The organism is Paenibacillus sp. V4I5 (assembly GCF_030817255.1).
Taxonomy (GTDB): Bacteria; Bacillota; Bacilli; order Paenibacillales; family NBRC-103111; genus Paenibacillus_E.
This window is the reverse complement of record NZ_JAUSZB010000002.1, coordinates 6,829,740-6,887,410: the sequence shown is the minus strand read 5'-3', so window position 1 is coordinate 6,887,410 and position 57,671 is coordinate 6,829,740. Positions and strand designations below refer to the sequence as shown.

Annotated in this window: 42 protein-coding genes and 3 pseudogenes (2 of these 45 cut by a window edge); 16 read left to right on the top strand and 29 right to left on the bottom strand. The window is 44.0% G+C overall.

Annotation, left to right across the window (positions count from 1 at the left end; genetic code table 11):
• The 3 genes from QFZ78_RS33335 to QFZ78_RS33325 all read right to left on the bottom strand — a co-directional run.
• Window positions 1-785: the 5' portion of a response regulator gene (locus QFZ78_RS33335; protein ID WP_307553665.1), read on the bottom strand. It extends 811 nt beyond the left edge of the window; only the first 785 of its 1,596 coding nucleotides appear in the window; its start codon is at window positions 783-785; its stop codon lies beyond the left edge, outside the window.
• Window positions 782-2,497 carry a histidine kinase gene (locus QFZ78_RS33330; RefSeq protein WP_307553664.1) on the bottom strand — a complete coding sequence of 572 codons (1,716 nt, stop codon included), beginning with the start codon at window positions 2,495-2,497 and terminating at the stop codon, window positions 782-784. The genes QFZ78_RS33335 and QFZ78_RS33330 overlap by 4 nt, the downstream gene beginning before the upstream one ends.
• Before the next feature lie 244 nt (window positions 2,498-2,741).
• Complete coding sequence (locus QFZ78_RS33325; RefSeq protein ID WP_307553661.1) at window positions 2,742-3,260, bottom strand: ferritin-like domain-containing protein; 519 nt, start codon at window positions 3,258-3,260, stop codon at window positions 2,742-2,744.
• 226 nt (window positions 3,261-3,486) lie between these two features.
• Between QFZ78_RS33325 and QFZ78_RS33320 the strand changes: the two genes are divergently transcribed.
• Window positions 3,487-4,365: a hypothetical protein gene (locus tag QFZ78_RS33320; RefSeq protein ID WP_307553659.1), complete on the top strand. Its 879-nt coding sequence runs from the start codon at window positions 3,487-3,489 to the stop codon at window positions 4,363-4,365.
• Between the two features lie 227 nt (window positions 4,366-4,592).
• A complete protein-coding gene (locus QFZ78_RS33315; protein WP_307553657.1) occupies window positions 4,593-5,141 on the top strand; it encodes a DUF3231 family protein in 549 nt (182 codons plus the stop codon).
• Between the two features lie 1,337 nt (window positions 5,142-6,478).
• Here the strand turns inward: QFZ78_RS33315 and QFZ78_RS33310 are convergent.
• Both QFZ78_RS33310 and QFZ78_RS33305 read right to left on the bottom strand, forming a co-directional pair.
• Entirely contained in the window at window positions 6,479-6,658 is a 180-nt protein-coding gene (locus QFZ78_RS33310) for a hypothetical protein (protein WP_307553655.1), read from the bottom strand.
• A 734-nt stretch (window positions 6,659-7,392) separates the two neighbouring features.
• Window positions 7,393-8,643, bottom strand: a complete 1,251-nt coding sequence (locus tag QFZ78_RS33305) for an ATP-binding protein (RefSeq protein ID WP_307553653.1) — start codon at window positions 8,641-8,643, stop codon at window positions 7,393-7,395.
• A 278-nt stretch (window positions 8,644-8,921) separates the two neighbouring features.
• Here QFZ78_RS33305 and QFZ78_RS33300 point away from each other — a divergent pair.
• Window positions 8,922-9,998, top strand: a pseudogene (locus QFZ78_RS33300) (IS110 family transposase).
• A 977-nt stretch (window positions 9,999-10,975) separates the two neighbouring features.
• Here QFZ78_RS33300 and mraY read toward each other — a convergent pair.
• The 5 genes from mraY to QFZ78_RS33275 form a co-directional block, all read right to left on the bottom strand.
• Window positions 10,976-11,935 carry a phospho-N-acetylmuramoyl-pentapeptide-transferase gene (gene mraY, locus QFZ78_RS33295; RefSeq protein ID WP_307442823.1) on the bottom strand — a complete coding sequence of 320 codons (960 nt, stop codon included), beginning with the start codon at window positions 11,933-11,935 and terminating at the stop codon, window positions 10,976-10,978.
• 370 nt (window positions 11,936-12,305) lie between these two features.
• A complete protein-coding gene (locus QFZ78_RS33290; RefSeq protein ID WP_307553651.1) occupies window positions 12,306-12,542 on the bottom strand; it encodes a hypothetical protein in 237 nt (78 codons plus the stop codon).
• 183 nt (window positions 12,543-12,725) lie between these two features.
• Window positions 12,726-13,094 carry a DUF4180 domain-containing protein gene (locus tag QFZ78_RS33285; protein WP_307553649.1) on the bottom strand — a complete coding sequence of 123 codons (369 nt, stop codon included), beginning with the start codon at window positions 13,092-13,094 and terminating at the stop codon, window positions 12,726-12,728.
• Between the two features lie 519 nt (window positions 13,095-13,613).
• Window positions 13,614-13,850 carry a hypothetical protein gene (locus tag QFZ78_RS33280; RefSeq protein ID WP_307553648.1) on the bottom strand — a complete coding sequence of 79 codons (237 nt, stop codon included), beginning with the start codon at window positions 13,848-13,850 and terminating at the stop codon, window positions 13,614-13,616.
• Between the two features lie 100 nt (window positions 13,851-13,950).
• The gene (locus QFZ78_RS33275; RefSeq protein WP_307553646.1) at window positions 13,951-14,526 is read right to left on the bottom strand and encodes a cysteine hydrolase family protein; all 576 of its coding nucleotides are present in this window, start codon (window positions 14,524-14,526) and stop codon (window positions 13,951-13,953) included.
• 199 nt (window positions 14,527-14,725) lie between these two features.
• Between QFZ78_RS33275 and QFZ78_RS33270 the strand changes: the two genes are divergently transcribed.
• The gene (locus QFZ78_RS33270; protein WP_307553644.1) at window positions 14,726-15,334 is read left to right on the top strand and encodes a TetR/AcrR family transcriptional regulator; all 609 of its coding nucleotides are present in this window, start codon (window positions 14,726-14,728) and stop codon (window positions 15,332-15,334) included.
• A gap of 253 nt (window positions 15,335-15,587) precedes the next feature.
• Here QFZ78_RS33270 and QFZ78_RS33265 read toward each other — a convergent pair whose 3' ends face one another.
• On the bottom strand, window positions 15,588-16,217 hold the full coding sequence (locus tag QFZ78_RS33265; protein ID WP_307553642.1) for a class I SAM-dependent methyltransferase: 630 nt from the start codon (window positions 16,215-16,217) through the stop codon (window positions 15,588-15,590).
• 495 nt (window positions 16,218-16,712) lie between these two features.
• On the opposite strand from QFZ78_RS33265, the gene QFZ78_RS33260 reads away from it, so the two are divergent.
• Together QFZ78_RS33260 and QFZ78_RS33255 are read left to right on the top strand one after the other, a co-directional pair.
• Complete coding sequence (locus QFZ78_RS33260; RefSeq protein ID WP_307553640.1) at window positions 16,713-16,856, top strand: hypothetical protein; 144 nt, start codon at window positions 16,713-16,715, stop codon at window positions 16,854-16,856.
• Between the two features lie 126 nt (window positions 16,857-16,982).
• Window positions 16,983-17,417: an Hsp20/alpha crystallin family protein gene (locus QFZ78_RS33255; protein ID WP_307553638.1), complete on the top strand. Its 435-nt coding sequence runs from the start codon at window positions 16,983-16,985 to the stop codon at window positions 17,415-17,417.
• 271 nt (window positions 17,418-17,688) lie between these two features.
• On the opposite strand, the gene QFZ78_RS33250 is transcribed toward QFZ78_RS33255, so the two are convergent.
• The 5 genes from QFZ78_RS33250 to QFZ78_RS33230 form a co-directional block, all read right to left on the bottom strand.
• Window positions 17,689-17,913, bottom strand: coding sequence for a hypothetical protein (locus QFZ78_RS33250; protein ID WP_307553636.1), 225 nt, complete (start codon window positions 17,911-17,913; stop codon window positions 17,689-17,691).
• A gap of 784 nt (window positions 17,914-18,697) precedes the next feature.
• Window positions 18,698-20,887: a sensor histidine kinase gene (locus tag QFZ78_RS33245; RefSeq protein WP_307553633.1), complete on the bottom strand. Its 2,190-nt coding sequence runs from the start codon at window positions 20,885-20,887 to the stop codon at window positions 18,698-18,700.
• Window positions 20,865-21,566, bottom strand: a complete 702-nt coding sequence (locus QFZ78_RS33240; protein WP_307553632.1) for a response regulator transcription factor — start codon at window positions 21,564-21,566, stop codon at window positions 20,865-20,867. Before QFZ78_RS33240 ends, QFZ78_RS33245 begins: the two co-directional genes overlap by 23 nt.
• Before the next feature lie 364 nt (window positions 21,567-21,930).
• On the bottom strand, window positions 21,931-22,143 hold the full coding sequence (locus QFZ78_RS33235; RefSeq protein WP_307556004.1) for a cell wall hydrolase: 213 nt from the start codon (window positions 22,141-22,143) through the stop codon (window positions 21,931-21,933).
• Window positions 22,144-22,345: 202 nt separating this feature from the next.
• Window positions 22,346-23,683 carry an ABC transporter substrate-binding protein gene (locus tag QFZ78_RS33230; protein WP_307553630.1) on the bottom strand — a complete coding sequence of 446 codons (1,338 nt, stop codon included), beginning with the start codon at window positions 23,681-23,683 and terminating at the stop codon, window positions 22,346-22,348.
• A gap of 1,283 nt (window positions 23,684-24,966) precedes the next feature.
• Here QFZ78_RS33230 and QFZ78_RS33225 point away from each other — a divergent pair.
• Window positions 24,967-27,591 carry an FIMAH domain-containing protein gene (locus tag QFZ78_RS33225; protein WP_307553627.1) on the top strand — a complete coding sequence of 875 codons (2,625 nt, stop codon included), beginning with the start codon at window positions 24,967-24,969 and terminating at the stop codon, window positions 27,589-27,591.
• 528 nt (window positions 27,592-28,119) lie between these two features.
• On the opposite strand, the gene QFZ78_RS33220 is transcribed toward QFZ78_RS33225, so the two are convergent.
• Complete coding sequence (locus tag QFZ78_RS33220; protein ID WP_307553626.1) at window positions 28,120-28,428, bottom strand: hypothetical protein; 309 nt, start codon at window positions 28,426-28,428, stop codon at window positions 28,120-28,122.
• A 568-nt stretch (window positions 28,429-28,996) separates the two neighbouring features.
• Between QFZ78_RS33220 and QFZ78_RS33215 the strand changes: the two genes are divergently transcribed.
• The 6 genes and pseudogenes from QFZ78_RS33215 (at window position 28,997) to QFZ78_RS33190 (ending at window position 33,340) form a co-directional block, all read left to right on the top strand.
• Complete coding sequence (locus QFZ78_RS33215) at window positions 28,997-29,326, top strand: PadR family transcriptional regulator (protein ID WP_307553624.1); 330 nt, start codon at window positions 28,997-28,999, stop codon at window positions 29,324-29,326.
• A gap of 15 nt (window positions 29,327-29,341) precedes the next feature.
• On the top strand, window positions 29,342-30,208 hold the full coding sequence (locus tag QFZ78_RS33210) for a pentapeptide repeat-containing protein (RefSeq protein WP_307553622.1): 867 nt from the start codon (window positions 29,342-29,344) through the stop codon (window positions 30,206-30,208).
• Window positions 30,209-30,222: 14 nt separating this feature from the next.
• Complete coding sequence (locus tag QFZ78_RS33205) at window positions 30,223-30,984, top strand: ABC transporter ATP-binding protein (RefSeq protein ID WP_307553620.1); 762 nt, start codon at window positions 30,223-30,225, stop codon at window positions 30,982-30,984.
• Entirely contained in the window at window positions 30,985-31,752 is a 768-nt protein-coding gene (locus QFZ78_RS33200) for an ABC transporter permease (RefSeq protein ID WP_307553619.1), read from the top strand.
• A 794-nt stretch (window positions 31,753-32,546) separates the two neighbouring features.
• Window positions 32,547-32,718 (top strand): annotated as a pseudogene (locus QFZ78_RS38695) (RsfA family transcriptional regulator); the annotation flags it as partial.
• A 412-nt stretch (window positions 32,719-33,130) separates the two neighbouring features.
• Window positions 33,131-33,340 (top strand): alpha/beta-type small acid-soluble spore protein, encoded by a 210-nt coding sequence (locus tag QFZ78_RS33190; RefSeq protein ID WP_171649783.1) that lies wholly within the window; start codon window positions 33,131-33,133, stop codon window positions 33,338-33,340.
• 128 nt (window positions 33,341-33,468) lie between these two features.
• On the opposite strand, the pseudogene QFZ78_RS33185 reads toward QFZ78_RS33190, so the two are convergent.
• The 11 genes and pseudogenes from QFZ78_RS33185 to QFZ78_RS33135 form a co-directional block, all read right to left on the bottom strand.
• A pseudogene (locus QFZ78_RS33185) lies at window positions 33,469-33,666 on the bottom strand (MocR-like pyridoxine biosynthesis transcription factor PdxR); the annotation flags it as partial.
• Between the two features lie 166 nt (window positions 33,667-33,832).
• Entirely contained in the window at window positions 33,833-34,762 is a 930-nt protein-coding gene (locus QFZ78_RS33180; RefSeq protein WP_307553613.1) for a glycoside hydrolase family 43 protein, read from the bottom strand.
• Between the two features lie 60 nt (window positions 34,763-34,822).
• A complete protein-coding gene (locus tag QFZ78_RS33175; protein WP_307553611.1) occupies window positions 34,823-35,779 on the bottom strand; it encodes a glycoside hydrolase family 43 protein in 957 nt (318 codons plus the stop codon).
• Window positions 35,780-35,789: 10 nt separating this feature from the next.
• A complete protein-coding gene (locus QFZ78_RS33170) occupies window positions 35,790-38,171 on the bottom strand; it encodes an alpha-L-arabinofuranosidase C-terminal domain-containing protein (RefSeq protein WP_307553609.1) in 2,382 nt (793 codons plus the stop codon).
• Between the two features lie 133 nt (window positions 38,172-38,304).
• Window positions 38,305-39,141 carry a carbohydrate ABC transporter permease gene (locus QFZ78_RS33165; protein WP_307553608.1) on the bottom strand — a complete coding sequence of 279 codons (837 nt, stop codon included), beginning with the start codon at window positions 39,139-39,141 and terminating at the stop codon, window positions 38,305-38,307.
• Window positions 39,142-39,144: 3 nt separating this feature from the next.
• Window positions 39,145-40,104 (bottom strand): carbohydrate ABC transporter permease, encoded by a 960-nt coding sequence (locus tag QFZ78_RS33160; RefSeq protein WP_307553606.1) that lies wholly within the window; start codon window positions 40,102-40,104, stop codon window positions 39,145-39,147.
• Between the two features lie 65 nt (window positions 40,105-40,169).
• Window positions 40,170-41,570, bottom strand: coding sequence for an ABC transporter substrate-binding protein (locus QFZ78_RS33155; protein ID WP_307553604.1), 1,401 nt, complete (start codon window positions 41,568-41,570; stop codon window positions 40,170-40,172).
• A 119-nt stretch (window positions 41,571-41,689) separates the two neighbouring features.
• On the bottom strand, window positions 41,690-42,379 hold the full coding sequence (locus QFZ78_RS33150; protein WP_307553602.1) for a sensor histidine kinase: 690 nt from the start codon (window positions 42,377-42,379) through the stop codon (window positions 41,690-41,692).
• Window positions 42,366-44,486 carry a HAMP domain-containing protein gene (locus tag QFZ78_RS33145; RefSeq protein WP_307553600.1) on the bottom strand — a complete coding sequence of 707 codons (2,121 nt, stop codon included), beginning with the start codon at window positions 44,484-44,486 and terminating at the stop codon, window positions 42,366-42,368. Before QFZ78_RS33145 ends, QFZ78_RS33150 begins: the two co-directional genes overlap by 14 nt.
• A gap of 23 nt (window positions 44,487-44,509) precedes the next feature.
• Window positions 44,510-45,817 (bottom strand): response regulator transcription factor, encoded by a 1,308-nt coding sequence (locus QFZ78_RS33140; RefSeq protein ID WP_307553598.1) that lies wholly within the window; start codon window positions 45,815-45,817, stop codon window positions 44,510-44,512.
• A gap of 467 nt (window positions 45,818-46,284) precedes the next feature.
• Window positions 46,285-48,093, bottom strand: a complete 1,809-nt coding sequence (locus QFZ78_RS33135; RefSeq protein ID WP_307553597.1) for a helix-turn-helix transcriptional regulator — start codon at window positions 48,091-48,093, stop codon at window positions 46,285-46,287.
• A gap of 192 nt (window positions 48,094-48,285) precedes the next feature.
• Here QFZ78_RS33135 and QFZ78_RS33130 point away from each other — a divergent pair, with 192 nt between their 5' ends.
• The 3 genes from QFZ78_RS33130 to QFZ78_RS33120 all read left to right on the top strand — a co-directional run bounded on the left by QFZ78_RS33130 (window position 48,286) and on the right by QFZ78_RS33120 (window position 50,338).
• The gene (locus QFZ78_RS33130; protein ID WP_307553595.1) at window positions 48,286-49,104 is read left to right on the top strand and encodes a carbonic anhydrase; all 819 of its coding nucleotides are present in this window, start codon (window positions 48,286-48,288) and stop codon (window positions 49,102-49,104) included.
• A 280-nt stretch (window positions 49,105-49,384) separates the two neighbouring features.
• Window positions 49,385-49,510 carry a hypothetical protein gene (locus tag QFZ78_RS33125; protein ID WP_262495857.1) on the top strand — a complete coding sequence of 42 codons (126 nt, stop codon included), beginning with the start codon at window positions 49,385-49,387 and terminating at the stop codon, window positions 49,508-49,510.
• Between the two features lie 408 nt (window positions 49,511-49,918).
• Window positions 49,919-50,338: a hypothetical protein gene (locus QFZ78_RS33120; protein WP_307553593.1), complete on the top strand. Its 420-nt coding sequence runs from the start codon at window positions 49,919-49,921 to the stop codon at window positions 50,336-50,338.
• 283 nt (window positions 50,339-50,621) lie between these two features.
• Here QFZ78_RS33120 and QFZ78_RS33115 read toward each other — a convergent pair whose 3' ends face one another.
• On the bottom strand, window positions 50,622-57,671 hold the 3' portion of the coding sequence (locus tag QFZ78_RS33115; RefSeq protein WP_307553592.1) for an OmpL47-type beta-barrel domain-containing protein. It continues 756 nt past the right edge of the window; only the last 7,050 of its 7,806 coding nucleotides appear in the window; the start codon falls outside the window, past its right edge; the stop codon is at window positions 50,622-50,624.

Below are 57,671 nucleotides of genomic sequence, written 5' to 3'. Positions count from 1 at the left end.
GCCAATTTGAGATAGCGGTGTATACATTCCGTCATCTCTTGAAGCATCGGCTCCGCCCCCATACCGGAGATCATACCGAAACGCCCTCCATCCATTTCCACAATGTGTCCTGCCTTATATTTGCGCATAATTTCCCGAAGGATATTCATCACGGAAAAACGCAGCAGCTTTTCACTCTTAAAGCGATTCTCATCGACAACAGACTCGTATCGGTCAATTTTCATCATCGAAACCGTCCATGGAAATGGGGGAAGTAGATTCGCATATTCCTCTGAGAGATCATCCGCTTCCTTCTTTGAGTATTGCATGGTCAGGAGATCACGCAAATGCTTGTCAATGGTGATTTCTTGACGAAATTGAACCGTAGTCCGATTAAGCAGTAACATTTCCTCCTGCTTTTTACGTTCGTTCTCTATTTCCTTTTGCATTTGCTGCAGCTTGGTTTGAAGATCATCCGGCTGCATAGTTAGCTTCAATATGTAGTCGGAAGCTCCAAGCTGCAAGGCCCGCCTTACATACCCAAAATCATTATAGTTGGATAAAATTAAAATCTTGATGTGCGGATATAATTCCTTCACCCGTTCCATCAGCGAGATACCATCCATATTCGGCATGGAAATGTCGGTAATCAAGAGATCACATGGCTTTTCAGCAAGAATGGTAAGCGCATCCAATCCATCCACTGCCTCGCCGATCAATTCAAAGCCAAATTCCTCCCAAGGAATAAACGTCTTGAGTCCGAGCCTCACCAAAAATTCATCTTCCACTAATAAAAGCTTCGTCATGCTGGATCCTCCATCCGCTTCCAAGGCAGCTTAATAACCGTCTCCGCTCCAGTATCCATGCCATTGTGCATAAATAGCCCATAGGGTTCCCCGAAATGCATGCGAATCCGACTTTGAACATTCTCAAGTCCGATTCCACTATATTTCCCTTGCCTTATAGGATCGGATTTCTCAAGAGCTTCATCGGCAAGCTTTCTCTCAGACAGCCCTTGTCCATTATCTGTAACGGTAACAAACAACAAATCATCTTCATGATAAGCCGTAATACGGATGATTAGAGGCATACGGTTCCCATGGATGATGCTGTTTTCCACAATAGGTTGAAGGGTGAATTTAAGAATGCGAGCAGACAATAGACTTTCATCAACACGAATCGACAACTCTATATTATCGTTAAACCGAATTTTTTGCAGCGAAAAATAATGTTGTATAAAATCAAGCTCATCTCTCAGTGTGACAACTTCGCTCTCCTGCTTCATACTGTAGCTCAACATAATACCAAGGGATGTAATCATATCCCCAACGTTTTTAGCACCCGAAAATACAGCCAGCCACTTAATGGAATTGAGTGCGTTAAACAGGAAATGGGGAGAAATCTGAGCTTGCAGCGCATGAAACCTTGCTTCCTCTTTAAGCTGCTGCTCTTCTCGAAGAGTCGTAACCATCTCTTTCAAGCTCGACAGCATACGGTTGAAGTGATGGCTCAGAAGCCCGATTTCATCGTTTCCTCCTGCCAATGCGGGATTTTCGAAATTGCCGAATGCTGCTTTCCCCATTGCCTGCACGAGCGAGCGAATAGGCTTCATCAAACGAAGGGTAAAGATGACATAGATGAAAAGAAAACATGCGAATAAAACGATGACACTCCACGTCGTTGTGGAACGTACGTTTTTCAACTGCTGCATCCATTGTTCCTGCATGGGGATCCATTGCAATTGCCAGCCGGTTGCTTTTAAGGTTTGTATGAATGTGGATCGTTCCTCTCCCGATTCAGTCCTGTTCCACAAATCATTTTGTCCCCACAGCAAACGGTTTTTATCGGATATCAGGAATTGGGCAGGGGAATCCTTCTCTAACCCATTGGAAACGAGAAACATTTCCTTGATTGGAAATGCAATAAAAACTAAGCCATACCCCTTTGTCGTCTCCCCTTTAATTAACCGGGCCATGGTAATAAAGCCCCCTTCTTGGTTACCCTCAAGTCCTTTTACTCTCAGAGAAGGGTTCACGTCCCAAGCTGGAGCACCGTTTTTTTCTCTGGCTTGTTTCACATAATCCGGTATCACTTTAAGAATCACTTCGTCTTGATTGGTCGCATAGATGCTGCCATTAAATCCATAAACCGCAACAATGGCATGGTTGTCCAAAATATATGAGATCAGGTTGTCCATCTTGCTCTGTAGACCAATTACCCTCTGGTAGGTAGGATAATCATCTAAATCCGACTGCCCCGAACTTCTTAGCAATTGCAAGACATCATAGTCGTTCGTGAGCAAATTCGAAACATTTAAAGTCCGGTTCAGCATATCGTCGGCTCGATCCGTAACCCTCTTTAGAACCTGGGTTTGTGTGTCGGTCATTTGTCTCATAAATATTTTGTCAGATTGAACGAAGTAAAGATACATCATAAATAAAATGGGAGCCACAATAAACAACGTAAATGCAAGTAAAAACTTCAGGCGCAAAGAGAAAAATATTTGCCTCTTGTTCATTGTCATTTTCTCTCCCCTTCGGAACAAATGTACAATAGCAACCGTCCACTGAACGGTTGCCATGATTACTTATATATTTAGTATTATAACTCCTACATTACTTATATAAATAGGTTCTATTTTATGTTTAAGCACGGTTATATTTAATTTGATATTTGCTCTATAACTTAAAGAGAAGTTGGCTGAAGAGCATTCAAACTTCTTGTCCTCATACAGTTCAAAGGTTCAGTTTTGGTTTGTTGGTTCAATAATGACGAAGATTTGTGATTAAATAATTCAATTTCGAAACAAGAGTAACGTTATCAATAGCGATTTTGGCAAGTAAATTCTGATAATATCCTGTAGGCATGGCAGCCAGAATGTTTCCTCCTCTCTGGCCCGTTTTCCACTTACTGAAAATGGCTTGCTTCAATCCATCCTCATACGATTTCGGTTCCTTGTACACGGTAATAGGAACAGTCGCCGTGACTTCCCGTCCTGTAAAGGCCAAATAAATTTCGCGAAATATTTGTATATGTTCTCGTTCAGCTTCGCGGATGGAAGAAATCAAGATGCGGTCTTCCTCGGATGGCGCCAGTTCAAGAAGCCTCTGGTAGAATGATTCAGCATTGCGCTCCCCAGCCACGAATTCACGAATAATTTGAAGCGATTCCTGCAATCCGTGATAAGGCGATTGCATTACATTTGGGCGAAAACTCAACCCGTTCAAAAGGTGAAGCGCAGATTCTGCGGCACTAGTTTCGTCATATGTTCTATAATACAAATGGACTTCCCCTTTCCTATAGAATCCCTGCATTATATGTCGATGTCACGCCTAATTGTGATTGTCATTGGTTCGATCTTTTTTTCATTTCGTCATCATTAACACCTCAAATTTATCATCATTATGACATAGCTCGTTCATCCAAGCGACGAGGGCCTCGTGGGATAACTTTACAATTTTAATGGATATAATAACAACAGCGTATATTAACAGTGAGGTACTCCTTATGACCCAAGGAATTTTTTTGCCGCTTAATTTTAATTCTCTCTGGTATTTAGGACTGAGCACGTTAAGTCTCATCCTTCTCTTCTATGTTTATTTCAAAACTAAAAATTACAGGAGTCTGCTCCTGTTTTTGGGGATGGTCGGAATAGGTTATTCGATCGAGTACATCATTTATGTATTGCTGGGGAGCTATGAGTATGATCCCAATATCATCTCCCGCGATGCTTATTATGATAACAATATGGGGGCACTTGCTTCGAATCTACTAACTTTGCCTGCAACAGCCACATTAATAGCAGTATTTCGATTGAACTGGATTGTGATCGCTATTATTACAGGGCTAATAGTGGGGATCGAATGGCTATTCTTAAAATTGGGCATTTATCGTCATTATTGGTGGCGGTTTGAATACACGGCCTTTGGATTGTTGGTATATTATGGTTTTGCCAAAGCCTGGTTTACACGGCTTATGCGTCCGTTAAAAGGGATCTCTCACTCTTTGACACTATATTTTATCACTTGGGCGCTTTGTACTATGCAATTTGTCCCCATCTCGTTATTCAACAGTAGATATTATAATCTCGGTTGGTTCGAAAACCGTTCTCATGATACAACTGCTTTTTCATCACTATTTGGGATGTTTACCAGCATCTTCTCTGTGTGGGTGTTGAAACTAAAGTGGAAATATAGTTGGCTGAAGTACATATTTTCTGCAGCTGTCATATTTGGCGTTAACATTATTCTTCAAATAATCGGAGTGCTTCATAGTCTTGTATGGTGGGATTTCTGGTATTGCAGTGGGGTGAATTTAATAATAATCATAATAGTTGATGTAAGTAGTAAACGCTTATGGAATGGTCCTAACCAGTTGCTTCGGTGAATTATGGATGGCCATACCACGGGTCGCTAATCTGCATCTTACCGCCTGGAGTATACTAATTCTATGGGGGATGAAATCCTTTAAATACACGAGCTTTTCGTGAGAAAATCAAAACATAGCGAGGGAGTTCAATATTGGATGTTTTTGATTTCACACATAAATTCCCAACATTGTATAATTGAAGGATACTAAATGCAAACTAATTAAAAACGAAGGACGGTGTAAAAATGACGAGTGTATTTGAAGCAATAATTGATGTAATGAAAACATTCATTGATGATGAACCAAAGCCACCTTTACATATAGGGGAAGCAATGACTTGTTGGACATACTTAACCATGCTTGAAGAAGAAATCGCGAATGTACAAATTGGACTTAATACTACAACAGATAACGAGCTTTTGGATGCACTTCATGGATCAATGGAGTTAGCAAGAGCACAATCAAAAGAACTAAGGGATCTTATGATACAAGAGGGTGTGACTCTACCCCCAGTATCTGAAATAAAACCAAAATCAGAACCAAATTCTATTCCAATGGGTGTAAAACTGACTGATGATGAAATTGCAAATGCACTTTCTATTAAAGTTGTCGCCAATTATATGATGTGTGCAACTGGTGCTGTGCAGTCTGTGCGTAATGATGTGGGTATGATGTTTGTTAAATTTCAAGCAGAGAAATTGAAGTTCGGTGCTTCATTAAAAACCTTAATGCGTAAACGTGGGTGGATTAAAATCCCTCCGTATTATGTACCTAATGGGTTGCCGACACAATAATTTCTAATTGTTTAATAAATCGACATTCCCTCAATATCCATAGAAAATCGTTGCTTTTCCGAAACTCTACCTCAAATCGTAACAAAATAAGTTAGACTAAGTACTCAATAAAACAAATAGTTCTGCGTTACTTCAATAATCATAGTTTCTTAAAACTGTGCCATACTAATTCCGTTTTTATTAACTGATGAAAGTAGTTTACTTCTGCTTATTTGTAGTTGTGATGACCTTTGCCGATTGGGGCTATACCAAAGCAGAATTTGTTAGGCTTACGCGATCGATTTTGATATCGGCCGAATTCCCTTTGAATTATACAAATATAATGACAGCTCGAAATACGAGATTTTTGATTTGATTCTGAATATTTTCACCTATCCGCCAGCGGCCTACTATTGTCTTTATTTTTATGATAAATAGAAGCTTAAAGGGTGGCTTCTCACCGGACACATCCTGCTTTTTTCCCTCTTGACTACAGGAATGGAGTGGATTTCGCTTCAGTTTCACGTGTATGAATACAAAGGCTGGAAGCTAATCTACTCATTCTTTGTCTATATTATCGTTTATTTATCCAATATCGGCATACTTCGCTTCGTCCAGTGTTACTTGCCCAATCGGCAGCAATCACGGTAAATTAAAAAAAGCTTCAATCCAACTCCGCAGACTGATTGCCGTCACTGAATCGGCATCGATTTTTCCAAACTTGGAAAAAAACTTTAATATCTCCATCCTACCCATAGAACTGATAGGTTTGGCGAGGGAGATCCCCCTTCAATTCTTTAACATCAGTCTGTTCGGCATGAAAAGAATCGGTTGGCTTGATTCCATGGAGAACATGTCGGACTTCACCCTTATACTGCTTGCGGCAGTCATGGGACTCTATCTGTGAAGAGGAATGGCTGCTGCTTGATCGCACAGCTGCTGCTGATCATGCCGGCAGCCTCAATTAGGTTGTGTATGTAACTAACACGTGCTGCGTTTGCTTAATGGCGCAATGCTAGTCTACATTTGTTTCCTAGTCTAATACTATTGTTCTTGAACCAATTGTCAGGAATCCGTACACTTTCTTGTCATTGGTTTGTGACAAGAATCTATTCCGATAAACTAAAAAACCCGCCTATTATGCGGGTTTGAATCGGTACGCTTTCTTGTCATCTGACATTTGTCAATGAAACGTTTATATGTTTTTGTCCCCCGACACCAGAAGAATAGTTTTCGTGTCCTATATGTCGCAAACATTCTGTGTCACAAACATGCAGTTCATTATTTAGAAGATAAGCTTTACGCATTCTAAATCTAAAGCCAATCGACAATGTTTGCTTCCTTCATAAAAAGTCAGGCTATGCGCTCTGGCTTGGTTTCTTGCGTACGCCTGTGAGTTCAAAAGCCTCTTTAGGAATCCCCAGTTCTTGGGCCTTCTTCTTTTTAATGACCATGGCCTGTTGTAAGCTAGTGGCTTGAAATTCAATTGAGGTGCCAAACGGATCCTCAAATGCATAGTAGCTTTTTTTATTCGACATTAAACTTAGCGCCTCCCCATTTTATTCTCGAATGATTTTGCCTGGTCATATTCCTGACCGCAGTTTGCTAAAAATATTATGTCCGCACATCCTGTATATATACACAAATTGGGAATTGCTATTTGAATTATATAGGTTCTTGTCACCCGACAAGAATCCATGTTGAATTCTGCGCTCGCCGACACGCTTGCGCTACCCGCTGAGCGGGAGTCGCGCCGGCCAGGCAATACTGCTAACGCAAAAAAGCCCCTTCCGGCGGTATGCCGAAACCAGGCAGCCGAGCTGTCGCGTCCTGATTTTCCAAAAAAGCAACTCGGTTCGGTTTTTACGATCGAATGCATCAAGCTAACGGAACTGCTCCAAAAAGCGTTGTTCTTCGTTAGCTTAACATTTGACGACCAAAGGGTTATACAGGTCTGCTACTAGACTTACTAATCCAATATATCCTTGTATTCATTAGGGAGTTCGGGGGCGAAGTTCGGGCTGGAGAGAGGGATGAAGTAAAGGCTTAACGCAGAGTTGGGTCGAGGGAAAAACAAGACTTCGTAGTCAGCTTGCCATTGCTATGGACGGTCCAGACCGCTCGGCCTTGCAGGGCCTTGGAGAAGTTATAGTTTGCTGAAGTGCTGATGTGCCTCGCAAAGAACCTTGATTGAGGTCTTGAAGCGGAGCCGATCCGTTTCTTTTTCTGGCAACGAAAAAAGCCCGCGAATGCGGGCTGTCTCCTCTTCAGTTCATTCAGCCTCCGGAAAGACGATACACACTTTCGTTCCTTTTCCGGGCTCGCTCTCGTACTTCAGCGTGGCGTTCATCGCCTCCAGCAAGCGAAATGTCACCATCAGCCCTAAACCGGTTCCTTGTGACTTCGTCGTATAGAATGGGTTTCCGAGTTTTTGGAGTTGCTCTGAAGTCATTCCTTCCCCTGAATCGGAAACAAACACACTCACTTTTCCACCCGACGAACATGTCTCTACATGAAGCGTCCCTCCGTCAGGCATAGCTTCGATAGCGTTTTTCAAAATGTTGAGCAGCGCTTGCTTGAGCTTGCTTTTGTCACCGCTTACGTACAGGTTTTCACCAATCTCGCTGATTATCTCCACCCGGTTCATTGATGCGTACGACGAAACGATTTTCAAAACGCTGGTCATTTTTTCTGAAACGCTAATTTTAACGACATTATTTAACTGCGGTTTCGCAAAGTCCAAGTAATCGCTCAGTACAGATGCGGCCCGATCCAACTCCGCAATGGCTATTTCCATGTACCTGCGAAGCTTTTGGTCAGCTGAACTCTTTCCAAGCTGAAGAAAACCACGGACGACCGTCAACGGATTTCTAACCTCATGCGCGATGGAAGCTGCCATCTCGCTTATGAGGGCAAACCTTTCGGAACGCTGCATTTGCATTTTTAAAGAAAAATTCTCTCTGATAATTTCAATGACGTTAATAGTAAGCACAATCGACAACCAGGAAAATGAAAATAACACCGCATAAAATCCCCAACCGAAAAAGGTTCTTTCTGAGAAAAAATACCATAGGCAGAGACTTAAAAAGTTAGCGGAAGAAATCAGTCCAACACCGATTTCAATTTTTTGAAAACGTCCAGATTGCGTGTATTTATTTTCCAACAAAATACAAAGCGCCGCGATGAGCAATGAGGCTATCAAAAATCCTAGACTAGAATAAAATCCCGCCAACAAGGAGAGCCGATAAATCGTAATCAACGACGCTGAAATCCCGCCCCCCAAAATGCCTCCGTACAAAAAACCGATTGTGAAAGGAATCCACCGCATATCTACCTGAATAAGACTTTCACTAAGATGCAAAGGAAAGTTCATGCACAAAATGCCCGTAATTCCCGCAAAAAGGCCGATCACAATTTGTTGATGGCTCCTTTTTTCCAAGGGTCGAATTTCCATAAAAACCAATTGATAAGCCAAAATCGGCAATAGTACTATAAAAACGTTCACAATCAGTTCTTTTATCATCAACGTTGCTCCTCGGGAAATTGAACTTACCGAATTATAACAGAATTGTGAAAGTTTTTGTCGAACAGTTTTTTTGGTAAAATATTACTGTTAATCGTGGAATGAAGAAAAGGACGGTTAGTTCGCCCTATTGCCTTTTCTTCTCTACTCAAAATGCGTTAGAATTCCTGTGGAACGAATAATTTGGACTTTGAATATAAAAAAGAGCGCTCCTGTACGATGGGAGTAAGTAACGGGTCTACAGCCCTTAAAATCCCACATCAGGAGGTCGCTCTACTATGAAGTTTAAGTCACAATACAAACAAAATCAACTCATTGAAAACATTACCGTTAATCACCTTGTTGTCGGTGTAGATATCGCTCAGGAGACCCACGTTGCTAGAGCCGTTAACTTCGTACTTGTTAACCCTCACCTGGTCAAGAAGAACAAAGAAAACCGCGGCAATACTCGATCTAGAAGTGATAAAAAGGATGCCCTTGTAATTGCAGACATGGTCAAAAACGGCTATTATTCACCTGTCCGTTTCCATTCCGCAGAATATGAAGAGCTTCGCTCCTGATTGCAAATCGAGAAACGGTTGTTAAACGACTTGTAAGTGCAGTGAATCAGATCCACGCTGGGTAGACATTGTGTTCCCTGAACTTAGACAAGTTTTTAAAATCTTAACTTGCAAGGGTGCATTGGTAACCCTTCGCCTGTTTCCTCTCCCCACCGATTTATGTAAATTAGAGTCTACTGATGTTATTGCGGGTTGGAAGAAGTCCATGAAACGGCATTCAGGTGTGCGTAGGGCTAATTACTCATCGAACTGGCCAAGCGGACTGTTGGTTCCAAGCAGGCAACACACGCTTACAAGCTCCATCTTAACCATCTTCTTGAGGAATATGACTTAGCCAACACGCAGCTTCATAGAATTGATAACGAGGTCAAGGACGTGCTTGATCGTATCCCCTATGCGGGCAAGATCCTTGTGATTACAGGTGTGAGTGCTATTTCTTTAGCTGGCGTTTTAGGGGAGTCAGGTGATCTAAGCGGTTTTGCCCACGGTAACACACTACTGCGTCATGCAGGTCTTAATCTGACCGAAGCAAGCTCGGGGAAATGTAAAGGTCAGATGACATTGAATAAACGAGGGCGTCCACGCCTTCGACATTTTCTCTATTTAATTACGATGTGCATGGTCATGAGCAACCAAGAATTTAAGGCTTTGCATCACCATAACGTCCAAGTTAAAAAGCTTAAAAAAATGAAGTCTATCATGAAGTTATGCGGTAAATTAGCTCGACTTTTAGTTGGGATGGCACGCAGTCAGGAAGCATACAACCCAAATAAAATCCTTGTAATAGCAGCTTAAAACTAGACCATATCTCACTTAAGTTGGCGTATTCGCAGGAGGACAAAGAAAGCACAGAGTATCGGGATATGTTACGCAAAAGGGCACCGACCCGTTCCGTTAGAAAGACCGACCTCCACCCCTTAGATAGATGTGACGAAGGAATGAGAGGGCTTAGACCCGCCCCGACATGGGAGTGAAAATCGCTAAGGGCATCGTGGAGAATACGTGCAGCATATGGAATTAATTGGGTGAGGCCACCTCCACCTCTGTTCCCGCACACCTTCTAACGAATAAACTTACCAAATGAACTCTCTTTCTTTGCGAATACGCGAGCTTGAGTGAGAAAATCAAATCATACCGAGGGAGCGGAATAGGCCGCCGAGCAATCCTCGGTAGCCATTTTTTTTCTTATTGTTAACTATCGTTTTTGTTGAAATATTACCTATAATTTGACTCCTAAGCGTTCAAGAGCTTTATGCAGTACTTCAATATTGTTGTCATAACCATTCTGACATTGTTGCATCTAGGCATCAGCAGTATTGAACCGATCTACGCTGTTTATCTCCTCGTTTTGTGCTTTGAGAGCCCTCTGAGAAGCCTCGACCAAAAAATAATGGATTTCTTTATTTACTAATCCATGCTCTGGATGCTCATAGTTATAAAAGATAATTGAAAGTGGCTCAATTATCTTCCCAATGATATTGGTCTCTTCTGCAACCCACCAGCTGAAACTTCCCTCCTAGGCATTTAAAACTCCCTCTCAATCCTGACATCCATCAAAATCCAGTATTTTTCAGATGTACAAATTCAGCAAATTGGAATCTGTTTAAACACTAACCTCCAAAACAAAATTAAACATACGTTCTGCGTTAGTGCAATAACAATTGAGTTTAATCTATTGACTCATCGACTGGCTTATCCGTGGATTACTTGATATCATCCGCAGCAGTAAGGGATTTGCCCAATCCGAACGGGACTTAGATGCTTTACATCTATTATTCTAAAAACATAAATTTCCATAACAACAAACATATCAAAGTAGATACCCATGAAATGAAGCCAAATATCATAACAATTTTGTTTTCACTCCAACCATATTTCAGGCTAAAATGATAGTGGATAGGTGCCATACGAAAAATACGAAGTTTGGTTTTTTTATAGTACCAAACCTGTAAAATAACTGATAGTTGTTCAGATAAATATATAAAAAATAAGATGGGAATTAATATCTCAACTTTTTCAATTATAGCCATAAAAGCTAAAGAACCACCAATAGCCAAAGAACCAGTATCACCCATAAAGGCTCTAGCAGGATATATATTATAGAAAAACAATCCTAATAAACAACCAATCATTACCAATGAGAATGTTTGAACGCCTATTTTGTCAGAAATTATAAAGAAGAAAAAATATGTTGGAATAGCTACAGAAATAAGTAAACCATCTAATCCATCGGTAAAATTAATCGCATTTGCTGAACCGACAATAAAGAGCACCATTATTATTAAGTAAAATAGAAAGGGAAGTTTTAATGAATAATCACCAAATATTGTTATGTTCGGACTAAGGGAATATGTACTAATCAGATACCAAAGGAGTACACCAGTAAAAGTAAACTGAAGGACTAGCTTTGTTTTTCCTGAAACACCAGAAGGGTCTTGAAAATAAGCCTTTTTAAAATCATCAATAAACCCTATTATGCTGAATAAGATGAAGGTGGTATTAAGGAATAATGTTAATGGGTCTGGTCTGGTCAGAGTGGTTACTAATATGCCTGTTAAAAGTACAAGACCCGCCATTAACGGAGTTCCACGTTTGGCTTGATGGTCAGGAGGTAATTCCGCTCTAATTGGTTGGGTAAGTTTTAACGTCCGTAGCCCCCAAATAAGAATGGGACATAAAAGTGCGACCATAAAAAAGGAAAGTGTGGAAATACCTAAGGTTGATTGTAGCATGATTATCCCCTATCGTTTTTTGTACAGGCATAGGATATTATACATTAATTTATTGGACAAATATTCCTGTAGAGGAAATTTAATTTTTTCAGTCCTCCTTTTAATATTCGTTTTAAAACTCTTACAACTTTCTCGCAATAACTTAATGTTACATGAAAAAAATGAATAAAAAAAAGAGAAACTTCAAAGGAATATCTTTCCTATTTTATTGACGACTTTCTCTCAATCCCGAAACTATGCCATGATTCCTACACGTTCTCAGAGCATAAGAAAAGCATCATCGTTTGATGATGCTTAATTATGGGGATTGGGTTCTGTGTGATACGAGTATTATACGGATTTAAGCTGCTGCCTTGAAGATGAGAAAATATTACAAAAACATCTCATAATAACTGGAGATTAACTTTCCATCAACTGACCATTCCGGGCCCATCGTCTTTCCCGATTTCGACACCTGAATCTCCGTACCATTCACAAATACCCACACGTTGCCATCCCTCATAAATGAAACTTTCGCCGGCACCTGCTTTGAACCAAAAACTGGATCAGCCAGTTGAAATACCGAAATTAAGAATACAATCGTTACTACGAATTTCCGGAAAAACATAAGCATTCACCTTCTGGAAATCATTTTCCATTAGCACTGCCTATTATTTCGGGAATTTACTCAGTCTAAGTATGTTCAATCAAATAAATAGTGAGTTACGATGCTGTCCGTTTAGCTGAGAAGGCTGCCGTTCCATTGCTGTCGGCAGCCTTCTCCCTTATGTTTATTGAACTAACGTTTCCGTTAGCGTAATGCGTGTAGAACTTGAATAGCTGACTGTTCATCTTCAAGAAAGAAAACCTGTTCCCCTTTGTTGCACTCGTAAATAAAATCCTTAAGACTCTTACTGTTATAAACTTTGAAATTACCTACAACCGCCAACTTTATATGATAGTTCACGTACTTCTGTAGAATATCACCCGCTAATCTTGTCTTTAATTCGAAAAAATCCTCCGTTATGTTGGCTTGGCGAACAACGATCTTATAGCTATCATGATTAAATTTAATGGACGCCATTAAGTCCAAAGCATCCTGGACATTTCGTATTATTATATCGGAACTTTCTACAATGGCTACCTTAGAATCATTTTGCTGATCAACCCTTATATTCATTATGCGTCTCCCCTATACTATCGTAGATTTCTGTCCCACTATTTAACACATATTGAAAGCATCCTGCCCTTTAGCTTACTAAAAACAAGGAGAATCTTTCGAGGCAGAACTGCTCCTTGTTTTGTTCAACTATTGTTTCCCGTTAGCCATCCATGCATCTCTTGCACTGCACCACAGAGCATGAAAGTTAATCAGTTCTTTCATGGTAGTTGAATACACTTTTTACTTGTTTTACGACTCACCGCAATGAATCATGGAATCATAAGGATTTACATATCTATCATATAAAAAGCCACTCTTAACGTAAAAAGAATGGACTCAATTGGAATAATTAAATGTTTTAGATTTTACTCTCAAATTCCTTACAACAAACTATACAGTAATTGGGTTTATTTAATTAGTACTATCTTCTTCTAGTACCTGCTAAAATGAACTGCCCGTTTACTTGAATGAACAATAAAGGAGCTGCCGCAATGCAAGCTCCTTCACTATCGTTCTCCGTGATCTCTTTTACATTTTTCATTGATATTTTGGAATTTTATTTTCATCCAATCTATCCGAGACCAAAGTGTGAATGGATATGAACTTTGAAGACATCATATATCCCTTCACTTTTGTTACTGATAGTAATACTGTTCCTGCCCCTAACGCCTCGACACACTCGTCAAATAATGCTCCATATTCTACAACCTGTTTCATCTTTTGCTTGTAAAGCAATTGCTCAAGTCTCCAATTTCTCGTCTTGTCTTCTGTCATTCTCACCTCTGGATACTGGTCCCAAATTTCAGTTCATGGGTAAATTCGCCCTCCAGATGCTGGGAGACGAAGGTGAGTTGGAGGGCACAACGATCGTGAGTTAGTTGGATAAAGAAGCAACCCACGCGTCGACAGACACCACCTCAGCCTGATGGGTGAACACCTTCTCGGTTAGAACGCGATGAACATCGGGGTCGGCATCGATACAGGCGTCCGAAAGGACCGTAAGTGCAAAGTCTTTATCTGCTGCTTCCCGTAAAGTCGATAGAACTACCCCGCTTGTGGCGATACCGCTGAGAATGAGCGTGTCGATCTGGCGGGACCTAAGAATTACCTCAAGGTCACTTCCGGCGAACGCGCTCACTCGAAGTTTGGTCACAATCGGCTCGTCCGGCCGAGGCTGCACGGATTCATGAATTTGCATCGCCGCTTCCGGAGCCGCCGCTTTTCCGGCCCGACTGGCAATACTTGCGAACATTTTGTTTCTAGAACTAATCTCGGGATAACCAGCGCGAAATGCGACTCGTACGTAAATAACGGGAATAGCGTGACTGCGTGCGGCTTCAATAGCCTTTTGGAACGGAAGCAGTGCCTTCTCGCTGTCTACGAACCGCGATACAACGCTGTTTTGCATATCCATGACCAACAGCGCGCTTTTGCTCGGTGAATTTTGCATGTATTTTTATTCTCCTTTTCATTAAATTGCAATTACGACCTTCGGGTTTGAACATTTCGGGGGTCACACTGAATCGATCGCGAATTACCTCCCCGTCATAAACGGAGAACTCATTCCGTTTATGATTATACGGAGAACACTCTCCGTTTGTCAATAAATCTTCAGTGATGTAATATTTATAAAGAGGTGTTATCCCAAGATGTCTAAAAAGAATATTTCAGCTGATGACGGTATCACCACAGATTCCGTCATCGCCACGCCTCCCGAGAAAGCATTGCGTACAGATGCCAAAAGAAATCGGGATAAGCTGCTCAATGTCGCCCATAGGGTTTTTACGACCGAAGGCATCTCCGTCTCGATGGATGAAATCGCCCGACGTGCTGGTGTGGGCGTGGGCACTGTCTATCGGCATTTCCCGACCAAGGAAGATTTGTTTGGGGCCGTCATTGTCAGCCACAAAACGCGTCTTATCGAAGAAGCAAATCAATTGCTTTACCACGACGATCCGGGCGAAGCGTTCTTTTATTATTTTGCAAGAATCATACGCGAGGGGATTTCAAACAAGGCGATCACCGATGCCCTTGTTAGCAGTCTGAATATAGACGCTGGACATTCGGAGGTTGCGAAGGATTTTTGGCGAGGGATTGACAATCTTCTCGCTCGCGCCCAACAAAGCGGCTCCGTTCGGGCTGATGCTCGCTTTGAGGATATCAAAATCCTGCTTATCGGCATCTTGCAGGCTACCGGGGACGGCGAGACTTTCCCGGACCGCGTCGTGTCGATCCTATGCGACGGTCTTCGCGGGTAATTAATAATAACCGCTTGCGACTCCCGAGACCTCAAGCGGTTAAGGCCTAAATTTCGCTCTACTTGTGATACGGTTCCCCGCAATTGATTTTGAACTATCCTGCCCGTCACTTGAATGAACAAAAAAAAGGAGCTGCCGCGAGGCAAGTTCCTTCACTATCGTTCTCCGTAATGACTATTTTTTTTCGTACTCAGTGGGATTCTTTTTTCTATAAGGCTGTGTTTAGAAAAGTGTTGAAAATATATGATTATCTTTATAGTTTTTTCTTACATTTTACAATTATAAATTTTACTGGAGGTTTATTATTCATGTTCTTACTTGGCTCGTCAATTTCTGAAAACTCTACCAGTCCATATTTTTCAAATTCTTGTTTTATGGAGTCAGAATCATAAAAAAACATTTTTACGCCTTCCATTATCTCGAAATAATCTTTATCCAATTGTTTACCCATTCCAAACATTGGGGCTTTTTTTGAAACAGTTGTAAAAATCATATATCCATTTGGCTTTAACTGATTATAGCAATCTTTAACAAACTTATCTCTCTCACGATTATTCAATAAGTGAATAAGTGCATAGCAAAATATACCGTCATAGAGTTTGTTATCAAAAGGCATGTCAGTTACTGAACCATGAAAAATACTAATATCAAGCCCGTTTTGCCTCGCCAAATCAATCGCTGTTTTTGAAATCTCAATACCTGTTACATTTATTCCATTCTCAATAAAAACCTTTGCATTTCTGCCATATCCAATACCTGGTACTAGTATGTCCTTAACATTCCTTTCAAGGAAAAAGTCCTTTGTCACGATTGCGGAGTCTGTAGGTTCAAATCCCCACATCGTTTGTTTTTCTATAAAACTTGATTCCCAGAATTCCGTCATATCTCTATCTCCTTTATGTCTTTTTTTAATTGGGATGCTATCTTGCTTGACGCTAAAGTAATGTTTATAAGCCTAAACTCCAATAAATTAGGATTCCCCATTAATTTGTCTAAGGTTTATCAATCTTTCTTCAAAGCAATAGTACCATATGTTGGAAAAAATAACCGTGTTGTATCGATTATACGGGCCGAGTTCATTCGCGATTATGCGCACATGTTTGTGTCGCCGGACATTTGCTACGACAAGAACTTTATCTCATTCCCGCTCGACCCCCTTTTTAATGTAAAAAACCACCGCCTTTTTTGGCGATGTTATATAGTCAACCTGTTTTCATATTGATCTACGTAAATACGAATTGCTTTATTTTTATCGGTTGGATTATCAAAAATTCTCATTGCTACACATTCATGCCGTAGCCACCTTTGGATAAACCGTTTGGATAAAATTCCTAATTCTGTGTAAACTATCTTCGATAAATTATGGAGGTGTTCAAGCTTGGCTAATAAAGGGAAAAATGACGATGAAAACGATTTTTATGAAGGTATGGCGGAAACAGCCGACTTTATTCATGATCGACTAGGTGTTGAAGGACCTATCGGGCCAATATGTAATCATCATCACATCCTGATACGCAGTTAATTTAGTTTTCATTTTCTTCTGTTTTTCTTAATTGCCTCCACATGAATATTTCTTTTAATGACTGCATAAAACCCATTTATTTGGTAAAACATATCTACAGTAAAAAAATTACAAGGAGGACTATTCATGAATTTATCTCCCTTTGACCCTTTTCGCCAATTAGATAGTTGGAAAACTGGTTTAGACAAAATTTTTAATGATGCTAAAACTGGTTTTGGATTCCTTTCTGAATATAACAGCCGCGTTGATGTCTTCGAAAATGAAAAGGAAGTTGTGGTACATTACGATATCCCTGGTCTTGAAAGTAAAGAAGATGTTCATATCCATATTGATGATAACCTTCTCACTATCCATGGTATTATTAAAAATATTACTGACTTAAGAGAAGATCAAATGCACAGAAAAGAACGTTTTTCAGGTAAATTTCAGCGCTCAATAACGTTACCTTCATTGGTAAATGCTGAAGGAACAGCTGCAACCTATAAAAATGGTGTACTTGAAGTCAGAATGCCAAAAGTAATAAAAGATACGCATAAACCAATTGATATTCAATTTCAATAATAAATTTTGATGCAGCCTGTAACGATTTTTTACAGGCTTTTTTGTGCTTTTATTTCATATGCCGATCAATGAATCCTTTTATCTGGATAGAATATCTAATTTCTTATCAATATGCTTGTCACCCGACAGCAATATTAAATAAACATATACACATCGCCTAACCTGGAGATGTTTTATGTTTAACGAAATTATTCATTTTAGAATTCTAAGCAGCCGGCTGCCGCCTCAAGTTACCCCGGTTTGTAGGCACCGCATTGTTAATATTAGTTCGTTAAGGACTTTCTTTAGAATGTGATTTTTTCCCTTCATGATAGTCTTCCCATAATGGGCCGATGTATTTTTCTAATGTTTTAACAATAACATCTCTTTGGCTCTCTTTGACATTTCCAATGTCATTTGCAATATCATTTCTGACTCGTATGAGCACAAATAAAGGTGGTAAGTCAGTCTCACGGAAAGCCTTAATCATGGATTCTTCTTGTGGTGTAATATCCATAAAGCATTCTCTTCCTTTCCAGTTAGATTATACACATTAATTTTCACACTCTTAGGCCATTAGAAACCGGATGCGGCATTTATCGATCGATGCGTCTCCAAATACTTTAGCGGCTACATGACGTTCCTTCCTTTCTACCGGTTGTCACATCCACGAATGGAATTCCTGTAATCCCAACATTCGCATACTCGGAGTAAAGTTATCTCGTACACTGGGCTGCTGCTTCCGTTCCGTTCCGCTCCACTAAATCCCTAAATCTTCAGTTGTATCCCCTTCTTCTACTCGAGATAATCTCATTCTAAACCCTGACGTCAGTGATAAGGTCAAGCGAAAATAAGTGATGATCAATGCACTGGATTTCCAAAAAGTAAATAATTACCATATCAGAATAAGCCACCACGCTAAACTGCCAGTCACTTCAATAAGAAAAGATGTAGATAGAAAATATAGCTTTAGTCTGGAAATAAACTTGTAGACTTGAAAAATAAAGTATTAGACTCATAAGCGCCAATAAACGGGCAGTAGAGTAGAGCTCACGCTCTCTATAATCATCATAGGCAAATTGCATTAGGCCTATAAAAAAGCTAAATCAATTCGCGAATGGCGATTTGATTTAGCTTTTTTTGAATATATACCATTAAACATCGCATCCAGCACAGGGAACAGCATAACGCTTGTTCATTCGGATCGGTTCGGGAAAAGCCGCTTTCTGCTGATATGCTCATTATCTCTTGATTATGAAAGGAAATCTGGAAATGAACTGCGGATCAAGCGTGTGGCTTGGTTATTCCTGTCTTTCATCGAGTCTTTTTTCAAATACAGTTATGACCTTGAACTGATCGCCGTCAATTTCAATGTTCAGTTGTCCGCCTTGCAGCTCAACGATGCTTTTGGCAATGGCTAGGCCGAGTCCGGAGCCTTCCGTGTGTCTGGACTGATCGCCGCGTTTGAACCGTTCGAACAGCTCTCGGGCGTCGAAGTTAAACTCGTAGACGGAAATATTTTGAATGATCAAGACGACTTTGCTCTCGGATTCTGTCAAGTTGACATAGACCCGGGTTCCCGGCATGGCGTATTTCAATGCGTTGGAGATTAGGTTCTCGAAGACGCGCCATGTTTTTTTACCGTCTAACAGCGCATAGATGTGCGGCTTTTCCAGATTCACCCTAAAGTTGAGTGGGGATGCATCAATTTTGTCGCTGAACTCGGCTAAAGCCTGATTAAGCAGTGCCGCAACATCGACTTTCTCCAAAAATAGCTCGGTTGCTCCGCTTGCCATTTTAGACGCTTCGAACAAGTCGTCGATGAGTACTTTCAGCCGCTGCGTCTTCCGATCGAGCACCTCAATATAATGCGAGGATTGCTCGGCGGATAAGCTCTCATTTTTGAGCAAATCGACAAAATTAATGATAGATGTTAAGGGCGTTTTCAAATCGTGTGAAACGTTCGTAATCAGTTCTGTCTTCAGCCGGTCGCTCACTCGCTGCTTTTCGAGCGATAGCTGCAAGCCTTGCTTCATATTGTTAATATGAGTCGCCATTCGGGACAATTGGCCATTCCCTTTTGCAGGCAATGTCACGCCAAAATCCCCATTAGCCATTTGTTCCACACCTTTGATGATTTTGCGAAGCTGTTTCACCTTCCGCATAATATAAGGAAGTACAAAGATGATGAACATGATATACCAAGCAAAAGCAAAAACAACAACGACGTCTTCAAATTCAGATGCAGCCACACAAACCGGAAGGAAGCCCATGATCCCGATGATCGCCATGAACACTAGCAGCTTGAACCGTAAGCCTCGCTGCTCAAGAGCTTCTTTCACCGTTTGCCAGAAGGAAGCTGTTATGCTGCTGTTCCATTGCTCGGCGCGCTTTTCTGGATTTTTCATCAAGGAGATAGCGCCGCGAATGCCGTAAAACACTATGACCAGCAGTGCAGTGGATATCGCTACTACGAAGATTTGGTACAAGCTTACAAAAGTCGGAGACAGGTAGAAAATGTCATTATCCATCGAGATGCCGAACAGTGCAGCCGTTGCAATAAAGGTGCACCAGGCGCGAACGTCCAGAGGGAATCGTTTTGTTACACCTGCTTTGACATCGGTTAGTGCGATATCATTGGCACGCTGTTTTCTCAAATAGAAGCTTAAGGCAAGCGTGACGATCAAAAGTGCGATGAGCAAGTAGACGGTCTCCATGGAGTGCTGCTTCTTGGTCAGATGGGAAAGGTAGTCGGATTGAATAATGCCCGATCCTTGCGTCGGGTTTAAAATATAGAAAGTTCCCTTGATCTGGTTGTAACTCATGTCGCTAGAAACTCTGCTCATCATTTCGGTGTTTGGCAGGTTTAACGTGTATATAATATCCTGACTATCCAACGCTTTTTGCAGCGTATCTTGATCGATATTACTGTACGTTTCGCCACTGCTTAAATTTTTAAGAGCGTAATAAAGCGAGTTTTTGCGGTTATCCAGGTTCATTTTTGCTGTAACAAATTCTTTTTGTTTGGCTGCTACAGCAGTCTTTAGCTTTTGTTCAAAGACAGTGTCTTTTTCTTTATTCAATTCAGCGATCTTGGTCTCTTTTTCGGCATCAAGTCGGTCCATTTCGGCATTGTCGCTTCTATTACGAGCTGCGTTGATTCGATCGCTATATTTCCGGTTCACATTATTGAGCTTCTCATGAACGGTTCTTTCGGCTTCTTGCTTAAGATTGTTATAATCATTTCTGCCGAGTTGCTGCTCTGGCGTCTTATCTGCGAAATTGGGTGACTCCAGATGATGCTGTTGAATGAACCGATAAATGGAACTGATTTCCCTGCTGAATGCGGATCCTTTAAAATAGGAATCTTGACCAAAGTATACGCTGTTCTTATAAACATTCGCCGCAGCAAATAAGGTCAAGGTCCAAATTACAAAAGCACAGCCAAGCAGTAAGAGAGAGATGGATTTACTTCTCCATTTTGTAGCCAATACCCCACACCACCTTCAAATATTTTGGATCTTTCGGATTGATTTCGATTTTCTCGCGGATTCTCCGCACATGAACCGCCACCGTATTATCAGCGCCCCAGGCAGGGTCTTTCCACACTTTTTCGTAAATCTCATCGATGGAAAAAACGCGGCCTTTGTTCATCATCAACAGCTCAAGAATTTTGAATTCTGTTGGCGTTATCCGCACATCCTCGCCGTCGACTGTGACTTCTTTGGTCACAGTATTGAGAACAAGTCCGCGGACGCGCAGCTCCTCACTTGTTGGTTCTTCCGCTCCAAAATGACCAAGTGTCGTGTATCGTCGAAGCTGAGACTTTACTCTGGCGATCAGCTCAAGTGGATTGAAGGGCTTGGTTAAGTAATCGTCAGCGCCGACATTCAGCCCGAGGATTTTATCCGTATCCTCCGCTTTGGCGGAAAGCATCAGGATCGGGACGTTGCGACTCTCTCTAATTTTGAACGTCGCTTGAATACCGTCCATCTGAGGCATCATGATATCGAGGATGATCAGATGAATTTCTTTTTCCTCCAGCACCCGCAATGCTTCGATGCCATTTTGTGCTTTGCAGACCTCGATGCCCTCACCTTTCAAATAAATTTCGATCGCTTCCCGAATGTCGGCATCATCATCGACAACGAGCACCTGGTATTTCCTCAAGTTCATTCACCCTTTTTTCTTATCGTTCTCAGTCTTGTTACTACCAAACAAGCCTAATGATAAATGATAAAGTTTACAAAATATCGACGATAAATCTTACGAATTTATGAAGACATGGTAGATATGCTGTGATTGTCTATTTAGTGTAACACGGGACCATAAATTAGGCGCTTCGGTTTTATGATGAGTTGGCATGCCTCCCTAATTAGGCAAAACCGATCTATAGCCACTCCCCCTGAAACAAAGGTGGTTAGCGAGATCGAGCTGCTAAGCGTGTGTTCGAGTAGAAAAAAAGAACCGTCAGGATGATCTGACGGTTCTTTTTTCTACTCTACCGCTGGATGGAGCGATTCGCAACGGTAGTCTAGGGCTTTATTTTCTCGTCCAAGTATGACAAATTTGATTTAAGGTTAAACTGGCCATCATCAATGGCTGAAAATTGACCTGGCTGATGAATAACCTCAGTGATGGAATCAGGAAATTTTTCGGACTGAACTCGATTAGTCGTGGCTGAAGATAGGATGAGGATGTATGTCTTGAACCGAAAATCTGCTATTGTGATGACAAATCCGTTCATACGGTAACTGGCCGTTTCTCCAATCGGTCTAGCATAAATGAATGGACTTAGCATCGATTATTCCGTTAGTAGGAAGAACATCAGTATCATTCCCAATGGTGAAATGTCCATAGGCAGTCATATGATCCGGAAAATCGATTTCCGAATATGCTCCGTCACTGTTCTGACTCGACCTCCATTATGGATTTAGCAACATTAGGACTTACAGGTGTGGACTTGCTACACCATCCTTTTGAAGAGCCTTTGACTCTTCAATTGCTTTGTTCATGACGTCATTGATCATCCGCAGCGCCGTTTGGCTATCTTTGGATTCCTTCCAGATTAAAGGGAAAACCATCGATGTTTTAGGATCGATAAATGTCAGGTCCGGTTTGCGGGGAGCAGGCATCGCATTCTTTAAAGCAAATAGCGATTGGAGATTTTTCCCTTTCAATTGCTGTACACCTTGCCCATACGCCTGCTGGACGACTGGGCTCATCAAAGGAGAACTGATGCCTTGCTTTGCCCGTTCGATTTGAACCTCTTCCGAAAGAAGATAAGCGAGCACCTGGAACGCAAGATCCTTCTTTGTGGATTGTTTCGTGATAAATGCTCCCAATGAGTATGGTTGATATTTGTACGAGGGCGCTTCCGGAAATACGGGTACCGAAGAGACATCGAAGTTTAAGTCTTTATTTTGACTCCAATCGACGATACTTTCCTCCACATCCACTGCCATGGCTATGTGGCCTTTGGGGAAGTCCTTAACTGTAGTGAACTGGTTACCGGGAATGTCATAGAACCGCCTGAGGTTGTCTACAACCCGTACCCATTTGCTCGATACCATGCTTGACTTGTCTTCATTAGGATCGAGAGCAGGCTCCGAAAGTTGGTTATACGTCATATAATATTCAGGATGCTGCTGGTAGCCTTTATAGGTAATGTCCCCCTCTTGGCGCGTCAGCTTTTTAGACAATTCATATACCTCATCGTATGTCATGCCAGGCTTGGGGTAATCCACACCGAACTTGTCGAAAATATCCTTGTTGTAGAACAACAAGTAATCACTTCCTTCGAATGGCAGTGAGTACAGTTTACCATCAGAAGTGTTCATCGATTGCTGCATCATGGCTGGATTCAATTTGTTGGTGTCGAAATTGTATTTTTTGATTAGATCAGTCATGTCCCATTGCAAATCATATTTTCGAATCGATCTGTACGTGTTGCGGCGGGCATCCTCGAAGATAATATCGGGAATCGTTCCTGCAGCGACTAAGTCCTGATACTGTCTGCCGGGATTATCCCATTGAACGTGTTTGATTTTAATATTCGGAAATTTTTTCTTGATAAACTGGCCGATGAGCAGGTCGAAATTTTCTTCCTTTAAATAACGTTTGTTAAAAAGCTGATCCCCTGTAAAGATGAATAATTCGTTGTCTGGCGATTCAGGTGTTTGGTTAACTACCGGGTTTTGGCCAGAAATTGTAGATTCAGATTCGCAGCCCGTCACGGTTAAGAATGCCAAAGCAATCAATATAGATACTTTAGGAAACTTTCTCATACCTCTCCAAACCTCCCTTATAAATTTAGCAAGTTGCTGTTACTTGTAAAATTATAGGTACCGCCCTCCTTTTGCCATCGCCTTTGGCCATTGTGATAATTGCTTCACCTCCATCCATGTAAGCGCTTCAATTTGCAATTAAAAAGAAACGACTGTGGCCACCTTTCGTTTGGCGATCTTATATGATTTACTCTATTATGTAATAATTGCACATTCATTAGGGGGATAGTTCATATTTATAGGTTGTTTGTTGCATCATCACAGCGCAATAATATTTTAAAAGTAGTATCCAAAGGAAAGTGTCTACTGTTTATTAACCCCATACTCCTATGATAATAACCCCCCCCTTCGTATTCCCCATGCTTCCAGTTATGTTCTCTTACGATATCAAAGTACTTTGCACGCTGGTACTCCCCCTATCACTTTTGACATAAATGTTCAACAATCCAGTCCTTCCCAGCATCAACCAATCCAACATCCGCCGTCAAATCCTTAATTTGTGCACTCTGTGGCTTATTGATTGATTGCCACCGTGTGAAAGCGCTAACTATAATGAACATGTATTTACGAAAAATCCAAAAAAGGAGGCAGAACATGCGAGTCTTTACCCTCAAACTATCCATTACAGATTTTAGAGGAGGCAGTAAATGAAGCGTTATCTGGCACTGATGTTATGTTTGTTTATGGCTTTATCGATTTACCCACCGTACGTGCCGGCCGCGCGGGCCGACAATTCCCTGCTCTCGGCCTTTCCGGGCGCGGAGGGCTTCGGTTATGCGACCACAGGTGGCCGCGGCGGAGAGGTTTATCATGTCACGAGCTACGAGCTTACTGGCCCAGGCACCTTACATGATGCTCTCATGACGGCCAGCAATACACCGCGCACCATCATTTTTGACATTTCCGGGGAAATCACGATTCCCCAGATCGTGGTGAGGAACAAATCCCACATTACGATCGCAGGCCAGACGGCGCCGGGTAGCGGCGTAACCATCCGGGGAAACAACATCCGATTCATTGATTCGAGCGATATCGTCATCCGCTATATGCGCTTCCGCATGGGGAATTTAAGCTTTAACGACGATACGATGTATTTTGAAGACTGCCAGAATGTCATTATCGACCACTCCACTTTCTCCTGGGGGACGGATGAAGTGCTTTCTATCAAGAGCAAAGATTACGACAATCCGCGCTCCAAAAATATTACTGTTCAATGGTCCATCATCTCCGAAGGACTTCTCACCCACTCGATGGGCGGCTTGATCGAGATGAATACGATCACGATGCACCACAATCTTTATGCCCACAACAACGACCGGAATCCGAAAACGAAGGGCCAAATCGATTTCGTGAACAACATCGTTTACAACTGGGGCGGCTTTCCTTATGTGGCTGGCGGCGAATCCGGGACCAAGGGCTACGGGAATGTGGTTGGGAATTATTTTATCGCAGGCAAAAATTCGGCGGATCCCGAGTATGCCGTCGTTCGCGGCAACGAGAACTATCAGGTGTATCTCAAAGACAACCGTATTGACAGCAACAAAAACGGCCTGCTCGACGGCACGGATGCCGGGACCGGCATCATCGAGAGGGAAAAACCAAGTGTCATCGTGCCAGAGCGTTTCGAATATCCTCTCGTTCATACCCAGGCTCCGGAAGAAGCGTATGAGCATATTCTGAATTACACCGGCTCGTCCCTTGTGCGGGATGCGGTCGATACGCGGGTCATTAACAGCGTAAGGAATCAGACAGGCGTGATCATCGGAAACGAGAATGATATGGGCGGCTTCCCGCCGCTCGAGCAAGCCGCAGCACCTTCCGATCAGGACCGGGACGGCATGCCTGATGCGTGGGAGCTAGCGAACGGACTGAATCCCGCTGATCCGGAGGACCGGAACGGCGACGGTAACGGGAATGGCTATACGAATCTGGAAGAATATCTGAACGAGCTAGCGGCTCCCGGCTTCCCGGCTCATTACCCTAAGACGCCTCCGACATGGTCCGGACCTCCGTTTACTCCGCCGCCTGTAAAGCCTGAACCGGAGCCCGAGCCGGAGCCGGTGGCCAGCATCGATGGAGACATGGTCCGAAATGTCGTTATTAACGACAACAGCAGCAGCGGCAGCACCAATGCGGCGAACTGGTCGGTTCAGGACGATCTCCAGCAAGGAGACATCGTGTTCGGAGACCGGATGACCGGCAGTAAGGTTTACAAGTTCGAGTCTGTGCCGGAGCACTTGAAGGGCCAGGAATGGATCCGCACAGCCGTAGCCTCCAGAAGCGCGACGAACAGCGATTTGGTTTCCTTCTATTTAGCAGCAGATGCCGATGTGTATGTCGCTTACGATTCGAGGATTACGACGGAGCCCAATTGGCTGACCGCCAATTATGAGAATACGGGAGAGTCGATCGCAGACAGTCAGCCGGTGGCGTACAAGCTTTACAAAAAGCGTTACGCCGCAGGCTCCCATGTCGTCATGGGCTCGAACAATGACACGTCGAAATGTCCATATTTTGTGATCCTGAAGCTGGTGAATCCGGAAGCCGAACCTCCTGCGGCTGCTCCTACCGATCTGACAGGCGAGCTAGCGGACAGCCCCGCCGTATTGCTGAATTGGTCGCCCGTGAGCGGAGCGGACGCTTATCTAATCTACCGTTCCTCCTCCAAGGAACCATTGTATAAAGCAGTGGGCAGCACCAAAGGTGCAGCGTATGCAGACACAGCTGTGGAGAAAGGTGTCACATACCGCTATCAGGTATCAGCCTTGAACGCCGGAGGGGAATCTCCGCTATCCGGTGCGGTCGAGTTGTTCACCTTTGACGCTTCGCAGCCTGCGCCTTCCGCGCCGTCGGACTTAAGCGTAGCGGCGGCTAGAAGTCTTTCCGTCGAGCTGGAATGGGCGCCAGTGGCGGGTGCGATAAGCTACAACGTCTACAGAGCGACTGGACCAGAAGTTACTTACAGTAAAATAGGCACTTCTTCTGTCGCCATCTATACCGATAAGGCGGTGAATCCTTCCACTTCCTATTCTTACAAAGTGACGGCGACGGGAATCGGCGGTGAATCCTCAGCGTCCGGCAGCGTGGCAGCGACGACGAAGGCGCCGGTGATCCTGCCCGTGGTGCCTGCAGGCCTGATGGCCGGTGAGGTTTCGACTTCTTCTGTTGCAATCAAATGGAATCCGGCAGCTGGAGCGGAAAACTACAACATTTACAGAAAAGCGGATGGCGAGGAGTCTTTTGTCAAAATAGACAGCGTCACCTCGACCTCCTACGTCGATGACAGCATCAGTGTGAGCAATACGAGCTACCGCTACAAAATATCAGCCGTAAACGAAATGGGCGAAACGGCGCTGACGGATGAGCTGCGGGTCTCCATGCCCGTGCCCGCCGCGCCTTCCGACCTTACGGTCGGACTGGTGGGAGAAACGTTCGTCGGACTCATCTGGACCTCCCACGGCGGGGAAACCCAGATCAATGTGTACAGGGAAGCGAACGGTGTAGTCGAAAACCTGGGGTACGCCAAGGTCCAAACGTATTACGACCGCACGGCCGAGCCTGGCGTCGAATACACCTATTACATCAAGGCCCAGAACGCCGCCGGAGAATCCAAGGCATCCAATAGCATTACAGTCACACCGGGGCTAATGACTGTTTTGGAGAACTATACAGATCAGTTTAAGGCAACCAGTGATTTAACAGGTCCTCTCGCTTCTCAGCTGACCAACAGCCTGAAGCAAGTAAAGCATCATTTTGACACGGGCGCGAATAATCAGGCGATTAAGTTTTTGGAAAAATACCTGGAAGAGCTCGGCAAAGAGAACATGCAGAAGCATATTTCTACCGAGGCAAAATTCACTTTGAGCCATTATGCCGAATTGTTCTTGAATCGGTTGGAACAGACGTAAGGGGTTTAAGCCGTCCAATGGTGGCTAAGCCCTGCAGCGCGATATAAGTGGTATTGTTAAGCAAACCAAGAGGGCGGCCTCTTCAAACAACAAATAGGCAATAGAATATGAGATAAAGTTCTTGTCAAAATAATTTCTTATCAGTTCACTGCACTTCTTTAAACCAAAAAAGGAGACAGTTGCCGGCTGCGGCGAACTGTCCCCTTTTTTAAACTAACATCTTCCGTCCCTCGGTTTTGTCATAAATAAATCCGATTTTACCTTGTTCGACTCTCATCATATAATCATCATATTTAAACATACTGATTACTTGCCTTAACTTTTTCATAGTTTTTGCCATAGTAAACTGAGCCGGAGTTTTTAATCCCTTGGTCTGGTACGTTAATATAGGAACCTACAATATACGGCTGTATCTTCCGGCGTGTTTCCCGAGCTAAGGCAATGTTTTTAGCGGCATTTGATTGTTTAACCCATGAGCTATTCCATTCAACATAGTAATCCGCATTCCGCCAATAAAACGCGGTAGCTCTAGGTGAGACGCGGCTCACAGCACCGCCCCAGTTGAGGAAAATAGAACCCCGCAGGTGTATTCCCCTCTGCCTTTTCTAAAAACTCGCGCATAGCTTTAAACGCTTTGTCCGGGAAAGGGCGCCTGCCGAAACCGCTGGAGAATTGATTGCTGAACTTTTGGGTAAGTACTGGATCGGGAGCTAGCATAAATTTCACGACTTTCGTGTAGGGAAGCAATCGAATATCTTTTGTAGGAGTACCGACGCTCGTAATAGGTTCTAATAGGCGGAGAGCCTCCTTTTTAGACCCAAGATACAGCTCTAACATGCTAACATTGCCGCCTTTTTTCGGTCCAATAGATAACTCGCTGCCCAGTTTGGTACTTACAAAAGGAGCCCATCGTTGCCATACTTTGACTACCTCTTCAAACTGATTCCATGGCCAAATAATTCGAAATACAGTAGCATTTTGCGGAGCGCGCCGCACTATAAATTCTTATATGTAGGTTATATATTCTGGGATGCTCGAAAAACCTTCATTAGTGAAATCTAATCCCGTGCCTACTGATCATTGAAAAGTTCGACGAGTTTCTATGCGCGGTTGTGGTTGATATAGTCATAGTCATGTAGGACAGCAAGATGGTATTCAGGTCCAAGGTCTGTTCGGAAGTTGAGGGTTATATTGCGCAAATTACTACATTTATACCGATGCCTACACCGATGTATAAGTCGGAGTGGGCATCGGTATATTTATGTTCTTTATACGCAGAAACTTCTCCACGACTTACTCCTTCAGCGAAAGTGTATACTATGTTTTCAAACAAAGTATTTTATTTAAAACACTACCTTGACAGACACAGTAGTATGTCGTATTATAAAAACACGGAGGTGATGAAATGAGCGAGAACAAAATTACATCCGACTTGCTTCGCGGACATACCGATACGATGATTTTACGTCTGTTATCCGAAGCTGACCGCTACGGGTACGAAATTGTCAAACTGATCGCCGAGCGCTCGGGCGGCGAGTATGAATTAAAGGAAGCCACGATGTACTCCAGCGTCCGGCGGCTTGAAACAGACGGCGATATCGAGTGGTATTGGGGCGATGAATCTCAGGGCGGACGGCGCAAGTATTTTAGGATTACCGAAAAAGGCATCGGTACTTACGCCCGCAACAAAAGCAATTGGGAGTATTCGAAGCGTGTGTTAGAAAATTTATTATAAAGGAGATTGGATGAGATGAATCCGAAATTGACGAACTATTTGAACGGCGTTTTCACGCCATATGACGGGGTAAAAAGCGTCACCGAATTAAAGGCGGACCTGCACTCGGATTTGCAGGAGCGATATCGTGAACTGACAGCCGAGGGCAAAGACGATGAAACAGCGTTTAAGATGACCATTGAGAGCATCGGCGACATCGAACAAACGATCTTGGAGGTCGCCAACCTCTCCCGCTCGCTAGAACGGCAAGTAGTGACAAACTTTAGCGCAAGCAACTTGCCAATGAGCGACTTTGCGGGCGTTATTGCGCATAAAGGAAATTTTACATCGAGCGCTTTACGCGGTTCCGACTTTGCTGGCGCAGACTTGACCGGCAGTTCGTTTAAGGCCAGCGACGCACGTGAAGCCAATTTTGACGGCGCGAATCTGACTGACTGTACCCTATCCGCCCTAGACCTTTCGGATGCGAGCTTCAATGAATCGATCCTTATACGTACCAACTTCAGCACTTCGGGGCTGGACGGAGCAAAATTCACAGGCGTAAAACTGACCGACGTCACGCTAACCAAGATCGACCTTAGAAAAACAATCTTTGAAGGTTGTATCTTTGACGGCGTGATCTTCAAAGATTCCGACCTGAGCGGGCTGCGTCTAGACGGGCAAACCTTTATCGGCGTTAAGTTTGACAAGTCGGCATTAAAAGAAGTTTCGTTTAGAGGCGCTACACTCAAGAATGTGTCTTTTCAGGCATTCTTTTCGTTGACCAATAAGTATTACCGTGGCATCAAAACCATCTGCTTTGACGGAGCGATGATGGATAAGTTGACATATGCCTCTCTTAAGGGCATGGGGGCCGATTTGTCTAAGGTTACTGTTCGATAAGGAGGGGGAAGATTATGCAAAACAAATCAATTAAAGTGATTGGGCTGCAAAAATCCTACAAGCAACATCAAGTCTTAAAAGGCGTGGATTTTGAGGTTGAAAAAGGTAGTATTTTCGCCCTACTTGGCTCCAACGGAGCGGGCAAGACAACGGTTGTCAAAATCCTCACCACACTGCTAAAACAAGACGGCGGAAGCGCCACCGTAAACGGATTCGATGTTGCTTCAAAACCCGAGAATGTGCGGCAGGCGATCAGTCTGACCGGGCAATTTGCCGCCGTGGACGAAATTTTGACCGGACGGGAAAATCTTATCATGATTGCCAAGCTTCGATACCTCAAAAATCCGCGTCAGGTTGCGGATGACTTGCTTAAACGATTCGGCTTGACAGACGCCGCCGACCGTAGGGCGTCTACTTACTCGGGTGGTATGCGCCGCAGGCTCGACATCGCCTTGAGCCTTGTGGGAAAACCACAGATCATTTTCCTCGACGAGCCAACCACTGGACTTGATCCCGAGTCGCGTATCGAGGTTTGGAAGATTGTCAAGGAGCTTGCCGACGGTGGCACGACGGTACTCCTGACCACTCAGTATTTGGAAGAAGCTGAGCAGCTTGCCGACCGAATTGCCATTTTGCACGAGGGTAGAATTATTGCTAACGGCACGCTTTCGGATCTAAAAAAGCTGTTCCCATCCACGAAGGTTGAGTATGTTGAAAAACAGCCGACATTAGAGGAGATATTCCTCGCAATCGTCGGCAAAAAGGAGGGAAAATAAATGGAGACGGTAAAGAAACATTTCTTCAGCGATCTGGGCGTTATGCTAGGACGTTCCATGCGCCATATTTCCCGCAGTATGGACACCATCGTCACGGTCACCATTATGCCGATCATGATGATGTTGCTGTTCGTCTATGTGTTCGGCGGTGCAATTCAAACCGGAACGGATAACTATGTGAATTACCTGTTACCTGGTATACTACTAATTGCTATTGCTAGCGGTATATCCTACACGGCTTTCCGCCTGTTTACTGATGTGCAACGGGGCATATTCGAGCGGTTTCACTCCATGCCGATTTCACGTTCCACCTTACTTTGGGGGCATGTGCTGACCTCGCTGGTATCCAACGCCATATCGGTTCTCGTCATCATTCTCGTAGCGTTGATTATGGGTTTTCGTTCGTCCGCGGGGATACTGTCATGGCTTGCAGTAGCCAGCATACTCGCGCTGTTTACATTGGCATTAACTTGGGTCGCGGCAATTGCCGGACTGTCCGCAAAGTCGGTGGACGGGGCAAGCGCCTTTTCCTACCCGATTATCTTCCTGCCGTTTATCAGCTCGGCGTTTGTGCCTACCGAGTCGATGCCTTCGGTCGTTCGAGCCTTTGCCGAAAACCAGCCGGTGACCTCGATAGTGGAAGCCATCCGTGCGCTACTGTCAGATCAGCCGGTGGGTAATGATATATGGGTCGCTCTTGCGTGGTGCGTCGGGATTTTGTTCATAGCATATTTCTTTGCAATGAGGGTGTACAAAAAACGAGTGTGAAAAAAAAGACAGCTTTTTCTGAATTGATCAAAAGAGAAGACAGTCCTGAAGAATTAATTCTATAACTATATAAGGGCACAACTGATTTGCAGTGTAAAAGTACGAATGTCGTTATAATCATTTATACTGGACTTACATCAAGAGGGTATTTATCCGAGTTATCGGGCTGTGGTCGCTCATGTTAAAAAAATGTCATATAGCATCGATTTGACGCGCAAATTCCAACGGAATCCGACTAAATAAATCGTGAAGAACTTATTACGATGATTCTCAAATAATACCCCGGCGCAGCCCCAAGTGCCCTAGCTGTAAAGAAACGGCTGCCTCAGGTAGAACGTATCTGCTCGCGCTGTGGCAATGTGGATCTAAGGAAAGGGTCTACGTGTGAATTCTACAGATGCAGTGCATTTCCTAAGTGCCGAAATATCAGATCAGCTTAAAGCACCCAAGTGGTGCTTTTTATTATGCCTTACGACTCATTTTTGCAGTCTCCTTCTTCATACGGCAGGAGCTATCCACTCTTAAGATATGATGTCAGCAGCCTTCTCCTGATGTTTATTGAGCTATCGTTCTCCGTCAACTCAAAATGTCGATGTATTCTTCAAATTTCTTTAATTCATCAAGTGCGTCCTGTACTATATCTTCTATATGTTAACAGCAGCTCTAAAAGCAAATGATTGAAATAAATCCTGCCCTATACGCTATGTGGGTCTTTTATACATTAACTTTGAATAAATTTAATATCATAGGCAAGAATGCATAACAACAATATATTGAAGTAAGGTGGAGTTAAATTGAAAGATAAGAAGCGCGAAGATGCTTGGAATGATAACCATGACGCAACTCTAGCTGAGACCGTGATAAACCATATTAAAACTGGAAGTACTCAGTTATTAGCATTTGAAGAAACTGGAAGAAAAATAAGTCGAACCCCTGCAGCTTGTGGTTTTCGTTGGAATAAAGAAATACGAAAAAAGTATGAAAACGAAATTTTAGTAGCAAAAGCATATAGGAGTAAACAAAAAGCACAGAAAAGAGAAGTATTTGTTACTGTATCTAGTTCAGCAACATCTGATAACCCCTCGCAGCAATATGATGATCCATTCAGACAAATTATCAATATAGTAAAAGATCAAGCACATATATTTGAACAATTATTGCAAGAGAATACAAAACTTAAGAGTGAAATAATTGAATTGAAATCTAAAACGAAAACTTCTGATACAGCAAAAACTAATGATCAATTTGGAGCAGATGATATTCAAACCTTTCTCAATATCATGAACAGAGCTAGGAATTTAACTTCAGTAAATTTAAATGTATAAGATTTCTTTACACTCCACATCCTAATATTACACCTAGAGAAGGAGTTGCATAAATGGCTAATAACAACACATTAGTAGTTCCACAAGCAAAGGCAGCTTTAAATCAATTGAAGGTTGAAATAGCTCAAGAGCTTGGAATTCCATTCCAACCAAATGCATATAACGGAAACCTCGCCACACGCGATGCTGGTGCAATAGGTGGGAATATTACAAAAAGATTAGTGCAAATAGCTGAGCAACAACTTTCCAGCTTCCAACGCTAATCCTCTGATGTAGGAGCAAGCAAGCACGAAAAGACTACAAACCCTTTTTCTCCTAAGGTGAATTGTAGTCTTTTTTACGTTGTGAAGTAGTGTATATTGATATTCATACTATTTATATTTCCAGAGCTATATCCGATACGAAGTGCCGGGAACAGGACTTTACTAAAGGTGCCGATATAAATAACCCGTTTGGGATCCATTGCGTATAGAGGTGCTATGGGATCGCCGTAATATCGGAATTCTCTGTCATAGTCATCTTCCACAATGCAGCTTTCGTTTTCCCTCGCATATCGAATCAAGACGGCTCGGCGACCTGCCGGCAGAAGTTCACAGCCCGGGCAACATGCATTTGCTGGGCAATATCGATCCCGATGACCAAATGCTGAGAGGTAATCTTTTCAATAAGTTGATTTTTGTCTAGCCTAGGATCATTATCATTTTAAGTCGTATAACTTCCGGTAACGTTCAGAAAAAAAATGATGTCAGTTTATGTTAATACCCGTTTTTTATCCTGTTGTACTCTTCCATTGTTATTGAAAGTACAGTTCCGTGCTTGAAGCGGTAAGGGAAGCTGAAGCTTTCATCCGACCGGATAAAGAGTCCACTATCAATCTCATCTGCTATAAAAGGGACATAGCCTTGCCCTTCTCCCTCGACACCGAAAAAATCCAGCATCAGGCACCATTTACCATTTGTCAGCTTATACGCGGTAGGCGCTTCATAGGCAGGGTGGCCGAGCTTTGCCATTTCCCCATTAAAAGCCTCGATTGTTGCGTATTCACCGATAAGGGTTTCTCCCTTTTGCAGTATAATCCCAGTAGGGTTTGCTTCGCTTTTCAAGAATCGGTAATACATGCCGTTTTCCTCGTAGATGGCAGAATCAATTACCCCGCTATCTTCCTTTTGGTACAACAGCTGTGGTTTAGTAAAGCTTTCAAAATCCTTTGTTCGAGAGTAATAGATGACTTTATGCTCGAAATTATTGGAAGCATGAGCCGATGACCAGTGAATGACGTAGTCTTTTTTGATATGATCGTAAATCACATCCGGCGCCCAAAGACAACCAAAATCCTCGTCGCCTAATTCGATCATTCTTTGTTCCGACCAGTTCAGAAGGTCATCCGATTCCCACAAGGAAAGGCATTTGCTTCCCTCTCTGACGATGTTCTCCCAGCTTCCCCTGTACTTGGTATTCAGACAGTTGGCAAGACTCAAGTCGGTGGCAAGTATATAAAATTTGCCGTACTTCGTTCGTACGATTGTATGGTCTCGAACTCCCTTATCACCTTTTTCACTCCAGATAACGGGTTGTCCACCGTTTACCTGTTCCCAGTTAAACCCGTCAGTACTAAGTGCATAATATACCTGCTCGCCATCAGGGGTTTTCTTTTCTTTAAAATGTACGAATAAATAAGCTTCCATTAGAATGAATTACTCCTCTTCATATCGATAAAAGGTATGATCCTGAGTGCTTACAGCATTTCACTCGGGTTCGCCGAATTCTGGGAACCCTTCCTCGTTCCAATCCAATACTTTGGCACGTGCATGACGATTGGGGTCGTAAAGCGGATCGACGACGATTTCCTTATAGTCACGGGAATGGTAAACCAGGATATCGGCCGAACCGTCTTCCGAAACGGTGAAGCAGTTGTGACCCGGGCCATATTCTCCGGATTCTTCGCTCGTTCGGAAGACGGGCTCAGGAGATTTCGTCCAGGAATTCGGATCCAACATATCGCTATCGTCCGAAGCCGAGAGCAATCCCATACAATAATTGCTGTCCGTAGCGCTTGCCGAATAACTGATAAATATTTTGCCGTTCTTCTTCAGTACCGCAGGACCTTCATTCACCCGGTGGCCAATGATTTCCCAAGCATATTCCGGTTTCGAAAGCAGGACCTGCTCGCCGCGAATCGTCCATGGATCGGACATCTCGGCGATATACAGATTGGAATCGCCTTGATTGTATTGCGCCCAAACCAAATATCTTACGCCCCGATGCTCGAAGGATGTAGCATCCAAAGAGAAGGAGTCCAAATTGGTCCGAAGCTGACCTTTTTCCACCCATGTCGGTTCCAGCGGGTTGGCCGCATCATTTTCCAGGACGTACATACGGATCTCCCACGCCGTCTCGTACTCATCCGATCCGCCTGCGGCAAAATAGATATACCATTTACCGTCGATATAATGGAGTTCGGGCGCCCAAATATGCCCGCTCATTCTGCCCTTCTCGTGTTTTCGCCAAATGACGACCGGTTCGGCGGTACCGAGCTCCTGAATCGTTCTTGCCCTTCTAAGCTCGATGCAGTCGTACGAGGGAACGGAAGCGGTAAAATAATAGTAGCCGTCCGTATGTTTATAAATCCAGGGGTCAGCCCGCTGTTCGACGAGCGGGTTAGGGAATTGACGTTTGATTTGAATTTGTTCTTTTGTCATCATAATGAACTCCTTATCTTACTCTGAATACAGTAATAGAATGTTTGGGGAAATCGTAATGAAAACTGCAGTCTTCCGTACTGAATTCCTTCTGTTTCGGCAGCACCCGTTCAGGCGACTCGAATGTATTTTCGTCATCCAGCGCATGGCCGGACATCTCGTATACATCAACGGTCAACGACGTTTTATGCAAATCCGCCAAAGCAATCTGTGCGCGAACGCTATTCTCCTGTACATTGACAACCTTGACGATGACATCCCCTGTTGAATGCTCGTAACTTGCAGAATAATACAGAGGTTCGATCACCGGAAGCTTGTCTTCCGTGTCATGGAACAGCACACCATCGATCCAAGCACGGATTTTTCTTCCTGATATCTCCAATGTTAACTCGTATTCCATGTCAGGTTCCACGTTAAATATACTTTGGGTCAGACAAGAGGTTCTTCCATCCACCCTGGAACAGAGCGCGGAATCCTGATTCTGCCATCCGCCAAAGTCCCAAATTAGCTGATTGTCGCCGTCGCGTTTTCCGAAATAAATCTCGAACCCTTTGGGTCCGCTGATTTTTTTGGCTTTCAGACTCAGCGTATAATTCTCCCAATCCGTTTCTCCCAAGTCCAGTGTTCGTATTGAGGTTCCGCCCAGCCGGTCTTCATCCGTATCCGACAACTCGGCAGACAAGCCGTTCAACTCTTTCATTTCTCCGGTATCGTTGTTAACTAGTTTCATATCCCAAAAACGGAAGGAACAACGGTCTGTCCCGAGTGCAAACGCTCCGTTAATCGGCTTCATTGTGCTTTCCTGTTTTTCATCTAACCCGTTTGCTTCAATTTGTAAGAGTTGATCTCCTTGGTGGTGCATAAACAGCTTCTGCACATAATAATTGGCGGTACCGTATACTTCATGATTGTTGAACCAGATCATGTCCGGTTTCCAATTGACATAATCGACATTGCACAGCATCGGCGCATAACAGGCCAGTCCTACTGCATGAGCATTTTTTTCCAAGCCCGTCATAAAAGCAGCTTCTACAAGGGCGTTATAATAAGTGTTTCCCCATGAAGCATATTCGCCCAAAAACACCTTTGGTTCATCTGCTTTGAAATTGTCGTAACGGTGGTAATGGGCCAGAAACCATTCCGGTGACTGATAATAGTGCTCGTCCACAAGATCCGATTTATTTTCTTTGGCAGAGTTCCAGCCGCGTTCATATTCGCCGCCGGCCGCAAACGGACCGGCGGAGTTGATGATCTTGATATCCGGATATTTCTCCTTAATCGCTCTATGGAAATAAGGATAGCGTTCAAAAAACGGTTCTCCGACTTCTTCGTTTCCGATGCCGATATACTCCAAGCCAAACGGCTCCGGGTGACCCAACTCCGCCCTTATGGCCCCCCATTCAGTTGAAGGTTCACCATTGGCAAATTCGATCAAATCAAGCGCGTCATCAATCCAGGGCTGCAGCTCATCAAGCGGAACGATTCGTTTATGGTGCGGGTCAACTCCGCCTGGCAGGATCGGTATCGGCTTGGCGCCAATATCCTCGCAGAACAGAAAGTATTCATAATAACCCAAACCGAGTGTTTGATTGTAGCTCCAATTATTCCGTCTGGCCGGTCTTTGTGCTATATCACCTATTGTGTTTTTCCAGCGGTACATCGAGTTTCGATCATCGGGATTCAAAGAACCGTCGTGTATTAGGCAGCCTCCCGGAAACCGCATAAACTTGGGCTTCAGATCCGCGAGCAAGGCGGCAATGTCTTCCCGCATGCCGTTCGACCGATTGCGAAAGGTCTTTTCCGGAAAAAGGGACACCATATCGAGAAATAGCTTTCCTTTTCCTTTCGTTACAATCACAAGGCGGCTGCTGGTATCGGTGGCATTGGCCGTAATGGTTACTTCATATTTGGCCCATTCGGATGAATTCGCCACAATCGTTGCCTCACCATGAACGGTACCGTCCGTCCCTTCAATCGTTACGACAACAGGCTCGTCAAAGCTGGCATCCCGCCGTGCATAAACCGAAAAGAGATACTTTTCTCCCTGTTTGACGGGAATGCCGCTGTTAAAACCAAGGTTCATAATCCCGACGCCATCGCCCTCCGATATCATATCAATAGCAACATAATGCGGGTTACGTGTGTTCAAAGGATGACTGTCTTCAACGGTGATTTCTGCCTTTCCACCACCCCGTTCGATCTTTTCCCAGGCTGTTAAAGCATGGTATTCTGCACGATCGATCGGATCAAATTCAAATGAACGGTTCTGAACAAGCTCTGCATAAAGCCCGCCGTCTGCCGCATGATTCAAATCCTCGAAAAAAATGCCGAACAGGTCTCCTAATTCCGCACCCGGCTTTTGTATATATACAGTTAATGTTGGTTGTGTAGTCATCACTATCTCGACTCCTTTATTCCTTTTCATTCGATTTTAAGCGCTTGTTCATCCGAAAACAATCATTTATAGTGGTTAAAAGCTGACCTATTGTGCTTTTTGAAGGCGTAGATCGCCGTAAGATTTCCAATTTCTACCCTTTAACACCGGAAGTGACAACCCCTTCAATTAAGAACCGTTGACCGATAAAAAACAACAGAATGACCGGCAGCATAAACAGAAGGGATGCAGCTGCTGCGACTTGCTGTATAACAATGGTCGCATTTCCTGGCATTGTATAGCCTACAGTGCCTAACGCAGCGGCTAGCGGGTAATTGGATTCGTTCAGAAACATGAATGGACCGATAAAATCTCCCCATGAGGCCTGGAAGCTCATAATCGAAACAGTCGCCATCACAGGCAGCGAAAGCGGGAGGAAAATATTCCAATACGTACGGAAGATTGAACAACCATCTATCCTTGCCGCTTCTTCCAATTCCTTAGGAATCGCTGAAAAGAATTGTCTGTATAGAAATATAAATAGTGCCGAGCCGCCAAGCCCCCAGATCAACCAAGGATAAAACGTATTGAGCAAACCATATTGATGAAATAAAAGAAAGGTCGGAATTTGCGTCACAATTCCAGGCACCATCATCGTTGATAAGACAATCATAAACAATAACTTTTTGCCGGGCGCTTGAATCCGCGAAAAAGCATACCCAACCAGCCCGCTTGATAAAGTCGTCGTAGCAACAGAAATGGTGCAAATAATGACGGTGTTTTTCAAATATTTCCAAAAATCAATCATGGTTGTCGCAAACTTATAATTTTCGATATGGAAGCCTTGCGGCAAAAATCCCGGTGTAGAGTGCCATGGGCTTAATGAATTGGATATCGTTAGAAAAAGCGGAATGATAAAAACGACAGAAAATGAAAGCAATAAAGCATAAATCAAATACGGACCGAATCGACTAGACCCTATGTTCTCCATCTTCTATCCCTCCTGATCCGTTTCGTAATAGACCCAATATTTGCTTGTCGCGAAGACAACAATTGTCAACAGAAGAATGACGATAAACATGATCCAAAGCAACGCCATCCCGTAAGCAAATCGTTGGAAGGCAAAAACTTGCTGGAAGGCATGTACAGCATACAAGTAATTAGGTCGGATAGGAGCATCTAAAAACTTTAACCCTGTTAAGAGTATCGGTTGAATGTACATTTGAAACGCATGAATGATTCCCGTAACAACATTAAAGAAAATCACCGGGGTCATTAAAGGCATAGTAATGCTTATAAACCGTTTAAAAGCAGAGGCGCCATCAATGGATGAGGCTTCGTACAAGTCTCTCGAGATGCCCTTCAATCCGGCAAGATTGATTAAAATAGCGCCACCAGCTCCCCATAGCATCATAATGACCAATGAAAGAGTGGCGTGATCATAGCCCAGCCAGCTTACAGTGGGAAGGTGGAGAAAACTTAAAATATTGTTGATGATGCCACCCTTTTCAGCATACATAAAACGGAACATTAAACCTATGGAAACGACGGGAACAATAGACGGGAGGTAAAAAATCGTCCGATAAATCCCCATTCCTCTAATTTTTTGATTTAATAACAAAGCCAGCAGCAAGCCAATGAGTGTTGAGATAGGCACATATAGGATGGTAACAAGAAATGTTCTCCCAAGTGCAAACATGGCATCCGTATCTGTGAAAACATTTTTATAATTTTGCAGCCCTACTATTTTTAAATGATTAATGTTAAATCCGACAAAATTGGTAAAGCTTAAATAGAGACCGTAGAGTAAAGGATATAAACCAAAAATCAGAAAAACAATGAACCATGGTGAAATCATCAAGTAAAATGCCGTCGTTCGACGCGTCTTTTCACTTATTCCCTTACGAGCTTTGCTCTTTCCAACCGGTGTCGCGCTCAGAGCAGGTGTATGCATGGCAGGTTCTCTCCTCTTTATTAAGAGGGAGAGCGCAATAAAACTCCCCCTCGATTCATCCATATTTACTTGCTTGATGCCGCACTTTTAGATTCTTCAATAATTCTGTTCGCATCCTTATTTAAGGCAATCATCGCATCATCCAGTGTTGCTTTACCGAAATAGACTGGCGTTAATTGCTTCTTCAAAAGGGTGTCTCCATTTAACAAGTAAGGATTCATTTCAATAAACTTACCGCTGTATTTCAATTCATCTTGAAGGACTGCATAGGTTTTTTTGTCAAACGCAGTTTCTTGTGGAATCATCGTAAGGAGATGCTTATAGGCAGGAACTCCCCAGCCGCTTTTCGCGCGATCTTCCGCTGGTTTACCGCCAAAAAACCATTCATATACTTTCCATGCTTCATTCGGATGTTTCGTTGCTTTATTAATAATGGCGCCAGTTGCGGAGCCAGTTGGAGATACGCGTGTTCCGCCATCGGCAATTGGAGCAGGAAGCAACACATAATCGTCTAAATGCGTTTTTGCTTTTTCATCGCCTCGCAGCAGGCCTGAAAACCAATAGCCGGTTTGATACATCGCTACTTTATCTGCCAGGAAGACTTCGCCGCCCCACGCAGCTTTATCTTGGTTGACTTGGTTCGGTCCGTAGTTGCCTTTTACCCCATCTACCCAAAATTGCAAGGCTTCTTTGACTTCCGGTTTGGCAAAATCTATTTTACTATTATCGTCTGAGGAAAGCTTTACACCTTTACTTAATAAATAATTCATCAAATAAGGCAAATCAGCTTCTCCTTTTCCACCTAGGGTTAAACCGTATTGTGTAATCGTATCGCCCTTTTTGATGGTTAATTTTTTCGCAAGATCGAAAAGTTGGCTGTATGTCATGGGAACGGTTTCACTCGGAATTGCGACGCCGGCTGCAGCAAACAATTTCTTATTGATCCATATCGTGAAATCCGAAGAAAAATCTTTAGGAATACCATAGATAGGGCCTTGGCCTTGCACCTTGCCGTCAAAGCGAAAAACATTAACCGCAGGAACAAAATCATCTTTCTTTATCACTGTGCTTGTATCAACGTATTTGGTTATATCCATAGCAATGCCGCGAATGACATAAGACGGAAGATCATTTACGCCCGTCATCCGGATAATATCCGGCGCTTCGCCAGTTGCTAATTGGGCGGCTAGTTTCGTAGTATCTACATCTTCTCTTTGAATTTTAATGGTCGGATTTGCCGTTTCAAATTCTTTGATTTGATCCTTGGTAATTTCACCGTCACCCATGTTGAAACGTACAGTCACAGGACCAGCGCTCTTATTGCTGGCTGTCGCTTGGGCATTAGGCGAAGCACTTGTGCCCCCAGCAGTCTTGTTGTCGGTTGTTGTCTTTGCGCTGCCGCAAGCTGATAATAACAATGCGGTAGAGAGGATGAGGACGAAAGGCTTGGCAAAGTTCTTTTTCAATGTAGACCCTCCTAGATGTTTTTATATTGAGAGCGTTTTCTTTCTCTCTGATTAAAGTATATTTCTTGAAGGAGGAGACCTCAATCCGGTAAAATGACGACTTCTATGGTATTTTGCGGTTATGCCTGATAGAGAGGAAAAGAAATGGTTACCGTTGTTCCTTTCATTGGACTGCTGCCCACCTTCATGGCCACTTGTTCTTTATAGAACAAGTGGAGACGATGGTACACATTGCTCAATCCGATGCCGCCTTGATTTTCGTATCCGTCGATTTGATTATCCAAGCTCCTCTGAATCTCTGCATTCACCCGTATGACTGTATCCTTATCCATGCCAATACCATTATCGCTAACTTCAATGAACAGCAGGTCTTCCCTTTCAAGTACTTTTATTCGTACGATTCCGCCTTCTTCGAAGCCGGATAAACCATGCTTCAAGCAATTTTCGACAATCGGCTGAAGGATAAATTTGACGACAGCAAGTTGGGTCAAGTGCTCAGGAACCTCTAATTCATATTTAAATTGATCGCCAAATCGGATTTGTTGAATGGACATATAGTTCTGAACATGGCTCAGCTCCATCGCAAGCGGCACCTTCCCTACTCCGTTGCTGACACTGTAGCGGAACATTTCGGCCAATGAACTGACAATCAGACTTATTTCACTGTTTCCGTTTTTCATGCTGCGCATATTGATCGCTTCAAGCGTATTATATAGAAAATGAGGATTGATCTGCGCTTGCAGCATTTTTAACTCTGCTTGGGTCTTTAAGGACAGCAGTTCATTCTCCCTTAGTTTATTGTTTCGCATTTTCCTCCATCATTTTCATATTCTCGTGAATCACGCCATTTAATCTTAGAACCATATCATTATGGCTTCGAATAATTTCGCCAATCTCGTTATTCCCGCTATAGCTCATCACTCGACTAAAATCCCCCTCGCCAACAATCCTCATCGTTCGTTTCAGCATTTCGACAGGCTTTAGTAAGAAGGAAGCGATCATATACGAAATAATAATGGACAATATAAGAATGAGAACGATAATGAGCAATAATCTATAATAATATTGACTGTTTTTAAGAACGATATCTTCATAGGAATATTCAATGTTCAGCTGCCATTGCGTGTCTGGTATGTGGCCTGACCATAACAAAGAATTCAATTGTTCAGTAGTAAATGGCTGGAAGGAATATATTTCCTTGCCTTGCGAGTCTTTAATTCCAACCTTTGACTCCATCGGACTAACCTCTGTTAGAAATGAATCCCTTGGGACCAACAACAAATAACTTTGGGTTATGCTGCCCTTATGCCAATAATTAATTCGTTTGATAATCGCTGGTGTAGTGTGATTGAACACATCCGTATATCCAGAAATCCAATAAGGAGCGGCTGTTTCCGCCAGATTATCGATTTCGATATTAAACATTTCGGGATTGTTTGAAAAAATAGATGAATAAAAACTGTGCCCATTGCTATCAAATAAGACAAAATAGTTGACCTCATTCAACCCGGGAAACATGGATAAATTAATGGTTGATTTTATATTCCGGAAGGCAACCGAACGCAAAGTATCCAGATCCTGTTGAGTGGTAAGGTATCCTTGCAATTGTCTGCTTACTGATAACTGGTTAATCAACTGATTCATAAAGTCCATACGGTTTTGGATGGATACGTTCATAAACTCTCCCACTTCATGAACCGTTTCTTTCATTTGGTTTTGGACGGCTTGGTTCAAAACCCGGGAATATAGAAACCCGTCCGAAAGGGTTGGAATAATGACGGCAATCGAAAAGATCATGATCAACTTGGTGCGAAGCGATAATGAATTTATTCCTTTTTTTATCCACTCGTCCGAGATGTATTTTAAAATCAACTCATCCGACCGCGCCTGATCTTGCATTTTCTTAGTTAGCACCAAATATGGATAAAATATTTTTTTTGTGTAAAAATAACTAATCAAAAAGGTAACAAATGCAGTAAGACAAGATAATGCAATAAAAGCAGAAAAAATGGACTTTTTAGAAAAGAGCACAAAATCTGAGGTTTGCTTAAAAATGACACGATACGGGTATGGATTCAATTCCTTCTCTAGCTTTACACATTTTTGACAATTGGTTTGGGTGTTGTTATTTGCCAACTCTTGCTGATCTGCAGATGACCAGACCAGCTCATCTTTATGGTTTAGAATCGAAAATTGATAGTCGTCGGAATAAACATCAGGCAAGCCAGACCGGAATAAATCGTTATTTAACACCATAATCACGAGCACGCCATTCACATTTCCGTTCGAAATGACAAGTTTATTATTCAAGCCATTAATAAAGCTATACAGTTCTTCTTTTCTTTCAACATTGATATTAAGCTGATTGCTCATTGTGAGATGTTCAAAGTCTTTTTGCGAATATCGGGTCAAACGGTTATTATCTTTCAAAAAAACTTGATCCATATTATTTTCTTGAAACATGTCCATTCTCAGGTTAGGGAGCTCAGTTAGGGTTGCAAGGTCCGTATCTTTGCGAAATGACAATTGATTCATATCGCTGCCGATAAAATAAATTTGCTGCACCATTTTGGTTGATAAATGAAGATCGTTCAATTTACTTAATAAATCGTTTTTTTGCTGATTAACCGTTAACACATCCCGGACATTCATAGAGCTTTTAAAAAAATCACTAAAGTCCGGGGATTGCAGCAGTTGCATCAAATTGCTAAGTTCACCAAGCTGTGTCAATGTATTTTTGTAAAATTGGTTCGATACATTAGTCTCTCTTTTATCCTGGACAGATTGATTTATATTATTCACATAAGACAGCCCAATAGTAAGAAGCACCGTTTGTGCCAGTAAGGTGAGCAATACAGAGACAATAATGATGTTTCTGCGTGTAGGACTAAGCTTGTTGAAATACGGGTTTGCCATCCTATCAACAGCCCCTTTCTATCCTAATTTGCTGCTTCTCTATATTCCATCGGTGTTTTACCCGTATGTTTTTTAAATATCTCTGAGAAATAAGCCTGGTCTGAATAACCGACTAACTCAGCAATCTCATATATTTTAAAGCGTACATCCGCTATTAGCTCAATCGCTTTGTTCAACCGTTGCGATGTCAAAAATTGCAAATACGATTCCCCGGATTCACGGAAAAGCGCACTCAAATGGCCGGGAGTTACATATACTTCATTGGCTACTTGCTTTAAAGTAATACTTTGATGGAAATTTTGCTTCATGAATTGTTTAGCTTGTTGCACGACCATGCTGTCTTTCTTTTTATCTTTGGCATGGCTCACTGAAAGCGATTCTTTAGCAGCTGTATGGTCAAGCTCTTCAGCTTGTGCAGGTTCGCTGTATTCATGATTGCTGTCTTCTTCGGGTGAGTTTTCCAATAGTTGCTTGGCAGATTGGGCTGAACTCCATATCTCCGTTAGATGCTGTACGGGTTTTCCAATGCTTAGCGAGAGAGTTGACTTTAACAAACCCATAAATTTGGATAGCTGCCGCTTGACTTGAATGAAATCGTCTTTAGACGAAGATTTCGCAGTAAGCAAATAAGATTCTGCATTTTCTTTATTCACAAGATGATAAGCTGATCCTTGCACATCCCAAATATCACATAAAATATTATCCAAAGAAAAAGCAATCAGCTTCAGTTCGCGATCTGAACCAATTTTTGCGTTTAAAGATATCCGATCAAGCCGAATCAACGCAACTTTATATTCGAGGCCATCGAGTAAAATTTCACTCTCCGAGCATCCCAACTCAATATCATCCGCCGACATCCTGTTCCTGAATAACATGGATAGAAACTCTTCCCGCAGCAGCTTCGACAACAGCATCTCTTTGCGGACAAGAACGGATTTTCTGAGTTCCTCCTGTTTTTCAGCATCCAGCTTGTGAACCAATCTCTCAAAAGTTTGAAATAGAATATCAAATTGAGTAGGTTTTAACAAATAATCAACGGCGCCATTTTTCAACGCTTTTTGCGCATAATCAAAGTCGCTGTGGCCTGATAAAATGATGACTCGAATGAACGGTTGTTGCCGCAGCAATACAGTCATCAATTCAATCCCATCCATAAATGGCATTCGAATATCAGTCAATACAATATCTATGGGATGTTCCGAAATAAATTGCAACGCTTCTAGACCATGTTTAGCGCACCCCAATAATTTCAAACCCATGGTATGCCATGGGATTGCTGATAAACCTTCACGAATTTCTATTTCGTCATCGACGATGAGTAAATGATACATGTGATACACCCCTCCTTAAACCTATCTTCACAATTTGAAACCGCTTTCAACTTCATTTACCATCCTTTTATTCATTCCATTATGCCAAATCCGATATGGATTGAACAGCATCAATAAATCCCTTTAACTGTTGAATGGCATCAAACAAAAATAAGCCCTCTATCCCATTAAAGGAAAGTGAGCATTGATCATTCCGAGTATGTTTTTTTATACGACACTATTTATGAAACGAAATAATTACATCTAAATCCTACCGGTCTTATAAAATGGCTTATATAAATTGATGTTTATTTTCGGTAACCCATTTCAGGGACGTTCTTCACTCCAAAGGAGAATTTTGGGCTAAATAACGTCCATACGGTCCCGTAAGCAAACGTATTGAGTGAGGAAGCAAGCAGGACAGTGGAGTGGATTCACCCCCTGCGCGCTTAGCAACATCCGAAGACCAGGTTATCCACACGCCCTCCCTAACCAATCAACAAGCCTTCCGCACGCGCCTTCTCCACTGCCTCCTCACGATTGCTGACGCCAAGCTTGCCGTAAATCGTAGAAATGTAATTGCGTACCGTTCCTTCGGACAAGAACAGCTTTGCCGCCAACGTCTTATAACGCATCCCCGAATCCAGATACTGCAATATCTCCATCTCGCGTTTGGTTAATCCGTAAAGAAATCTATCCACAGCGGCCGATTCGGAAACTTCGGAAACTCGATCGAACCTCTCGAGCATTTTGGCCGTGATCTCCCGATTAATCGCGGTTCCCCCCGAATGGACGAGGCGTACTGTCTCAATAAGCTCCTGCAATTGCGCCGACTTCAGGCAGTACCCGTCAGCGCCGTTCTTTAAAGCGGTTAGCGCCTGATCCAACTCCTCGAAAGTGGACATCATCAACACCTTGATTCCCGGATAAGCTTGCTTGATTGTCTGTAAAGCGGAAATTCCGTCCATGACCGGCATTTGCATGTCCATGAGAACCAGATCCGGATTCGTTCGTTCGCAGACCCTAATAGCCTCAAGCCCGTTCCCGGCGGTAGCCGCTACATGGATACCGTCCTCGTTCTCCAACAAGGTCTTTAATCCTTCCAGTACGATCGGTTGGTCGTCCACTATGACGACATGAATGACTTGCTTGGTTTCCGGCGATTGATACGGTAGGGAGCAAGTCACGATCGTTCCGTTCCGAGGATCGGACTCGAGATGTAGGCTTCCGTTCAAGGCCTCGAGCCTCTCCCGCATGCCCGTTATGCCGAATCCGGGCTGCAAAGCTTCACGTCCCGTTCCGTTATCCCGGATCTGCAGCGCAATGCGATCCTTCTCGAAGCGAAGCATCACGGTGATACGATCCGCCTGGCCGTGCCGAACCGAATTGGTCAGCGTCTCTTGCAAACAGCGCATGAGCGTGAACCGGCCTTGCCGAGGTACAGGAATAGGATCCCCCGACTGTTTCAGCTCAATCTTTACGGCGGTCTGCTGCGTAAAGGCCTTGGCAATATCATCCAGCAGAACAAAAAGCGGTAAGTCCGTTTGTTCTGTTTGAATATCGTGAATATGCCTGCGAATGTCCTCGAAGCCCGCCCTCGTCAGGGACAGGAGTGTTTCCAGCTTGCTCTTCTCCGTGCCATGAGCCATCGACGCACGAAGCGACTCCATACCCATGATCAGTGATGTGAGCATGTGTCCGATCGTATCGTGCATTTCGCGCGAAAGCCGGTTGCGCTCCTCCAGAATCGTCATTTTCTCAATCTGCTTTATATTCTGCTCCAACATTCTGTTCTGCTCTTCGATGATTTTGCTTTGCTTAGTCGAAGTAATAAGCAAACGAAAGGCATAGCCCAATCCGTAAGAAACGCAATAATTGAAAATAATCCCGAACACAATGGTATCCCAAGAGTAATTCATATGCCAACCGAGCCATGCCGGAAAAGCGAAGGCTGTCAAAGGAGCCAGCCACATGAACGCATAACCGGGGCTGTTGTAACCGATCATGAAAGAAATCGGAAGGAGATACAAATGGGTGTCCGGGTTTGATTTATTCAGCAGGAACAGGATTACTCCGGGAAGCAACAGCTCGCACGCAACATACAGATGTTGATTGATCCGCATAACCAGGAACGGAACGGATATGACAATAAAAGCAATAACCATCTTGATCCAAAACGGAAAGCTCCACTGCCCCTCCACTTCCCATAATAGTGCAATAATAGAAATGCACCAGCAAATCCTGAGCGCAATCATGAACCAATCGTACCATTCCCATCGTGCTATCAGACCGCGCATGACGATACCTCCAAGTTGCTTAGTTACATTCATTATATCTCGTAGTCACGTCGGCAGTAAAATCATATGACAAACTATCATAGGGAAAGAGTGACGTTTTATAACTGGACGATATGATCCTCGTTTTTGTTAAATAAATATGATATGGAATCTTCCAAGATGAACTTAAACGAAGAAACGAGGAGAATGTCAATGAACGGAAACACAGTAATTCGTGGAATGATGGCTGTTGTACTTACTCTGCCGCTGGCGGCGTGCGCTGCTCAGAATAGCGCAATACCCAGCTCCAGTACCAGTGGCGGCACCGTTGCAACTACAACGAAGCCTGCTCATTGGTCCTACTCGGGTGATACGGGCCCTGCCAAATGGACGACTCTGGATCCGCAATATGCCGCATGCGCGAATGGAAGCGAGCAGTCCCCTATCGATATTGAGCTTTCTCAATTAAAAGTGGACAAAGAGTTAGGCAAATTCGAGACCAATTATAAACCAACCGTCTTCACCCTGATGAACAACGGGCATACCATTCAAGCAAATGACGCATCCGGCAGCAATATCATTACCGTTGAAGGCAAAGTTTACACGCTCGTTCAACTACATTTCCATAAACCTAGTGAAAACCAGATCAACGGTAAAACTTTCGATATGGAGATGCATCTTGTACACAAGAATAGTGAAGGCAAACTTGCCGTGCTTGGCGTTCTAATTAAGTCAGGCAGTGAAAACAAACAACTAGCGGAAATGTTCTCGAAGCTTCCGAAAGAAGAAACCAAGGAAGATCTCAAGCTGGATCAAGTCATTGATTTGAACGCTCTGCTGCCACAAGATAAAAAAGCATTCCGATATAAAGGCTCGTTGACGACGCCACCTTGCTCGGAAGGGGTGGACTGGACCGTGCTGGAGGAAACGATTGAACTATCCGATAAGCAAATCCAGGGGTTCGGTGCTATTTTCTCCGACGATCATCGCCCTGTCCAGCCGCTCAACGGCAGAACGGTTGTCACCCAATAATGTGGATGCTAACGAAACGCCCTTCCGGCGTTGGGCGATATCGTATGAACGGCGGGGAACCGGCGCAATATCATCAGCATATAGACCATCTGAAGGCATTCATACAAGCCGTGATGGGAGTGCTTTTGAACCCGGGATGCGTTGTTCAGAACTGAATTTTTGCTGAAATTTTAAAATATTTGTATGCAGTAAAATACAACTACTCTTCATGTTTCTTTAAGGTATCGGCTGACGAAAGTAATATACTTGTGCAATTCTAAAAATGGGAGATGACTTCTTTATGAAAGCATTGAGACCGGTTCAGGCACTGAAGTCTGTCATGTTTGGCATGATGATGGCATTCGTTTCGATCGGCGCGATGCCCATTTTGGTTATCAAAAGCTTTACGGAAACGTTTCTCCCCTAAGCGGTTTTTGCGTCCTCATAACTCAAGTAAACAAACACCTGACCTTCGAATACAGATCATTTTTAAGTTGATTTTAATTAAGTAATGAGAACAGAAAGAACTGAGAACTTTACCCTCGGTTCTTTTTTTTCTTAAAATAAATGGGACTATTTTGATGTCATTTTAACTCAACCGAGCAGAAAATCTCCGTCGCAGAATAAGAAACTATTCCAATAACAAAAAGCCAAATGATAAAATCACTAAAAATATGAATTGGTATTTCGAGCAAATATCTTTAATATGGCACGAACATGCTTCAAGCCTAAAAATTCCCTATAAGTTTTACCCTCCAAATTAGATCCAATTAAACGTTAACACTTTCCTCCGTAGGCGAATATCATATCCCGATAATATTAAAGGAGGGATACAGTGTTACCAATTTCTAACCCAGGTATGATGGATGTTAACCCAGCCATGATGAATTCCAAGCCAGGTATGACGAATGTCTCACCTATTGGTGGAGATATGAAGTCGTTATGTCAGAAGTACATGAATTATCATGTAATTGCACAAACAACTAGTGGACAGCAATTTGATGGGATTATCGATGGTATGGATAACGAAGGCATTACTATGTTGGTTCCTGAAGATGTAGACGGCGATGAACGCCAATTTACGAATGGATACGGTCAAAACGGATATGGTCGAAGAAGATATCGAAGATTTCGCCGGCAGCGGTTCCCGTATCAATTCCTACTTCCGTTTTTAACACCGTATCCATACTACTACCCGCCCTATCCTTATCCATATCCTTACTATCCTGGTTATGATTACGGTGGAGGATATTAAAAAAATGAACCTTATGGGGATTTTTCCATAAGGTTCATTTTTTCATATTGAACTTTTTATAACTAACGTTCTCCGTCCCTCGGTTGAATGACCAATATACTAATTGGGACCATGTAACGATCCGATTTGATGGTCGATTCAATTTAATAGCTTAAGGCAAGAACTATTTTATAGATTCATAAATGACTTCTGAATAATTTAAAGATAGACCTCCTACGTCATATTTCCCTTATTTCTACGCTATCCGCTCAAGAGGGATTATACAGTCTACGTTCTTCTAAGACTATTGAATGGACAACAAGTATTGGGCATCCCGGAGCAAGTATTTAGCAGCTTCCGCAGAAATATGCTTTCCGCTTTGCGCCTTCACCTCGTTCACGAAGGCAACCAGATTGTTCGTATCCAATTTGCTTTGCAAGCTGTTTGCGATACCCTCATTATCAATCCAATGGGTATTTGTAAACCGTGTTACTAATCCCTTTAAGGAATCGACGCTTGTCGTAGTTTGGAACGATATGATTTGGCTGCCCACGTTCCCTGCCAGATCGCTTGACGTTACGTTCAACGTATGCGAACCGATCGGCAACGTATACAGGGGAATGGTTATCCCTTGCTGCACCCCATTGGTATCCAGCGTTACCGTAGTTTTGCTGCTGTCAACCCCGGACAAGTCATCGCTCAGCGTAACGATCGGCGTCACATCCCCAGTATCGCTGAACGTACCGTACACCAATCCGGAAACGGTGATTGTCGGCGCTGTCTTATCGAACTTAACCGTTAGAGACTTCGCCTCTTCCACATTTCCCTTCAAGTCTGAGGAACGGTAATGCAACTGGTAATGGCCTTCCTGAACCAATTCAACCGGACCTGTGTAGACGATCCAATTGTTCCCGCCATCTAGACTGTATTCCACCCGTTTTACAACGCCCGAATCGCTGCCTGTAGCCGTCAAGGTCAATGTCGGTGCTGCGGTAAACCAACCGTCTTTTACGCTTTGTCCTTGAAGGTCCGCGACGGTAACAGGCGGAGTAACGTCAAGCTCTAACGCATCGATGGCTTGTTGTAAAGCTGTAACCTCGGCATCAAGCACAGCATAGGAGGTAATCGTGCCAAGCGCTGCTTGAGCTATGTCGATTGCCTGCTGCATGGCGGTGAAGGAGCTTACCGTGTAGGATCCATCGGCATTGCTAATGGCTTTAGCAGCTGCGATTAAGCTTTCCAGCTCACTTTTGTTCACTTCACTGCTGGCTTTTACTTTGAACACAATGGTCATTGACTGGGCCTGAGCTTCACCGTCAGTTGCCGCGAATGTAACCTGATACGTTCCAGCACGCGGATTGCTCCAGGTAAACTTGCCGTCCTTCAGCTCATATCTGGCTCCGGAAGGCAACGTTGTGTTCGAGATCGTTACCGCAACCGGATCTTTGTCCAAGTCGACGGTTTTGACCGGGAAGGAGACTGGGACGCCCTCTGTTACAGGCAAGGGATAATTCGGCAGCGAGAAGTTGTCAATCTGCGCCGACCAATTATTTTTTACTGGGCTGACCCCAGACACCTTGAGTCCCATCATAGCGACACCAGCGTATACTGCCGCATCGTTCGGGATGCCGTTGAAAGATATAGTGCGAAGCGGAGTCGAATCGCCTTTGCCGTTGCCCCACGAGCTGTCAGCGTTCTGAACGTACCCTTTGATTTGATCGCCGGTGCGCACAATTCGCGCCCAATAAGGCGGTGTTTTTCCTTTAAAGTAAGCCGCGTCTCCTGATCCGTCAAAGATCCCTTTGCTGGAGCCGGCGCCTTTCACGCTGCGGAACGGAGCTGCCACTTTATAAGTACCCCAATCTGTATTAGCGGCGTCCGTCGTGAGGCCAGTCATCAAAAATCGTGGCGCGTCATCATAAACATCCTCCGTAACCGCCACTCCTGCATATCGGGCATTGTCCGCACTTAGAATCCGCGAGATCATTTCGCCGCCTTCATATAACGGGACGTAGTAGAAGAAAGGATGCTGTTCATGCACCAGCGAAGCGCCGGAAAGATCCATGTTTAAGGTAATCGTTCCGGTTTCGTTGTCCAGATTTCCTTGCGATGCGATCGTTCCGCTTGCGCTGCTTGCCGACACGGTATACTGGATTTGTTTGAAATCCACGATCGGCAGGAAGAACGGCGACTTGTTCTGATAGGCCACATAAATATAAAGCGATTTAGTGACGGCGAACAACCCATTGCTCACCGTCAGGTCGATTCGATACGTATCGTTCGGAGTTCGACTCATCTGACTTTTGGCCGGCGTCCATGTAAGTAGGCCGGTGCTGGCGTCAAACGATGCGCCGGCAGGAAGATTGCCGATCGAATAGAGCAGATTAAGGCCGGCAGGATCGACAACATTGAATCGGTAAGTTGCCCGGTCATTCGTTGTAAAGGTAATCGGTTGATCGGGAACGGTAATCATCGGCTTGCCTAAGACGCTAATTATGATCGATTGCGTATCCGCAGCGTTGTCGGTTTGCGCTTTGAAAGTAACCGTGTAAGACCCTCCGCTATCAGCTAACGGCGTCCAGTTGAATACACCGTTCACTAAGCTCATGCCAAGAGTTGCCGCACTCCATGCCGTACCGTCCTTCACGACGCTGTCGATGCTGTAGCTGATATTAGAAGTTCCGACCGATGCAGCTTCGGCCGGTATGCTCGCTACATTTTCCAGATTAGCTCGGAGCCCGAAAGAAAGTACGTTGCCGCCGACGACGGATTTGTTGCCGATCGGCTCGAGAATCGGAACATTCGTAGCGTCGTTATACACCTTGACGTTGATGCCCAGGCTTCCCGTAAAACTATTCGTGCCCGTTGCGTCCTTCGTCGTAAATACAAGTGAATTGTTGCCGATATTGTTAGCCGTCGGCGTGAATACGATATTGCCCGTTGCAGCATCAAATGTCGCTCCCGCCGGCAATTGCGCCCCAATCGCTTGAATATTACTGCCGCCAAAGGCGTCCGTCGCGGAGACATGGAAGCGTACAGTATCGCCGACTGAAACCGTAAGATCGGTTATGCCCGTCAAGGTTGAGGGCGTACCCCCGTTTCTCGGCGAAATGGCGATGTCCGGTACCGCGAATATCGGTGACGTATACAAGTAGTTGATGCTGTTATAGACCGTTCTATTGCCTAGCACGAGACCCGCATAAATTTTGCTTTGCGTCTGCGTGGCGCCGCTTGCATCTTTGTAAGTAAGATCCAAGGCCTTGGTCGATCCGATTTGCGTCCAGTTCGTCGGATAGGCCGTTTCCTCCACTTTGGCCACGCCTAACGATTCATACGTGCCCGCAGGCGCTAATGAATAATAAGCGGAATAGTTGCCACCATTCAATATAATTTTCAGCCAGACGTCTCCCACCGCAATTTTCGGTGTCGTAGACAGATCAAAGGAGAGACCGGTATCCGACTTGTTTATGCCGCTTTGTATCCAGGTGTCGCCACTTGCAACCGCATTGATCGCATACTTCGAGTAATTATCCAGCGTGTTGCGGAGCATCAATCCGATTCGTGATCCGACTTTGAACGAGCTGTTGTAGATGCTGGTCGGAACTTTGGTAATAAAAGTGTAGTTCATCTTCGGATCGATTTCCTGATAAGTGAAATGGTATTTATTATATTCATCTGTCGGACCAATCAAAATACCGTTGCCAAGCGACGATAACGTGACTTTGTTGCCATTAACGGTCGTCGCGCCGTATTGGAACTCGTTCCAGCCCGCTTCTTTCCATGGAGTAGCAATCGGGATAGCGCCGGACGTGTCTACCGGCGGAACGCCAACGCCGCCGCTGACCACGACAGGATCGGAAAATTCGCCGTTTACCCCGTTGCTATCGAAAGCGACCACTTTATAGTAAATGGTTTTGCCGGTTGAAAGGCCGCTATCCGTATATTTATTGCCGGTAATATATTGACCGACAAGCCCCCATTTCGAATCCGCACCCGGGTTAACCGGCGGATCCGTCTTGCTGGCCGCCTCGTCGAACGTTCGGTAAACGTTGAATTTTACGGCTCCTCGAGGGTATAACCAGGAAAGGTTGACAGTGCCGTTGGCAGCTGCATAGGACGGATAAACCTTGCCCGGACCAACGAGTGCGCCTGCAGCCGTCAACTGAATATCGCTGAATTGTGCGGCTTTTGCCGAGGCGACCCCAACATAAAGCGAATCCGCCGTCGGCACCCACGCTGCTTTCAGCTTTTCCCAAGTCGAACCGTCTGCTGAAATGGAAGGGTATACATATTGTCCATGGCGCTCGACTTTCAGGTAATAGCTGCCGTCAGCACTTTTGGTCGAAGCGGCTCCGCGAATCGTCGGCGGCATGTAGTTGTCGTAAACGTTGTAGCCGTCAGCCAGAAAATCGTAAATCGGAATCACATTCGGATATTGTCTGAAGGTGATGTAATAATTCCCGTCACGATCGACCGTGAAGATCAAGCCACGCGAATCGGTAACCAACTGCCCGTTCGAAGCTTCCTTCACCATAATGCCCGTATTCCCAAGCGCATTGCCCGAAGAAACTTTAGCCGAGAACGCAAAGTCGCTGGTTACCCCGCTTGAGCCTTGCACAAAATTCGTCCGATATGCGAACGCGTAGTCCGGCAATGCCTCCAGGACGCTTTTGCTTGCGTCTTTTTTGTCATAGGTGATTTGATCGACCATGTTAATGGTTTTGTTCGTGCCTTCTCCGGTCATTGTAATCGAACCGTCCGCGCCGGCCAAAACGCCGATTCCTGTATCGACGCCGTCCATATTGGCAGCCGACCAGGTTCCATTACCGGATGCAACCTGAACTTTGGTATAAACGGAATCATATCCGGTTATGCCTGAGCTGGACACACCGCGTACTTTGTAATAGTACGTTTTTCCATTCTCTGCAGCCGTGTCCAAAAAGTGGTTCATGTACCTGTCAACCTGCGCGATTACGTTGTAGGTGCTTCCAGCGTCGTCCGAACGAAGGACATCGTAATGTCCCGTTGTTCCGGCAGCGTGCAACCAACTGAGCGCCGCCCTGCCGTTCGCAGCGGTTGCCGTAACGAATCTTGACGAGTCCGGCACATCGTTCACGACCTGCGAATTCAATCGCAGAACAACCGCCGTACCCGGTTGAACCGCAACCTTGTTTCCGGGTTTTACGGGCAATGATTGCTGGGATATCACATCGTATACGGTGCCAGCCATGTACGACGAAGGCAGGATCACATCGTAAACCTTCGCATCTCCAATCTTATCTGCCGTATGGTTTAAGGCGATCATGTAGTTTCCGTACTGCACGGAATAAAATTGAGCAAAGGCGGAATAGCCGCTTCCAGTACGGTCCGGATTAATGTTATACTTCAAATCCTTTTCAAAGGCTTGCTCCGGAATCGGCACAATAGCGCCGGCGACGGCCAGCCTCGCTCCGTCGATCGGAGGAGTACTGTCATCGTAAGCGATGTCAAACTGAGCCCAATCCGGCTTCGTATTCCAATAGCCCGACGGCGCATATTGAACGTTCGGGGCCAGGGAAAGCATGACATCATTGTCCGGCGTTACGACATGCATTCTTGCAAGACCGTTCAGTCCGGGATTCGAACGCCGGGTGAAGCTGACGAACATAACGTTGTTGCCGTCCCGAGCGGCAACCAGGCCATTTTCGGCGTCAACAAAGCCATGCTGCTGTACACTGTTGATATAGTCCTGCGAATATGTCCCTTGCTGTTTGCCGTCGCCCCTCTCGCCAGGCAGCAGCCAATCGGTGTTGCTCATCGGCAGTAAGACACCTTTCCAGTTTGCGGGATCGGATGCATACAAATAATCAAGCAGAAGACTCTGGTCCCTTACGTTCTTACTGCTCGCAAACGGATCATTGAGAAAGAAATGATCCAGGAACATCTGCTGAGCGTAGCCAACGGCATTAGTGGCATATTGTTTGTATTTACTCCATTCGCTACTTGCATATCGGTCGGCATGCGCATTCAAATACCTTTCAAATCCGACGTATATCAGCTGCTTTTCTTCATCCAGGACACTTTGATAAGCAAGGCCGCCCGGATAGTCGGGTCCCCTGGACTCGATGACCCCTTCGACTCTCATTGCCCGGTTCATATTATCGTCCAGACCTTGGTATCTCATGTTAGCGCGGGCGTTTGAGATCTCCAACGCCTTTTTCAGCAGCTTGTCGTCGTAGGTAGCGCGCCACTCCTCTTGAACAAGATCCGTATGCTCGCCATAATGGGCGGCATACTGGGGTTCTCTGGATAGACCGGCCTCCGTAATATTCAAATATCGGTCACCCCATTGCTTCGCACTCGAGCCGATATAATTTCGGTTGCCGTCATATTGGGTCGCATCGTTGAAAGCGGCCAAATTATTGACCACAAGGGTCGTTCCGGAATTGTTGTCGTTTAATTCCACTAAGCCATTCACGATATCATGGCCAAGCCATGGCGTAATGCCGGCGCCTTCATAAAGGAATCGCAGCGAGGAATTATAATTCTCCGCCACTTTTGATCCCAAGGCGATTAAGCCCAGATTCGATTTGAACATGCCGTACTTTTGAAATGCGTTCTGATTCGTTAAATAGTTCCCCAAAGAACTGTGCGTTCTGGCATAGCTCAGGTTCATGAAGAAAAGCTCCTGCCAACCGACAAATCGCGTCGTCCTTTTCGCATGGGCAAGAACGTTCAAATCCGAATTGACGCCTGTTTGCGCGTATTGAGCTGTATAGAAGACGGGGTCCGTATTTGTGAATGTGAAAGCTCCGTTCTTTGCCGTTCCGCCTGCGTTTACGTTGCCGATTTTCACAGTTGTCCAATCCACTTCCGTATTGCCCTGAAGCCATTTTTGAAAGCTGGATGTCATTCCGTTTGCCCTGTCTGCATCGGTCAACCGATATTTTGGTACGTAGCCCGTTGCGTCGTCAGCCAAATATGCGGAGCCGAACAGTCCTTGCCCGTCAGCGGTATCCTCGGACAAGAAGAGGTTGTACACGGTCCATAGCGCTTCGCCGCCGTATTTGAAAAACCCGCCCCATTCCGCCTGATGAGGCTTTCTGATTGAAGCCGGATCATTCAAATAGTAGGTGACATATTGGTCGATACCTAGACGAATGCGATCAAGCATCTTGTCACGGACCTCGTTGGAGGTTTGCGGCGTGAAGTCGTAGCTTGCGTAAGCTCTGTATTCATCTTTCAAATAATTGGAAAATGTTCTAATCTGCATCGTCTGCAAATCGTTGCCTGAAACATTGGAAAAAAACTTGGTATTATCATTTAAATAACCGGATACAAAGCTTTGGGAGGAAGCAATAAAATTGTTGGCAAA

What these genes read in the sequence shown, in the direction of transcription:
- QFZ78_RS33210 (WP_307553622.1), top strand. Translation starts at nt 29,342, where the DNA reads ATGAATCCGAAATTGACGAACTATTTGAACGGCGTTTTCACGCCATAT.
- QFZ78_RS33330 (WP_307553664.1), bottom strand. Translation starts at nt 2,497, where the DNA reads ATGAACAAGAGGCAAATATTTTTCTCTTTGCGCCTGAAGTTTTTACTT.
- QFZ78_RS33265 (WP_307553642.1), bottom strand. Translation starts at nt 16,217, where the DNA reads ATGACGGAATTCTGGGAATCAAGTTTTATAGAAAAACAAACGATGTGG.
- mraY (WP_307442823.1), bottom strand. Translation starts at nt 11,935, where the DNA reads ATGCTACAATCAACCTTAGGTATTTCCACACTTTCCTTTTTTATGGTC.
- QFZ78_RS33305 (WP_307553653.1), bottom strand. Translation starts at nt 8,643, where the DNA reads ATGATAAAAGAACTGATTGTGAACGTTTTTATAGTACTATTGCCGATT.
- QFZ78_RS33310 (WP_307553655.1), bottom strand. Translation starts at nt 6,658, where the DNA reads ATGTCGAATAAAAAAAGCTACTATGCATTTGAGGATCCGTTTGGCACC.
- QFZ78_RS33320 (WP_307553659.1), top strand. Translation starts at nt 3,487, where the DNA reads ATGACCCAAGGAATTTTTTTGCCGCTTAATTTTAATTCTCTCTGGTAT.
- QFZ78_RS33130 (WP_307553595.1), top strand. Translation starts at nt 48,286, where the DNA reads ATGAACGGAAACACAGTAATTCGTGGAATGATGGCTGTTGTACTTACT.
- QFZ78_RS33280 (WP_307553648.1), bottom strand. Translation starts at nt 13,850, where the DNA reads ATGACAGAAGACAAGACGAGAAATTGGAGACTTGAGCAATTGCTTTAC.
- QFZ78_RS33135 (WP_307553597.1), bottom strand. Translation starts at nt 48,093, where the DNA reads ATGCGCGGTCTGATAGCACGATGGGAATGGTACGATTGGTTCATGATT.
- QFZ78_RS33205 (WP_307553620.1), top strand. Translation starts at nt 30,223, where the DNA reads ATGCAAAACAAATCAATTAAAGTGATTGGGCTGCAAAAATCCTACAAG.
- QFZ78_RS33235 (WP_307556004.1), bottom strand. Translation starts at nt 22,143, where the DNA reads ATGAACGGATTTGTCATCACAATAGCAGATTTTCGGTTCAAGACATAC.
- QFZ78_RS33285 (WP_307553649.1), bottom strand. Translation starts at nt 13,094, where the DNA reads ATGAATATAAGGGTTGATCAGCAAAATGATTCTAAGGTAGCCATTGTA.
- QFZ78_RS33175 (WP_307553611.1), bottom strand. Translation starts at nt 35,779, where the DNA reads ATGATGACAAAAGAACAAATTCAAATCAAACGTCAATTCCCTAACCCG.
- QFZ78_RS33160 (WP_307553606.1), bottom strand. Translation starts at nt 40,104, where the DNA reads ATGCATACACCTGCTCTGAGCGCGACACCGGTTGGAAAGAGCAAAGCT.
- QFZ78_RS33170 (WP_307553609.1), bottom strand. Translation starts at nt 38,171, where the DNA reads ATGACTACACAACCAACATTAACTGTATATATACAAAAGCCGGGTGCG.
- QFZ78_RS33220 (WP_307553626.1), bottom strand. Translation starts at nt 28,428, where the DNA reads ATGTTAGAGCTGTATCTTGGGTCTAAAAAGGAGGCTCTCCGCCTATTA.
- QFZ78_RS33230 (WP_307553630.1), bottom strand. Translation starts at nt 23,683, where the DNA reads ATGAGAAAGTTTCCTAAAGTATCTATATTGATTGCTTTGGCATTCTTA.
- QFZ78_RS33145 (WP_307553600.1), bottom strand. Translation starts at nt 44,486, where the DNA reads ATGGCAAACCCGTATTTCAACAAGCTTAGTCCTACACGCAGAAACATC.
- QFZ78_RS33255 (WP_307553638.1), top strand. Translation starts at nt 16,983, where the DNA reads ATGAATTTATCTCCCTTTGACCCTTTTCGCCAATTAGATAGTTGGAAA.
- QFZ78_RS33140 (WP_307553598.1), bottom strand. Translation starts at nt 45,817, where the DNA reads ATGTATCATTTACTCATCGTCGATGACGAAATAGAAATTCGTGAAGGT.
- QFZ78_RS33315 (WP_307553657.1), top strand. Translation starts at nt 4,593, where the DNA reads ATGACGAGTGTATTTGAAGCAATAATTGATGTAATGAAAACATTCATT.
- QFZ78_RS33290 (WP_307553651.1), bottom strand. Translation starts at nt 12,542, where the DNA reads ATGTTTTTCCGGAAATTCGTAGTAACGATTGTATTCTTAATTTCGGTA.
- QFZ78_RS33225 (WP_307553627.1), top strand. Translation starts at nt 24,967, where the DNA reads ATGCACCACAATCTTTATGCCCACAACAACGACCGGAATCCGAAAACG.
- QFZ78_RS33150 (WP_307553602.1), bottom strand. Translation starts at nt 42,379, where the DNA reads ATGCGAAACAATAAACTAAGGGAGAATGAACTGCTGTCCTTAAAGACC.
- QFZ78_RS33270 (WP_307553644.1), top strand. Translation starts at nt 14,726, where the DNA reads ATGTCTAAAAAGAATATTTCAGCTGATGACGGTATCACCACAGATTCC.
- QFZ78_RS33275 (WP_307553646.1), bottom strand. Translation starts at nt 14,526, where the DNA reads ATGCAAAATTCACCGAGCAAAAGCGCGCTGTTGGTCATGGATATGCAA.
- QFZ78_RS33215 (WP_307553624.1), top strand. Translation starts at nt 28,997, where the DNA reads ATGAGCGAGAACAAAATTACATCCGACTTGCTTCGCGGACATACCGAT.
- QFZ78_RS33200 (WP_307553619.1), top strand. Translation starts at nt 30,985, where the DNA reads ATGGAGACGGTAAAGAAACATTTCTTCAGCGATCTGGGCGTTATGCTA.
- QFZ78_RS33250 (WP_307553636.1), bottom strand. Translation starts at nt 17,913, where the DNA reads ATGGATATTACACCACAAGAAGAATCCATGATTAAGGCTTTCCGTGAG.
- QFZ78_RS33165 (WP_307553608.1), bottom strand. Translation starts at nt 39,141, where the DNA reads ATGGAGAACATAGGGTCTAGTCGATTCGGTCCGTATTTGATTTATGCT.
- QFZ78_RS33180 (WP_307553613.1), bottom strand. Translation starts at nt 34,762, where the DNA reads ATGGAAGCTTATTTATTCGTACATTTTAAAGAAAAGAAAACCCCTGAT.
- QFZ78_RS33125 (WP_262495857.1), top strand. Translation starts at nt 49,385, where the DNA reads ATGAAAGCATTGAGACCGGTTCAGGCACTGAAGTCTGTCATGTTTGGC.
- QFZ78_RS33190 (WP_171649783.1), top strand. Translation starts at nt 33,131, where the DNA reads ATGGCTAATAACAACACATTAGTAGTTCCACAAGCAAAGGCAGCTTTA.